Here is a 57,671-nt window from a genome sequence, read left to right as displayed (position 1 = left end):
GGAATGGGTGAGCAGCCCCAGGCGGCCCAGGCTCGACTTGCCTTCCAGCCGACCGGCCAGGTCGTCGGGCAGACTGCACACCTCCAGGGTGGAGCCGAGCACGAATTCGCCGGGGTGCAGCACGAACGGTTCGCCCGCGGTCGGCTCGACCATGGTGGTCAGCTCGTCCTGGCGCTGCGCCGGATCGATATGGGTGTAGCGGGTGTTGTTGAACACCCGGAACAGGCTGTCCAACCGCACGTCGATACTCGACGGCTGGACGAGGTTCGGGTCGAACGGGTCGAGCCCGAGGCGTCCAGCGGCGATCTCGGAGCGGATGTCGCGATCGGAAAGCAGCACGCGCACGAGCGTAGTGCCAGGTGGTCAGCCCGCGGTGGGAGGGCTCTGGTCTGCGGTCGCTCACCAGCGCGGCGGTTGCGGCGTGCCCTCCGCGACCGCACGCGGCTATCGCGCCGGCCAGCCGACCTCCGACTCGCTGCGCATGCGCTCGGACATGTGCGGATAGTGCAGTTCGAAGGCGGGCCGCTCGGAGCGGATGCGCGGCAGCTCGTAGAAGTTGTGCCGGGGCGGCGGGCAGGTGGTGGCCCATTCCAGGGAGTTGCCGTAACCCCACGGATCGTCCACCGTCACCACCTCGCCGTAGCGGTAGCTCTTGAAGACGTTCCACACGAAGGTCACCATCGACAGGCCCAGGACGAACGACCCGATGGTCGAGATCGTGTTGAGCGCGGTGAACCCGTCACCGGGCAGATAGTCGGCGTAGCGGCGCGGCATACCCTCGTCGCCCAGCCAGTGCTGCACCAGGAAGGTGAGGTGGAAGCCGAAGAAGGTGCTCCAGAAGTGCAGCTTGCCGAGCCGCTCGTCCATCATCCGGCCGGTCATCTTGGGGAACCAGAAGTAGACGCCCGCGAAGGTGGCGAACACGATGGTGCCGAACAGCACGTAGTGGAAGTGCGCGACCACGAAGTACGAGTCGGTGACGTGGAAGTCCAGCGGCGGACTGGCGAGGATGATGCCGGACAGGCCACCGAACAGGAAGGTCACCAGGAAGCCGACCGCCCACAGCATGGGTGTCTCGAAAGTGAGCTGCCCGCGCCACATGGTGCCGATCCAGTTGAAGAACTTCACCCCCGTCGGCACCGCGATGAGGAAGGTCATCATGGCGAAGAACGGCAGCAGGACCGCGCCGGTGGCGAACATGTGGTGCGCCCACACCGCCATGGACAGCGCGCCGATGGCCAGGGTCGCGTACACCAGGGTGGTGTAGCCGAAGATCGGCTTCCGGGAGAACACCGGCAGCACTTCGGAGATGATGCCGAAGAACGGCAGCGCGATGATGTACACCTCGGGATGCCCGAAGAACCAGAACAGGTGCTGCCAGAGAATCGCGCCGCCGCTGGACGGGTCGAAGATGTTCCCGCCGAGATGCCGGTCGACGGCCAGCGCCATCAGCGCCGCGGTGAGAATCGGGAACGCCAGCAGCACCAGAATGCTGGTGACCAGGATGTTCCAGGTGAAGATGGGCATCCGGAACAGCGTCATCCCCGGGCAGCGCAGGCACACGATGGTGGTGATGAAGTTGACGCCGCTGAGGATGGTGCCCAGGCCGGAGACGGCCAGCCCCATGATCCACAGGTCTCCCCCGACCCCCGGTGAGTGATCGACCAGGCTCAGCGGCGTGTAGGCGGTCCAGCCGAAGTCCGCCGCTCCGCCCGGGGTGATGAACCCGGCCGTGGCCATCGTCGCGCCGAACAGGTACAGCCAGTAGCTCAGCGCGTTCAACCGCGGGAACGCCACATCCGGAGCGCCGATCTGGAGCGGCAGTATCGCATTGGCGAATCCGAAGACGATCGGTGTCGCATAGAACAGCAACATGATCGTCCCGTGCATGGTGAACAGCTGGTTGTACTGCTCCGGCGACAGGAACTGCAACCCCGGCCGCGCCAGCTCGGCCCGCATGAGCAGCGCCATCAACCCGCCGATCAGGAAGAACGAGATGGCCGTGACCATGTACATCATCCCGAGCAGCTTGGGATCGGTGGTCGTGACGATGCGCCACAGATACGACCCCTTCGGGGCCATCCGCGCCGGATACGGCCGCGCGGGCTCGAGCCGGGGGACATCTTTCGAGGGCACCGCGGTCATCGCGTCCTCCTCCAGGACACGCGAACGCCGATCAGCGAACGTCCAGCGCATCCAAAGTCACTGTGGTGGACGGGCTTTCGACCCGGTGATCAGTCTACGACCGCCCGTAGACGATCACCCACACTTCGCCGAATCCCCCGCCGACCCGCTTCCGGCCGACTTGCATCCGACGACCCCGGTTCTGATAGAGTCGCGGAGCGTCTACACACACTGGCCGGTGTAGTTTAGTGGTAGAACATCAGCTTCCCAAGCTGAGAGTGCGGGTTCGATTCCCGTCACCGGCTCTCCTTTCTCTCGCGCGATTCCCGCGCAGCTCACCTCGGCAATCCAGCCCTGCCCGGCACAATCGTTCGGCCATGCCGCCCGCGCCCGCCGTGGCACACACGTGCCATGCGGTCCCGAGTGAACATGCCCGATCCGGGTGTCCACCGCCGCAACGGCTTTCCTGATCGGGCAGGCTATTCGGCCGCAGGCTTGTGCCACAGCAGGGTGTATCGCCAGAGCAGTCGCTTGCGGATGGTCGCGCCGGGGAGGAGCTCGGCGGCGGATCGCCTGATGCGGTCCAGGGAGTCCTCGGGGGCGTGGAGGGGGGCGGGTGGGTCGCTCTTGTGGCGCAGCAGGTCGACAGCTCTGACGAGGGGGTAGCGGAGCAGGTAGCCGAAGTCGGAGCGCAGGCTCATGGACCAGAGGCCGACGATGGCGAGCGTGCCGCCGGGGGCGACCAGACGACGAAGGGCGGTCAGGCCCTCGTCGACGGGGACGTGGTGCAGGCTGGCGACCGCGGTGACGTAGTCGAAGGTTCCGGTGAGATCGCGGAAGTCGGCCTGTTTGTAGGTGACGTTCGGGGCGGGGGCGGCTGCCGCGAGGACCGGCGCGTCGATGTCCACGCCGAGCACGCTGGGGCAGTGCCGGGCCAGTTTGCGGGCCAGCAGACCGTCACCGCAGCCGACGTCCAGGGCGGTGCGGGCACTGTCCGGCAGCTGGGCGAGCAGCCAGGGGTGGTAGTGGGTGTTGTGATTCCAGTACGGGTCACGCACTCCCGCGAGCATACGGGCGGTAACGCCCGGACCCAGGCCGCCGATCCATCCTGTACCAATCCCTGCCGATTGGTATCAATTCGATTCGACTAACCGGTCTTGTTATTTCGAGTCCCCACCGGACTCTCTTTCGCCATACCCTTTCGGGTTGCACCCAGGCACGTAGGAACAATGAGCTCTCGCCCGAACCCGCACACCTCGCGCAATGGCGCGCTGATCGCCGGGGCCGCCTTCGTCATCCTGGCGCTCGCGTTCCAGGCCTGCGACCCCACGCCCCCGCAGGACTTCTCCTCGCGGACAACGACATCGACAACCAGCGCGCACCGACTACCTGTCGGTCTCCCCGGATAATCTCGCCGTCATGGCCCACGACCGCTACTCGTTCACCGCCGAACTCTGGGAGTACGACGGGCCCGCCGCGTGGTACTTCCTCGACGTGCCGGAGCCGATCGCCGACGAGATCGAGGAGATGTACGGGCATCGGGTCGGCGGATTCGGGTCGGTCCGGGTGGAGGTCGTCATCGGTGCGAGCCGGTGGGCGACATCGCTGTTCCCGGACAAGAAGCGGGGAACGTATCTGCTGCCCGTGAAGAAGCCCGTGCGGATATCAGAGGGGTTGTCCGCAGGGGATTCGGCACGGGTGCAGATCACGGTCCTGGTGTGAGTCCGGATGGGTCGGGCACCGGCCCGTCCGGATTCGCTGCCGCCGTTCGCCGCGCCGACTACTGCAGGCACTCCGACACGATGCGGTTGGTGGCCGCCTTGGCCTTATCGGAGTCCTCCTGGCTCATGCCGAGCTCCTCGGGCTCCACCGAACCGGTCACATTGGCCTCCTTGTCGATCATGACGCGCAGGCCGTCCTGCGAGATCCCCTGATCCACATAGATCTTCGCCGCGCAGTCGGCCAGGGCGGTGTCCTTGAGGCCGCTGTCCTGCAGTGCCTTGGACAGGTCCGCCTGCGTGACGGCGGGAGCCTCTTCGCTGTCGCTGCCGCACGCGGCGAGCAGCGGCAGCGCGACGAACGCGGCGGCGAGCAGGGAAATCCTCACGGGTACCTCGATTCTCACGAGCGGAATGCCGGAGGAACCTTCTCACAGATCCATGGCCGCGCGCAGCGCTGTGTCGATGCGCTCCTCGGTCTCGGTGTCCACCGCGCCGATGCGCTCCGCCAACCAGGGGCGATAGATGCGGCCCAGATTCCCGGCGTGCACCCAGCCGTGCCCGGGAATCGGCACGGCGAGAATATCCAGCGGGTCCTCGTCCAGCACCTCCGCGGCGATCAGCCACGGGCGCGGCGATTCGTTGATGCCGTCGCTGCTGATGAGGACGATATTGCGGCGTCGGGGCGTGCCGTGCGGGTGGTAGACCCAGAGTTCACCCCTGCGCACGCAACTCCTTCTCGGCGGCCGCCAACTCCGCCTCGTCCAGCGCGGCGAGATCCGCCGCGTCGGGCGCCGGGCCCCAACCGGTCCGGACCGCCTCGCGCCGCGCGGCGCGGGATATCCACGCCGACGGCGACATGCCGGCCCGGGCGGCGGCCTGTTCGGCGTACGACCAGGCGGCCTCGTCCAGCGACAGAGTCACCTTACGGGTTGCCATACCTTTTATCGTACCGATGAGAAGGCCGATGCGGTGGCGATCGGTGGCGCAGCGCACCGCCGCGCGGACGGCCGGGTAGACCGCACCGCAGACGGCCGGAAATCTCGATTGGCGGGCCGCGCGGCGTTGTTAGGGTGAGGCGTCGGTGCAGTTCGCGGGAGGTTGACGATGACGTTGAACCATCACCGGGTGGGGGCGGGTGATCCGCTGGTGCTCGTGCACGGGGTGGGTAGCCGGTGGCAGGTGTGGGGGCCGACCATCGACATGCTCGCGGAGTCGTTCGATGTGATCGCCGTCGATCTGCCGGGATTCGGCGCCAGCCAGCCGCTGGCCCGCACCGATGTGCCCGCCCTCGCCGACGCGCTGGCCGACTTCCTGACCGAGCAGGGCATCGAGCGCCCGCATCTGGCGGGCAATTCCATGGGCGGCCATATCGTGCTGGACCTGGCCGCGCGCGGACTGGCGCGCAGCGTCACCGCCTACTCCCCCATCGGATTCTGGGACACCCCCGGCCGCATCTGGTGTCAGCAGGCACTGGGCCGGGCCAAGGATCTCTGCCGGTTGCTGCGCCCGGCCGCGCCCACCCTGCTCGGCAGCACCGCCGGGCGCAGCGCCCTCATGGGCCTGGTGTTCGGCAAGCCCTGGCAGCTGCCCGCCGACGCCGCGGTGCTCACCGTCGAAGGGCTGCTCGGGTCGGGCGGCTTCGACGCGGCGCTGGCCTCGTTCACCCGGGTGCGGCCGGTCGACGCCGCGGCGCTGGCCGACATCCCGGTGACCGTCGCCTGGGGCAATCGTGACATTCTGCTGACCTACGCCACGCAGAGCCGCCGCGCCCGGCAGTTGCTCCCCGCCGCCAGGCACGTCACCCTGCGCGGCAGCGGCCACACACCCTTCTACGACGATCCGACGGGCTGTGCGCGGCTGCTCCTGGACCAGAAGTGAGGAAGAGCATGGCACGCGACAAAACGGCACGCGACAGTACGGCTCGCGACAATATCGAGCTGACCTTCGAGGGCGATCGCGCCTACGTCGCCCTGGACCGCCCCGACAAGCACAACGGGCTCACCGTCGAGATGCTGCGGGAACTGGTCCGGGTCGCCGGAATCATTCAGGGCCGCAATGATATTCGAACCGCCATCCTGTCCGGCAACGGACCCAGCTTCTCCAGCGGCCTGGATGTCGCCAAGGCCATGGGCAATCCGATGTCCATCGTGCCCAACTTCATTCCGCTGCCGTGGCGCGGCACCAATACCTTCCAGGAAGCCTGCTGGGCGTGGCGGCGGCTGCCGCAGCCGGTGATCGCGGTGGTGCACGGCCGTTGCTACGGCGGCGCGCTGCAACTCGCGCTGGCCGCCGACTTCCGTTTCGTCACCCCGGATTCCGAATTCGCGGTGATGGAAGCCAAGCACGGCCTCATTCCGGATATGACCGGGGCGGCGACGCTGTCCCGCCTCGTCGGCATCGACCAGGCGCTGCTGCTCACCATGACCGCCGATCCGGTGGACGCCGCCTACGCCCGGCGCATCGGTCTGGTCACCGAGGTGGCCGCGGATCCGCGGGCCGAGGCGGAGAAGCTCGCGGACCGCATCGCGGCGCGCTCCCCGCACGCGGTGGCGAGCGCCAAACGGCTGTTCGACCGCTCCTGGGAGTCCTCGCTGCGGCGCACCTTCGCGATCGAGCGCGCCACCCAGCTGCCGCTCATCCTGCGCCAGGCCCTGGGCCGGAAAGACAACAAGTAAGGCAATTCACAGCAAACAAGTCGGTTTGCGTTCCCACCCACCCCGGTCGCGCTGTTAGCATCTTCACACTTTGCCAGCGAGCCGAATGACCGCGCGTCCGTAGGTTAGGCACGGCCCGCGCATCTTGTTCGGCGAGAACCGGAGGTTTGTCCGCGTTGACGAAGACCGCATCCCTGCTCATGTCCGCCCTCGCAGGAACCACGGCTCTGATCCTCACCGCGACCTCACCGGCAGCGGCCAACCCGAACGCCATCAACCCCATTCCGGTGCTCAATGGCACCCACGGCCTGCCCAACCTGCCCGGACGCACCAAGGCGGTGTTCCAGGTGACCGGTATGGCCAGCCCCAACAACACCCAGTCCTACAACGTGCTCGGCACCGATCTGGGCATCATGTGGGACAACGGACACGGCGAGATGCTCACCGCCTTCGGCGACACCGCCGGTCTCGGCTTCCCCAACCTGCTGGTCGGCAGCACCTGGGCGTGGCGCTCCAATATCCTGGTGCGGTCGCATACCAAGGATCCGTCGAACGGCATCTACTTCGACTCGGTGGTGCGGGACTGGTTCGGGCAGGCCCGCGACCTCATCCCCAGCCCCAAGATCCCCTTCATCGAGATCAGCCGCATTCCCACCGCGGGCATCTCGGTGGGCGGTGTGCAGTACATGAGCCTCATGTCCGTGCACAGCTGGGACGAGCCCGGCGAATGGACCACCAACTTCTCCGGCCTCGCGGTCTCCGGCGACAATGGCGAGAACTGGGTGGAACTGCCCGCCACCCGGCGGCCCGACGAGGGCGGCAACGCCAACTTCCAGATGAACGCCTTCCTGAAGGCGGACGGGTTCGTATACGAGTACGGCACCGCCTCCGGACGCAACAACCCCGCCTTCCTGGCGCGGGTGCCGGAGGCCGCCATCGGCGATCTGACGCAGTACGAATACTTCTCGGACGGCAACTGGGTGCGCGAGGACGTGAATGCCGCGACCCCGGTGATCGGCGGCGGCGTGGCCGAAATGTCGGTCATGTGGAACGACTACCTGGGCCAATACATCATGCTCACCACCGACCCGTGGAATTCCGTGGTCATGCACCGGGCACCGAGCCCGGAGGGTCCGTGGAGCGGGCCCGAGGTGTTGATCGACGCGCGGGAACTCCCCACCGCCTACGCGCCGTCGATCTTCCCGTACCAGACCGGGCGCGACCTGTACTTCCTCACCACGGTGCACAGCCAGTACAACGTGCTCCTCATGCACACCAGGCTGTAGCGCGAGACCGGACGCTCGGCCGCGACCACGGTCGCGGCCGTTCTCGTTTCCGGGCCACCGGCCGTCGCCGGTCGGACCGACCGCGCTCATAGACTCGGGGCATGGACGCCGCCGCCTGGGACGAGAAGTACGCCAGCACCGAATTGGTCTGGGGCGCACCGCCCAGCGGGACCGTGGTCGAGCAGGTGTTCGGCCTGGAGCGACGGTTCCCGCTGGGTGCGTTCGCTCCCGGGGAGCCCCGGCCCGAACTGCCCCGGGTGCTCGACCTCGGCTGCGGTGAGGGGGCCAATGCCATGTGGCTGGCCACCCACGGTTGGCAGGTGGACGCGGTCGATTTCGCACAGGTCGGCATCGACAAGGGCCGCACGGTGGCCTCGCGGCTGTCGCGGTCGGTGCGCAATCGGATCAACTGGCGCTACGGCGACATCACCGCTCTCGACACCCTCGGCATTACCGGCCCGTACGAACTGGTGCTCATGGCGTACGTGCATCTCCCCGCCGAGCAGCGCCGGGCCCTGCTGCTGAAGGCCGTCGACATGCTCTCGCCCGAGGGGGTGCTGCTGGTCCTCGGGCACGACACCCGCAATCTCACCGAAGGCTATGGGGGCGAATCGGATCCGGCGCTGCTGTTCACCGCCGAGGATGTCGTGGCCGATCTGGCCCCGGCCGGAGACCGCATCCAGGTGCGGGTGGCCGAACGGCTGCAACGGCCGACCGAGCACCGCGACGCCATCGACGCCCTGGTGGTGGCGACCAAACCCGCCCCGGCACCGGAGGATGCGAAGGAGCTGGAGTCCTAGTCCTGCTCGGCCTGGGGCAGATGGGTTTTCGCCTGCTCGTAGCCGCCGTCGGCGGGGGCTTCCGCCGAGGTGTACACCAGGTACTGCACACCCGACGAGAATGTGCGCGCCGACAGCAGTTTCAGCGGGATCGGGTCGCCCTCGTCGAACAGCCGCATCCCCTTGCGCACCGCGATCGGATGCACCATCAGATGCAGTTCGTCCAGCAGACCGGCGGCGAGCAGCTGGCGCACCACCGACGGTGAACCGCTCATGGCGATATCGGTCGCACCGGGCTCTTCCTTGAGCGCCCGCGCCCCCGCGAGCAGATCCCCGCCCAGCACTTCGGAATTGCGCCAGTCCGAATCCAGTTCCCGGTGTGTGACAACGACTTTGCGGGCGTCGCCGAGCGATTTGGCGAACACCGCGTCGTCACCGCCCGCGGCCTCGCGCTCCGGCCAGGCACCGGCGAAACTGTCGTAGGTATTGCGGCCGAGCAGCAGGGTGTCGGCACCGCCCAGCTGCGCGCCGACCGCTTCGCCCATATCGTCGTCGAAGTACGGGAAATGCCAGTCCTGCGGGTCTGCTATGACGCCGTCGAGGGATATGAAAAGTCCTGCGGTGATCTTTCGCATCGGATAGCTCCTCGAGATGGATCGGACTCGTGCCGAGCCTACGGTTTCGCGGGTGACCAATTCGCATATTCGCCCGTACCCGAAATGAATTCACCGGCGGGCGGCAGCAGCAGCGCGATATCCGGGTCGTGGCTCAGTCCGGGGATCTCCACATGCCGGGCATCGGGCAGCACATCGGTGATCGCCCGCGCCCCGGTCCGCAGCAGCGCGCCGCTGCGGCCGCCGGAGAGCACCAGCGTGGGCACGGTGACACCGGCCCAGTCGGCGGGCCGCAGCGCGGTGCCGCGCATGAAGGGGGCCATGACCGCCCAGTCGTGCGCGGTCGACGGCGCGGTGGCCGTCAGCTTCTTCCAGAAGCCTGTCAGCCGCATGGCGGCGACGAACATGCGCGGCACCCCCATCGCCTTGACCATGTAGTACCGCACGGTCTTGCCGCGCTGGTCGGCCGCGATCAGTTCGTGCAGCTTCTTGTCCAGGCCCGCGGGCGGAACGTGATGATCCCGGGTGACCACGACCGGCGGCTCGAAGGCCACCACACCGTTGATGCCGGGCGCCCGACCGGAATTCGCCGCCCGCAGCGCCAGCACCGCGCCCGAGGACCAGCCGAACAGGGTCGCACTGCCGCCGACCGCATCCAACAGCGCGATGAGGTCGTTGATCTCGTTCTCGACGTTGTAGATCCCCGGCACGTCGCTGCTGTCACCACGGCCCCGCCGGTCGTAGTTGATCACGGTGAGCCCGTATTCGTCGGCCAGCCGCCGCGCCAGTTCCACCATCTTCGGGAATTCGCGATAGCCGAACGCGCCGCCGATCAGGACCACCGTGCCCGCGTCACCGCCCACGTACCGATCGAATGCGAGGGTGATTCCGGCGGGCGTGGTGATGGTCTCCACGGATCATTCCTTTCTTCCGGCTCGCGCACCTGCGTGCGGCGAATACCGATGGGGACGGCGGTACGGTCCGAAATTCATCGGCGCACCGGGACCGGGGCTAGCCTGCCGCGGTCCAGCGGCGCAGCCAGTGGGCGACGGTCTCGGCGATCTCGTCGAAACCCGCGCGATAGGAGTGTGCCTGCCCGGCGATGACGCGCACTTCGGCGGCGTCGGCGGGTTCCGGGATACCGAAGGGATCGCGAGCGCCGTTCACCACGACCACCTCGATATCCCCGGGGGCGAGCAGTTCCTCGCGCCGTGATTTCTCCGGCTTGCCCGGCGGGTGCAGCGGGAACGACAGCGCGACCACACCGCGCGCCCCGACCGCGTGGGCGGTGCGGCAGGCCACCCGCGCGCCATTGCTGCGGCCGCCCTGGATCAGGGGGATCTTCGCGAACTTCTTGCGCAGGGCGGCGATGATCTCCACCCAGGCCGCATCCTGCACGGCCGCCGATCCGGGTGCGCGGCGTCCCGCCACCCGGTAGGGCTGGGTCACCAGGGCCACCGCACCGCCAAGCCCGAGCGCCCGGTCGCGCACGGCGAGCAGGTCTTTCGCATCCGTCCCGCCGCCGGATCCGTGGGTCAGCACCAGCAGGAAGGCCGCCTTGCGGGCGGGTCGGGCGATCTCCACCTCGGCCGTTCCGGCACTCGTCTCGATGCGCATGAACGCACGGTATCCACCGGATCGGGCGACCCGGGCGCGCCACACCCCGCCGGGCCGCCCGGCAATTGCCACGGTGTCCGATCTGCACGGTTTCAGCAACCCGCGTGCTTCTCGTCACATTGCGCCGAGATGTTCTTGGCGACGGCCTTACCCGTGGGTAACATGGCGCATAAGTTACCCGCTAGTAGCCTGCCTTTACGCTGTCTAGCCGGAGGACCGACGGGCGGGAACGGCAAGCACCGAACCGCACCCATCTCAATGGAGAGTGAGTACACGGCCATGGGTCACTACAAGAGCAATGTTCGCGACCTCGAGTTCAACCTCTTCGAGGTGCTCGGCATCGGCAGCCTCCTGGACGGCGGCGCCTACGGTGATCTCGACACCGAGACCGTGAAGGAAATGCTGGCGGAGGTCCGCCGCCTCGCCGAGGGCCCGCTCGCGGAGTCCTTCGCCGACGCCGACCGCAACCCGCCGACCTTCGATCCGGCCACCCACACGGTCACCCTGCCGGAGTCCTTCAAGAAGTCCTACAAGGCGCTCGAGGACGGCGGCTGGTCCAAGGTTCCGGTGCGCGAGGAGCTCGGCGGCCTCGGCGCCCCGAGCGTCATCGGCTGGGCGCTGGGCGAAATGATCCTCGGCGCCAACCCCGCGGCCCAGATGTACGCCGCCGGCGCCGGTTTCGCGCAGGTCTTCTACAACAACGGCACCGACGAGCAGAAGAAGTGGGCGCAGGTCATCGCCGACCGCAACTGGGGCGCCACCATGGTGCTGACCGAGCCGGACGCCGGTTCGGACGTCGGCGCGGGCCGCACCAAGGCCGTGCAGCAGGAGGACGGCTCCTGGCACATCGAGGGCGTCAAGCGCTTCATCACCTCGGGTGACTCCGACGACCTGTTCGAGAACATCATGCACCTGGTGCTGGCCCGCCCCGAGGGCGCGGGACCGGGCACCAAGGGCCTGTCGCTGTTCTACGTGCCGAAGTACCACTTCGACTTCGAGACCCAGACCCTGGGTGAGCGCAACGGCGTGTTCGTCACCAATGTCGAGCACAAGATGGGCATCAAGGTCTCGGCCACCTGTGAGGTCACCTTCGGCGGCCACGGCGTGCCCGCCAAGGGCTGGCTGGTCGGCGAGGTGCACAACGGCATCGCGCAGATGTTCGACGTCATCGAGAACGCCCGCATGATGGTCGGCACCAAGGCCATCGCCACCCTGTCGACCGGTTACCTGAATGCCCTCGAGTACGCCAAGACTCGTGTGCAGGGCGCCGACCTGACCCAGATGACCGACAAGACCGCGCCGCGCGTCACCATCACCCACCACCCGGACGTGCGTCGTTCGCTGGCCATGCAGAAGGCGTACGCCGAGGGCCTGCGCGCCGTGTACCTGTACACCGCCGCGCACCAGAACGCCGATATCGCCGAGCTGGTCTCGGGCGCCGACAAGGATCTGGCCTTCCGCGTCAACGACCTGCTGCTGCCCATCGTCAAGGGTGTCGGCTCCGAGCGCGCCTACCAGTACCTGACCGAATCGCTGCAGACCTTCGGTGGCTCCGGCTTCCTGCAGGACTACCCGATCGAGCAGTACATCCGCGACGCCAAGATCGACTCGCTGTACGAGGGCACCACCGCCATCCAGGCGCAGGACTTCTTCTTCCGCAAGATCGCCCGCGATCGCGGTGTGGCGCTGGCCCACGTGGCCGGTCAGGTGCAGAAGTTCATCGAGCGCGAGGGCGGCAACGGCCGCCTGAAGGCCGAGCGCAAGCTGCTCGCCACCGCCCTCGAGGATGTGCAGGCCATGGCCGCCACCCTGACCGGGCACCTGATGGGCGCCCAGCAGGACCCCAAGGAGCTGTACAAGGTCGGCCTGGGTTCGGTGCGCTTCCTGCTCGCCGTGGGTGACCTGCTCATCGGCTGGCAGCTGCTGGCGCAGGCCGAGGTCGCCATCAAGGCTCTCGACGGCGGCTCGACCGAGCCCTTCTACCAGGGCAAGGTGGCCACCGCGCAGTTCTTCGCCCGCAATGTCCTGCCGGAGCTGACCTCCGTCCGCACCGTCCTGTCGAACCTCGACAACGACATCATGGAACTGGACGAAGCCGCCTTCTGAGCTGGTCCCGCCGCTCCGGGTATTCAGCGCACGGCTGAGTGCCGTCGACCGCCGTGCACGCGTGCCGGCGGTCGGGAGCGGAACTGATTTCGGGCGTACCCGGCGAGTTACCCCGGACCTCACGAAATCAGTCGTCACCCTGGGTGATCCACGAATTCCATACCGGAAACACTGCGGCCCGGCGATCCCGGGCCGCAGTGCTGTGTCGGGGCCGCAGTGCTGTGTGGCCCGGCCACGTTGTCCAGGCGGCCAACGGCATGTGTCGGTTCGGTTTCGTGAGGTTACAACTCACATCGGTTCTCCACAGTTGTGCATCGGGTTATCCACAGTTGGTGGATAACCCGATGGTGTTGTGCCGGGGAGAGTTTCGGCCGGAGGGAGGTTTACCGGTCCGAGTCTTCGCCTGAGTCCGCGTTCGAGTCCGCGTCCGAATCCTCGCCCGAATCCTCGCCCGGCGCTACGCACTTGACGACCGGGATGGGGTCGTACTTCACCGTGCGGGTGTGGCGGGAGATCTCCGCGCCGGTGCGGTAGTCGCGGATGACACGGGTGTCGGAGGTGGTGAAACCGGGAGCGCCGTCGGTGGCGATGCAGTCGTCGCCCTTGGGGAGGGTGATGGTGGTCGGCTCGGTTTCCTTGGTGCGCGGGCCCGGGATGGATTCCACGTCAACGGTTTTGGTGCTCCACAGGCGCACGGTCACGGTGGAGCTGTCGGCGGTGGCCTCGATGAAGACGCCGTGCGGGGTGTTGTTGCGGAATTGCAGGTCGATCGCACCGTCGAAGACCGTGGCCTCGCGGGCGGCCGGATAGCGCGAGATGTAGTAGCTGTGCTCGGTATGCCCCGCATCCTCCATACCGGCGAAGTAGGCGGCGTTGTAGAGCGTAGTGGCGAATTGGCTGATGCCGCCGCCGACCGCGGTGCTGGGGCGGCCCTTGTCGATGATGCCGGACTCCACATAGCCCTCGGCCGCGCCGCGCGGACCGGTGAAACCGTTGAGCGAGAAGGTATCTCCGGGCAGCACGATCGCCCCGTTCACCTTGGCGGCCACGGTGCGGATATTGACGCCCGACGGACCGGTGAACCCGCCGGTGGTGAACGAGCCCACCACCTCGACCAGTCCCAGCTTCTCGGCGGCCTCGGTGGTCAGCGCGGGCTGCACCGGCTCGTACACCACCGCGGCGGAGCGCTCGCCGGTCGCGCTCACCAGCCCCGGCAGTGCCTCGAGCGTTCTCGGCCAGGAGATCTTGTCACCCACCACGGCGGGCACCAGGGTGAGTCGGTCGTTGCCGGCGGGGGTGAAGGTGGCGTCCTTCGGCTCCACCTCGGTCGGCGCCAGCTGCGGTGCGAGCACGGCGATCGCGGCGTCGTTGTCGTAGCCGAGGGCCAAGCCGCCGTGACCGTCGGGGGTGAAGCGCAGCACGCCCGCGAGCTGCGCCGGTTCCAGGGTCCCGTTTCCGCCCTTGCCGGTGAAGGTCACCGCCGATCGCATGGCGGGTTCGGCGAGAGTGCTCACCGCGGTGTCCACACCCTGCTGGGTCACCTCCGCGGGGGTCGAGATCACCGGCAGATCCAGGACGCCGCCGTCGGCCCAGTGCGTGAGCAGCGCGGTGCGGGCGGCCGGTGCGTCCAGTACCCGACCGGGTACCGGATACACCGGCACGGGTCTGGCGTCCTCGAAACGCACGGTGCCCTCGACCGGCTGGCGATCGAGGGCGCGCAGCTCCTGTACCTGCCGGTCCAGCGCCGCGTCGTCGACATCGGCGACCGGGGACACCGTGCGATCGGTGAACAGCGACGCCAGCCGGACGAACGGGTTGAGCGGCTGACCGCCGATCCGGTCCCAGGTGGCGTTCCAGTCCACCCCCAGCCCGGCATTGGCGGGCACGATATCCACGCTCTCGTCGCCGACACGGACGGTCAGCGGTTGGGTGGCCCGGCTGTTCAGCTCCAGTTCCAGGGCGGACTGCGCGGCGGCACGGTCCATGCCGCCGATGTCGATGCCCGCCACCTGCACCCCGCGCGGCACCTCGCCGGAGGACATCGCCCAGTCCGCGGCGTAGGCGATACCGGACAGCGCCATCAGCACACCGGCTGCGATTCCGGCGCGGCGGGCGGTGGCCGAGTTCAGCAACCGCGTACCGGGCTCGGGCTCCGGGACGGTATTCCGAGTCGGCGTGTGGCGACCGGTACTGGATCCGCTGGTCACGAACCACCCTCCCGATGGTCGGAGAAAAGGGCACCCGCACGCGCGAGTTCACCGCACACCATAGTGGGAGACACCGGCATCCGACGATTCCCTGGCCAACAGCAAACCCTGTGCAACAGGTCACTGAACAAGCGAAGAGCCCCGTGCGGTTGCCGGGTCGGGGGTCTGGCAACAGCACGGAGCCACCCTCTCTATCGAGCCCCGTCAGCGTGCGTTACACCCCTCGCACGGGAATCCCGGAAAAAACTCGAAACCGGCGAGCGGGACAATCGAGGAGGTTGCTACCGCAGCGCTCGGCGTAGCCGAGGATCGAGACGACTCGAGGGAGATGAGTATGCAGCTGGGAATGATCGGCCTGGGCCGGATGGGCGCCAATATCGTGCGCCGCATCGCCGCCGCCGGGCACACCGCGGTGGGGTACGACCGCGACAGCCCGCTGATCGACGAACTCGGCGCGGAACTCGGCGACCGCTTCTCCGGCACCACCGATCTGCCGAAGTTCGTGGCCATGCTCGAGACCCCCCGCGTGGTCTGGGTGATGATCCCGGCCGGGGCCACCGGCGCGGTCATCGACCAGCTCGCCGATCTGCTCGAACCCGGCGACATCGTCATCGACGGCGGCAACAGCCGCTACCACGAGGACATCGCACGGGCGGAAGCGCTGCGGCCCAAGGGCATTCACTACCTGGACATCGGCACCTCGGGCGGCGTCTTCGGCCGTGACCGCGGCTTCTGCCTGATGATCGGCGGCGAGGCCGAACAGGTGGAATACCTCGAACCGCTGCTGAAATCCATCGCGCCCGGGGTCGAGGCCGCGCCGCGCACCCCCGGCCGCACCGGCGAACCGTCACCCGCCGAGCAGGGCTATCTGCACTGCGGCCCGGCGGGCGCGGGCCACTTCGTGAAGATGGTGCACAACGGCATCGAGTACGGGGCCATGGCCGCCTACGCCGAGGGGATGAACATCCTGCACAAGGCCAATGTGGGCAAGCACCTCGACACCGAGCACTCCGCCGAGGTGACCCCGCTCGAACATCCCGAGCACTACCGCTACGACATCGACATCCCCGAGGTCACCGAGGTATGGCGGCGCGGTTCGGTGGTCGCCTCCTGGCTGCTCGACCTCACCGCGGCCGAACTGCACGCCGACCCGAATCTGGACTCCTTCGGCGGTCGCGTCTCCGACTCCGGTGAGGGCCGCTGGACCCTCGACGCCGCCATCGACGAGGGAGTGCCCGCGCCCGTGCTCGCCGCCGCGCTCTTCCAGCGCTTCTCCTCGCGCGGTGAATCGCTCTACGCCGACAAGGTGCTCTCCGCCATGCGCCAGGCGTTCGGCGGGCACCATGAGCTGCCCGGGGCATAGCCGCCGCGCACATGGCCGCGGTCATACCGGCCGCCCCGCCGCTCGGGTCGACTCGGGGCGCGTCGGTGGCCGCCGCGCCCGGAGTCGGGTGGGCGGCCGCGCCGGTGGCGGCTACGGTCGGGGCATGCGCATCTTCCCCGGGATCGTGCTCGCCATGGCCGCGGTAATGCTGACCGCCTGCTCCGGCGGCGGCGAGACGACCGCCGACCGGACCTCCACCACCACCGGTTCCAGCGACACCACCACCGGAGCGACCAGCACTGTGGCGCAACAGGATTGCGCCGCGGGCTATCTGGCGCAGTTCACGCTGCGACAGAAGCTGGCACAGCTGATCACCGTGGGCGTCACCGATGCCGCGGACGCGGAGAACGTGGTGCGCACCGAAGGAGTGGGCGGCATCTTCGTGGGCGGCTGGACCGACAAGGCGCTGCTGGCCCAGAACCAGATCGACGCGGTGCTGGCGGCGTCGCGCACCCCGCTCATGGTGACCGTCGACGAGGAGGGCGGCCGGGTGTCGCGGCTGCGCGACCTCATCGGCTCGGCTCCGTCGGCGCGGGTGGTCGCGCAGACCATGAGCGTGGACGAGTACTACCGGCTCAGCCTGGAGCGCGGCCGGAAGATGAAGGCACTCGGCATCACCGTGGACTTCGCGCCCGATGTGGACGTGAGCAACCAGCCCGACGACTCGGTGATCGGCGACCGGTCCTACTCCGACGATCCCCAGGTGGTCACGGAGTACGCCGCCGCCTTCATCCGCGCCATGAACGAGGCCGGGGTCGGCACGGTCATGAAGCACTTCCCGGGGCACGGCGCGGGCTCGGGCGATTCGCACACCGGCGCGGTGCGCACGCCGCCGCTGGCGCAGCTGCGGGACCGCGACCTGGTGCCGTTCCGGGGGCTGGTCGAATCCGGGGCGGCGGTCATGATCGGCCATCTCGACGTGCCGGGTCTCACCACCCCGGATGTGCCCGCGAGCATCAGTCCGGAGGTGATGGCGCTGCTGCGCACGGGTACCGGCTACGGTGCGGCACCCTTCGACGGCGTGATCTTCACCGATGATCTCGGCGGCATGGCGGCCATCACCAGTCGGATGTCGATCGCGGAGGCGGTGGAATCCGCCCTGGTCGCGGGGGCGGACAATGCTCTGTGGATTACCACGGACGCGGTGACGAGCGTGCTCGACCGGCTCGAGCAGGCCGTCGCCAGCGGCCGCCTGCCGGGTAGCCAGGTGGATGCCTCGGTACTTCGCATGGCAAAGTTCAAGGGCACTGGGCCGCGCTGCTGACGTCTCGACGACTCCGACCGGGAAGCCCTTGTCGACGCTGCACGGTGCGTATCGCGAGCGAATCTTCCGCAATGTTGAGCTCGCGAAACTTACCATGGAGTAAGATAAGGGTTTCGACATGTCCTAGGAGTGTGGATGGCAGGCGGAACGAAGCGGCTACCCCGGGCGGTTCGTGAGCAGCAGATGCTGGACGCCGCCGTTACGGTGTTCTCGCACAAGGGCTATCACGACACCTCCATGGACGCGATCGCGGCCGAGGCCAAGATCTCCAAGCCCATGCTGTACCTGTACTACGGCTCCAAGGACGAACTGTTCCGCGCCTGCATCCACCGCGAGAGCATGCGCTTCATCGAGGCCGTGGCGGTGGCGGGCAACCCCAAGCTGACCCCGCACGAACAGTTGCGAGCGGGCCTCGAGGCCTTCCTGTCCTACGTCGACAACAATCGGCTGTCCTGGCAGGTGCTCTACCGGCAGGCGCTGAACCAGCAGCCGTTCGCGCCGGACATCATCAACAGCCGTGACCGGATCATCGAACTCACCGCCAAACTGCTGGAATCCAGCGCCAAATACGCGGAGCCGGGCACCAATTTCGAGATCGTGTCCGTCGCGGTGATCGGCGCGGGCGAGGCCATCGCCGACCGGGTCGCCAGCGGCGAGGTGGAGGTCCGGCAGGCCGTCGACCTGCTGGACAACCTGGCCTGGCGCGGCCTGGCCGGCCGCAAACCCGAACCGGCCGCCGAGTAGCGAGCTCCCGCCGGGGGAGTGCGGATTCGACGAGTGTGCCGAGCCCCTCGCGGGGACCGTGATGCGAGCGCATCCGCCTCGGATCGGGGGCGGGCGGCGCTCGGGGATGGCCGAACCGGCGACCAGCGCGAGTGTGATCGGGGTAGGAAAGCGCAGAGCCGCGCACCGTGTCGCCGAACCGGATGTCGATACCCCTGCGAGCCGACATTCGGTTGGGCACGGTGCGCGGCTCCGGTCCCCCTGGTCCGGGGTCGAGCTTCGCGCGGGGCGGTCGAGGAGATCCGACCGCCCGGCAACTCAACGCAGCGTAGCCGTCAGGTGCGGATACCCCTTCTTCGGGTGGCGCAAGGCCAGGTCCCAGCCGCCCTCCACCTGGTCGGCGTAGACGTTCACCGTGGACGGCAGGAAGATCGGCTTGCCGAACTTCACGTCGTAGGTGGCCTCGGCGGGCACCCGGCCCTCGATATTGGCGAGCACGTTCGCCGCCGACCACATGCCGTGGGCGATGGGCTTCGGGAAGCCGAAAGCCTTGGCCCCCAGCGCCGAGGTGTGGATGGGATTGTGGTCGCCGGACGCCGCGGCGTAGCGGTTGATCATCTGCTGATCCACCCGGGTGGTGCGCATGGGCGGCGGCGGCACCTCATCGGGCTTCGGCTCGGGCTTGGGTCCGCCGGAGAGCGAAGTGCGCTGCTGGTGCAGGAAGGTGGTGACCTGCCGCCACACCTGCTCACGGCCGACGCTCACCTCGGTGACGGCGTCCACCAGCAGACCCTTGGGGTGCTCGCGCAGATTCTCGATATGGGTCTGGAAGTCCAGCGGCTCCGACACCGAGATGTCGCGGGTGCGCTCGATCAGGTTCTGCGCGTGCACCGCGCCCACCGCGACGAACGGGAAGTCGCGGGCCACCACCAGCTGCATGGCCAGCGGGAAGCTCAGGATGAACGGGTAGGTCAGCGGCAGGGCGTCGCCGAAGCGCAGGCCGGTGGCCCGGCAGTACGCCGACAGGTGATCGGGATCGACCTGCAGCCCCTGCAACTTCACCACCCGGTCGGGCAGTGTGGACGGGCGGTTCGAAAGTCCCGGCACCGGAATTGCTCCCAGCGCCGCCTTGACGAAAAGGCTGCTGTTCTTGGGGGTTTCGGTGAGCGTGATGGTCTCGGTCATCATGCTCCGATCAGGGCCTGGCCGCAGACGCGAACCACATTGCCGCTCACCGCGTTCGAGGCGGGGGAGGCGAAGTAGGCGATGGTCTCGGCCACGTCCACGGTCTGGCCGCCCTGCAGCAGGGACGACAGCAGTCGGCCCGCCTCGCGGGTGCCGAGCGGAATCGCGGCGGTCATGGCGGTCTCGATGAAGCCCGGGGCCACCGCGTTGATGGTGATGCCCTTCTCCGCCAGCTTCGGGGCCTCGGCGTTCACCATGCCGATGACACCGGCCTTGGAAGTGCCGTAATTGGTCTGGCCGCGGTTGCCCGCGATACCGGCGATGGAGGACACGTCGATCACGCGGCCGCCCTCCTTGAGCGCGCCCTTGGCCACCAGACCCTCGGTAATGCGGTGCGGGGCGGCAAGATTCACATTGACGACCGAGTTCCAGCGGCCGGAGTCCATATTGGCGAGCAGCTTGTCGCGGGTGATACCGGCGTTGTGCACGATGATGTCGACGCCGCCGAAGCGCTCGGTGGCGAACTCGGCGATCTTCTCGGCGGCGTCCGGGGAGGTGACGTCGAGGGCGAGCGCGGTGCCGCCGACCTTGTTGGCGGTCTCGGCCAGCGCCTCGCCGGCGGCGGGGATGTCGGCCACGATCACGGTCGCGCCGTCCCGCGCGAACACCTCGGCGATGGTCGCGCCGATACCGCGGGCGGCGCCGGTGACCACGGCGACCTTGCCGTCCAGGGGCTTGTCCCAGGAGGCGGGTGCGGTGGAATCGTCCTTGCCGACGCGGAAGACCTGACCGTCGACGAAGGCCGACTTGGCCGAGAGGATGAAGCGCAGGGTGGACTCCAGCCCGGTGGCGGCGGCCGCGGCCTCCGGGTGCAGATACACCAGGTTGCAGGTGGCGCCGCGCAGCAGCTCCTTGCCGACGGAGCGGGTGAAGCCCTCGAGCGCGCGCTGGGCGATCTGCTCGTCCACGGACGCGGACAGCTCGGGGGTGGTGCCGACCACCAGCACGCGGCCGGACGGGGCGATGCTGCGCATGGCGGGCTGGAAGAACTCGTACAGCTGCTCGAGCTCCTCGATGGTGCGGATGCCGGTGGCGTCGAAGACCAGCGCACCGAACTTCACGCCCGGCGACACCGAATCGACGAAGGTGTAGTCCGAGAGCAGGTTCCGCACCGCGTCGGCGACGCGACCCTTGCCGCCGACGAGCACCGGGCCCGGCAGCGCGGGCTCACCGGCACGGTAGCGGCGCAGGGCCTCCGGCTGCGGCAGACCCAGCTTGCTCGCCAGGAACGCGCCGGGGGCGGAGTGGATGAACGATCCGTACAGGTTGGGAGCGCCCTTGCTCTTGCTGGCAGCCACTGGTTCCTACCTTCTCTTCTCGTCGGTGCCCGGAAGCGATGTCGCGCACATGGGCGGGGTACGGTGTCGACAATGAACTTACTCCAGAGTAAGTTTAATGTAAACCAGGCCCGATCCCACCGACCGGGCATGCCGGACCCCGACGAGACACTGGAGACTCGAGTGACCACCAAAGCCCGTTCGGCGAAGGCCGCGGCCAAGAACACCAAGCAGGCGCGCCCCGTCGCCATCCTCGGCGGCAACCGCATTCCGTTCGCCCGCTCCGACGGCAAGTACGCGCACGCCTCCAACCAGGATATGTTCACCGCGGCGCTGGACGGACTGGTCGCCCGCTACGGCCTGCAGGGCGAGCGGCTGGGCATGGTCGTCGGCGGCGCGGTGCTCAAGCGCGTCGGCGAGCACGGCATGATCCGGGAGAGCGTGCTCGGCTCCACCCTGTCCCCCTACACCCCCGCCCACGACCTGCAGCTCGCCTGCGGCACCGGCCTCCAGTCCATCGTGACCGTCGGCGACGGCATCGCGCTGGGCCGCATCGAGTCCGGCATCGGCGGCGGCACCGACACCACCTCCGACGCGCCGATCGGCGTGAGCGAGTCCATGCGCGAATGGATGCTCGACGCCAACCGGGCCCGCAAGAACTCCGACTACGTGAAGCTGGTCGGCCGCCTGCGCCCGTCCATGGTCGGCATCGAGATTCCGCGCAACGCCGAACCGCGCACCGGGCTGTCCATGGGTGAGCACGCCGCCATCACCGCCAAGGAGTTCGGCATCGCCCGCGAGGCGCAGGACGAACTGGCCTACCTGTCGCACAAGAACATGGCGGCCGCCTACGACCGCGGCTTCTTCGACGACCTGGTCACGCCGTTCCTCGGACTGACCCGCGACGACAACCTGCGGCCCGGATCGACCGTCGAGAAGCTGTCCACCCTGAAGCCGGTCTTCGGCGTGAAGCTGGGTGACGCCACCATGACCGCGGGCAACTCCACCCCGCTCACCGACGGCGCGTCCGCGGTGCTGCTGGGTTCCGAGGAGTGGGCCGCGGCGCACAACCTGAAGCCCCTTGCCTACCTGGTGGATTCGGAGGTCGCGGCCGTCGACTACATCCACGGGCCGGACGGTCTGCTCATGGCCCCCACCTACGCGGTGCCGCGCATGCTGGCACGCAACGGGCTGAAGCTGCAGGACTTCGACTACTACGAGATCCACGAGGCGTTCGCCTCCGTGGTGCTCGCCACCCTCCAGGCGTGGGAGTCGGACCAGTACTGCAAGGAGCGGCTGGGCCTGGACGGTGCGCTGGGGCCGATCGACCGTTCCAAGCTCAACGTGAACGGCTCTTCGCTGGCGGCGGGCCACCCGTTCGCCGCGACCGGCGGGCGCATCATCGCGCAGACCGCCAAGCTGCTGGCGGAGAAGGGCGGGGGCCGGGCGCTCGTCTCCATCTGCGCGGCGGGCGGCCAAGGCGTGGTCGCGATCGTCGAGCGGTAGCCGGATCTCGAGTTTCGCGGGCGGCCCCGGTTCGGATGAACCCGGGCCGCCCGTCACCTATGCGGGGCCTGGTGCCGCGGTGCGGGATTCGAGATTGCCCGAGCGATCCGGATTCGAGATCGCTCGAGCAGTTCGGGGTCGAAGCCGCTCGGGCGGTCCGGGATCGCGGCCGCCGGGGTCATCCGAGATCGCGGGGCACTCGGGCAATTCCGGGTCGAAACCGCTCGGGCAGTTCGGGATCGCGGCCGCCAGGAAATCCGGATTCGAGGTTGCTCGGGCAGTTCGGGTCGAAGTCGCGCGGGCGGTCCGGGATCGCGGCCGCCGGGGTCATCCGAGATCGCGGGGCACTCGGGCAGTTCGGGTCGAAGCCGCGCGGGCCGTCCGGAACGTCCGGACGATCCGAGATCGCGGGCCGCTCGGGCAATTCCGGGTCGGAGCCGCGCGGGCGGGATCGGTGTCGGATCGGGGTGTGCTGCGCTCGGGCAGTCTGCGCCGGGGGCGCAGGGTGGGCAGGCGCAGCCGGTGCGGGGGCCGGGCGCTGTCGGCGGTGGCTGGGGTCAGCGGGGCAGGAGGGTGAGGGTGCGGGTGGCGAGGTCGGTGATGTGGGGGTCGCAGTAACCGGCTACGGAGCTGTGGACGCGGTCCTGGAGGGGCGTGGTCCAGTGGGTGGGGATGGCGTTCGCGCCGGTGAGGATGCCCGCTACCGAGCCCGCGGTGGCGGTGGTGGAGTCGGTGTCCCAGCCGCCCTGCACGGTGAGGGCGATGGTGCGGGTGAAATCACCTTCACCCCAGAGCAATCCGGCGGTGATCAGGCAGGCGTTGCCGATGGCGTGCACCCAGTTGTAGTGGCCGTGCCGGGCGTGGATGGCGGCCACGGCCTGATTCCAGGACAGGTCGCGGGCACGGTCGTCGAACACCTCCGCCAGCGCCACGGCTAGGCGGGAGCGCGGTGGGACGACGCCCTGCGCGACGGCCAGGGCGGTCTCGGCATCGGCGGCGGTGAAGGCGGCGGCGGTGAGCGCGGCGGCCCAGCTCGCGGCCCAGACGCCGTTGCCGGTATGCGACAGCGAGGCGTCGCGGGCGGCCAGCGCGGCGGCGCGGGCCGGTTCGCCGGGGCAGACGTAGCCGTAGATGTCGGCGCGGATCAGCGCGCCTATCCACTCGCGGTAGGGATTTCGGTGGGTGGCGGTATCGGGCGGGACATAACCGTCGATGAGGTTGCGGTAGGCGACGCGTTCGGCGGTGTAGGTCTGCAGGAACGGGAGGTGTTCCAGCCACAGCGCGGCCACGTCGTCGGCGGTGAACTCGGTGCCGTGCCGTTCGATCAGGTGCAGGCCGAGAATGGTGTAGTCGATGTCGTCGTCACGCGGGCAGCCCGCGATATTGCCGAGCGTGGATTCCCGCCAGGTCCAATGCAATTCGTAGCCGTCCGGCATCGGCTCCCGCGCCGGGACGTAGTCGCGCAGCGGATATCGGCCGATCGGCTCCAGATAGTCGCGGATCTGCCTGGGCGTCCAGACGAATCCGTTCTCCAGCGGTTTGCCGAGCGTGCAGCCCACACAGCGGCCCAGCCACCCGCCGCGTACCCGATCCGACAGCTCGGTGACCGGCACCGCGGGTGTGGGCGCGGCCGCCGCGGGCTCCGGCTCGAGCGGGTCACCCCACTCGGTGTACGGCCAGTCCGGCACCCGCTCGGCGGCCTCGATGCGGTCCAGCAGCCGCCAGCAGGCCGCCGGGACCGGCCGCTGGGTGTCGGTGAGTTCGAGCATCTCCTGCTCGAACTCGTCCACCGCCCAACCGGATTCGTGTCGCTGATGCCATTCGTAGTGGAGCAGGGCGCGCGGATCGGCCTCGTGGTGACCGAAGAACGCGGTCTGGATCGGATTCACAGCACCGCCTTCGCGGCGGCCAGCACCTCCGACAGCAGCGGCAGTGATTCATCGCGCTGGGGCGCGCGCGCCCACCAGCGGCCCTCGTGGGTGTGCCGCCCGAAACCGGTCGGCAGGATGACATTGCTGCGGTGCGGTCCGATATCCACGCTGTTGCGCTCCAACTGTTCGATGCATTCCACCGTGGGGTACCCATCGAAGACCGCGAGGAACGTCCGGCGCGGCGGTTTCTCGCGCACCAGCACCGGGCCGGGGACGCCGCGCACCGTCAGTTCACCGAGTATCAACGCCCCCAACGGTTCCGGGGTGTTCAACGCCGCGACGGTGTCGACGAGGGGTAGCACCACGAACCCCGGCGTGGTGACGTGGACATGCGGCAGGCCGAACAGGGAGCGGTACACATGCGCCCAGTCCTGCGGGGTGGTCAGTTCCTCCAACCGCACTATCCACACACCTCGATGCTCGAAATACTCCCGCGACGACGGCATTGTCGATCGTCGGTGCGAGGCCGACGAATCCAGTGAAGACCCCGCCCCGTCCGGTCGCCACGGGTTTGGGTGAATCGTTCGCAAACAGTGTTCGATCTGCGGCTAGTTCGTACCGACCGGTGCGCATGCGCGAACGCACCGGTAACACCCGGAACACGAGAACGACGCGAGACGGTGTCGCCCACCACCGTCCTTGCGGGTGAACGGGCGCGGCGCGGGGTACCCTCGGAACCGGGACCAACACTCCTACCAGGAGGTTCGTCATGCCGTGCGACCTGATGCTGATTGCCTACGACGGATCCGAGAATGCCCGCCGGGCCGTCGAATACGCGGGCCGCTTCCTCACCGCTAACCGCGCCGTCGTGCTCACCGCATGGGAGCCCATGGTGCGCCAGGCCGCACGACTGTCCGGCATCTCCGGCGTCATGCAGCCGGAGTGGGTGACCGACGAGGAGATCGAGGACGTCGCCTACACCGACGCCAAGAACATCAATGCCGAGGGCGCGAAACTGGCCGGACTGGCCGGACTCAATGCCGAGGCGCGGACCGTGGAGTGCACCACCACCATCTGGAACGCCATCGTGGACGTGGCCGACGACCTGGACGTGGACATCATCGTGGCGGGCACGCGCGGCGCCACCGGCATCCGGGCGCTGCTGCACTCCAGCGTGGCCGACGCCGTGCTCAAACACTGCCACCGGCCGGTCCTGCTGGTGCCGCCCGGCCGGGACCCGGAGGGTCACTGATCCCGCGCCGCGGGGCCGCCGCCCGCATCCGTCGCCGCGGTGCGGTGAACCGCCCCCGCCAGGGCAATCGGGGCACGCTGTAACCTTCGTCGCTCCACCGCCGCGGGACGGCGGGGCCGGACTATGGTCGGAGAGATCATGGACGGATTCCTGCTCGCGACGCCCGCGGCGGTCCTGCGGACCGCCGGTGTGCGCGCCGCCCTCGATACGGTCGAGGGGGCGGCGACGGCACTGCGGGACGGGGCGGAGCTGGTGGTCGGCGCGCTCGCCTTCGATCCGCGGCGACCGGCCGCGCTGGCGGTGCCGGAGCGCTCCGCGCACACCGCCGGGCCGTGGCGTCCCGCCGCCCTGCCGGACCTGCCGCCGGTCCGGGTGGTCACCGAGATGCCCAGTGCGGCAGAACATGTGGCGCGGGTGACCAAACTGGTCGAGCAGCTCGCCGATCCGGGACAGCCGCTGCGCAAGGTGGTGGCGGCGCGCTCGCTCATCGCGGCGGCGGAGTCGCCACTGGAACCGGAAGTCATTGCGGCGCATCTTATTACACGGCACCCGAATGCCAACGTATTCGCCGTCGACCTGGGTCCGGCCGGGCGTGGCGGGGAAAAGCTCATCGGCGCCACCCCCGAAGTGCTGGTCGCCCGGCACGGCCGCACGGTCACGCTGCGCCCCCTCGCCGGGACGCTGCCGCGGCGGCCCGACCCGGCCGACGATGCCGCCCAGGCGCGGGAACTACTGGCGAGCACCAAGAACCGCGACGAACACGCGTTCGTGATCGAGTGGATTCGCGAGCGGCTCGCCCCCCTCTGCGCCGAACTCACCATCCCCGACGGGCCGGAGATCATCGGCACCGCCGAGGTCTGGCATCTCGCCACCCCGATCGCCGGGCGGCTGCGCGACGCGGATGTCACGGCCCTCGATCTCGCCGTTCTGCTGCATCCCACCCCCGCCGTCTGCGGCACCCCGACCGACCTCGCACTCGACGCGATCACCGAGACCGAGGAGGATCGCGGCTTCTACGGCGGCGCGGTCGGCTGGTGCGACGCCCGCGGCGACGGCGAGTGGGTGGTCGCCATCCGCTGCGCCGAACTGTCCGCCGACGGCCGGGCGCTGCGCGCGTTCGGCGGCGGCGGGATCGTCGCCGCCTCCGACCCGCGCGCCGAACTCGACGAGACCAGCGCGAAGCTGCGCACCTTCCTGGGCGGGTTGCGCTGCGAACTTCCCACGTAGCACCGACCGGTCCGGCGCGATTCCGCCGATCAGCGCTGTGAGCTGGGACTCATCCGGAAGCGACGGCGCGCGGAGCCGCCCACAACCGGGCTACCGGTACGTACATGTCTGCCTTCCCGCCATCGACCTGCTAGGTTGGCTCTCCAGTTACGCATGCGTCGATGTATGGGAGTACCGCGATGAAGTTTGCCGTCCCTGGTGTAGCGAGCGCTGCCGGTGGAGCCCTGCTCGGACTGGTCGCCGTGCTGCTGGTGACGATGGCGGCGAGCCAGAACTCGCGCCCGGACATCGACCGCAGCGGAGACGCCTCGAGCTCGCTGCTCAACAACGTCGAGTACGGCGCACGCTGAACTGACCTCCGCTGATTCCGCCGCGACCGGTCTATCCGACCGGTCGTCGGCCACCGCACCGCTGGGCCGTCGCTGGCTGATCGGCACGGTGTTCGCCGCCTTCCTGCTGACCTTTCTGCAGGCCCCCGGCCGGACCGTCGCCGACACCAAATACGACCTGGCCCAGAACCCGCTCGGCTTCCTCTCCCGCGCCGCCCACCTGTGGAGTTCCCAAGCGCCCATGGGACAGGTGCAGAACCAGGCGTACGGGTATTTCTTTCCGCACGGGGCCTTCTTCTCGCTCGGGCACTGGCTCGGCCTGCCCGCCTGGGTCACCCAGCGCATCTGGTGGGCATTGCTGCTGCTCGCCGGTTTCTGGGGCATAGTCCGCCTGTGCGAAGCCCTCGGCATCGGCAGCCGCGGCTCCCGCGTCATCGCCGCCACCGCCTTCGCCCTCTCCCCCCGCGTGCTGACCACCCTCGGCTCGATCTCATCGGAAACGCTGCCGATGATGCTCGCCCCCTGGGTGCTGCTGGCCCCCGCCGCCCTTGGCACTGCGCTGGCCCGCGGCCGCACAGCAACGGCCGGGCAGCCCGCGCCGGGGGAGCGGGACGGGCGAACGCCCGACGGGAACCCGCGACGAGGTGCACCGTCCGCCCCGTGGCGGGGCGCGACCACCCCCGCCGCCAGCGCGTTCGCCTTGGCCCTCATGGGCTCGGTCAATGCCGTCGCCACCGCGGCCGCCTTCCTGCCCGCCGCCCTGTGGTGGGCCTCCTGCAAACCCAACCCGCTGTGGTGGCGCTTCACCCGCGCCTGGATTCCGCTGCTGGTCCTCGCCACCTTCTGGTGGGCCGTCCCGCTGCTGCTGCTCGGCCGGGTGAGCCCGCCGTTCCTGGACTACATCGAATCCGCCGGGGTGACCACCCAGTGGGCCTCGCTGGCCGAGGTGCTGCGCGGCACCGACAGTTGGACGCCGTTCGTCTCCCCGGAGCGCATCGCCGGTGCGGTGCTGGTGACCCAGCCCGCCGCCGTCCTCGCCACCGGCATGATCGCCGCCGCGGGCATGGCCGGACTCGCCCTGCGTTCCATGCCCGGTCGCGGCCGCTTCGTCCTGATCCTGTGCGTGGGCCTGGTCGGCATCTGCGCCGGATACGCGGGGCAGCTGGGCGGCCCGTTCGCCGAACAGGTGCGACTCTTCCTGGACTCCGGCGGCGCACCGCTGCGCAATGTGCACAAGCTGGAACCGCTCATCCGCATCCCGCTGGTGGTCGGCCTTGCGCACCTGCTGAGCCGGGTGCCGCTGCCCGCGTCGGTACCGATGCCGGTGTGGCGCAAAGCCTTCGCCCACCCCGAACGTGACCGCATGGTGGCGGTGACGGCGCTGGTCCTCGCCGCCCTCGCCCTGTCCACGTCGCTGGCGTGGACCGGGAAGCTGGCCCCGCGCGGCGCCTACGACGAGGTGCCGGGCTACTGGAAGCAGACGGCGGAATGGTTGGCGCACAACGCTTCCGAAACCCGCGCGCTGGTGGTGCCCGGCGCCCCGTTCGGCAGTCAGGTGTGGGGCCTGACCCGCGACGAACCGCTGCAAGCCCTGGCGAGCACCCCGTGGGCGGTCCGGGACGCGGTGCCGCTCAATCCCCCCGGAGCCATCCGCGCCATGGATTCGGTGCAGCGCCTCATCGCCGACGGGCGGCCGTCGGCCGGACTCGCGCCCACCCTGGCCGAACAGGGCATCGGCGTGCTGGTGCTGCGCAACGACCTCGACCCTGAGACCTCGCGCTCGACCCAGCCCATGCTGGCGCACCGGGCGATCGAGGGCTCGCCGGGGCTGACCAAGGTGGCGGAGTTCGGCGATCCCGTGGACACCAACGGGAAGGACGACGGCCTGGTCGCCGACGGAGACCTGCGCCCGAGCTATCCGGCCGTCGAGATCTATCGCGTGCAGCAGCGGCAGGTGGGCACGCCCGCCGAGATACACAGCGGGACGGGTGCACCGGAATCCTTCCCGGGCGCGTACGCGGTGCCGTTGGACAGCGTCCCCGTGGTGCAGGGCGGTCCGGAGGTGCTGGAGCGGCTGGCCCGCGATCCCGCCGTACCCGCCGGTCCGACGCTGCTGGCCGCCGATGCGGAGCGGGCCGGACTGCCCATCGAGGCGGTCACCGTCACCGATACGCCCATGGCCAGGGAGACCGATTTCGGGCGGGTCGACAACCACAGCTCGGCGGTACGCGCGGACGGTGATCCGCGCCGGACCTACAACCTCGTGCCCGACTATCCGGTGCCCGGTGCGCAGTTGGTGCGCGGACAGTGGTCGGGGGCCACGATCACTGCCTCCAGCGCGGCGGGCGATGCCACCCAGCTCGGCGGCGCCGCGCCCGGCAGTTCCACCGCCGCGGCCGTCGACGGCGATCCGGCCACCGGGTGGCTGAGCAATGGCACCCAGCCCGCCATCGGCCAGTGGCTGCGACTCGACCTGGACGAGCCGATCGACGCGGGCGCGTTGCGGGTGACCACCAGCCGGGCCGCCATCGGCTCGCCGGTGAAGTGGCTGGAGGTGGCGACGGCGCGGGGAACCGTGTCCGCGCGGGTCGCCGAACCTGGTACGCCGGTGAACATCTCGCTGCCGCCGGGACGGACACAATGGGTCAAGATCACGGCCCGGCAGACCCAGAACGGCTCGGGCGGCGGCCAGTTCGGCATCAGCGAACTCACCCTCGACGACTACAGCCGACGTGACGATCCCGTGCGAGTGGACATCCAGCACCGCGTCGTGCTGCCGCCCACGCCGGTCGGCGCACGGATCGACGGCTGGCGACTCGGCCAGGAATTCCCCGGCCGCAGCGCCTGTTTCGACACACCGGACCGGATTCGATGCAGCAAGGCGCTCGCACTGGCCGCCGAGGAGCCCGGGGTGTTCGAGCGCCTGCTCTCGGTGCCCGAACCGCTGGCCGTAGCACCCGAACTGATGGTCCGTACCCGACCCGGCCCCGCGCTGGAGCGGCTGCTCTCCGATCCGAACCGGCCCATCGCCCGGGGGCGCGCCGATGTGGCCGATCCGCGCGGCGCGGCCGTGGCAGCCACCGACGGCGATCCCCGCACCAGTTGGGTCGCGCCGGAGACGACGGTGCGGAACATCCTGGGGCCCAAGCCGACCCTGGTCATCGAACTGTCCGAGCCGACCCTCGTGACCGGCCTGGACCTCACGCCCTCGCCGGGGGAACTGCCCGCCCACCCGACCTCGGTATCGGTGAATCTCGGTGACGGGCCGCAGATTCGGGAGGTGGATGCCGACTCCGGTGTCACCTCCCGTGTCGACCTGCACCCACACGTCACCGACCGCGTCGAACTCAGCATCCACACCTGGGACACGGTGCTCGACCGCACCGCACTGGGTTTCGCGCAGGAACAGCCGCCCGGCCTGGCGGAGGTCGCCGTCCTCGGGCCCGACTACCCGGCCGCCGGAGACCCGGGCACACCGATCACCGTGGACTGCGCCGACGGGCCGACCATCGCGGTGGCCGGACGTACCCTGCACACCTCGGTCACCGGCACGATCGACGAATTGCGTTCCGGCGCACCACTGCCCGCCCGCCTGTGCACACCGGAGGAGGTGACCGCCGCAGCACCCGACCTGACCGTCGACGACGACTGGGACCGCAATGGCGGCGACCTGGTCGGTCTGCCCGCCGGACAGGTCGATGTGACCGTCGCGCCGACGGAACTCTTCACAGTCGACGAACTGCGCCTGCACCGCGCCGCGCTGGGCGGCTCGTTCACACCGGCGACAACGGAGACTGCCCCTCAGCCGGCGGCGGACCCGGCGCGCACCTTTGACGACGGCGCGCGGCCCGCCGAGGAGCGTGCACCGCAACCGACGAACAACGCCGCGCCACAACCCACGGACAACACTGCGCCACAACAGGGACCGGACGGCGGTGCGACGATCGCACCCAGTGCGCCCCCCAGCGCCTTCGCCGCCCCCGTCGGCGTCCGCGCCGCTCCCGACACACGGCTGTTGGTACTTCCGCTCAGCACCAATGTGGGCTGGGAGGCGCACACCGCCGACGGCACCGCGCTGGAACCGGTGGTGATCGACGGGTGGCAGCAAGCATGGCTGATCCCCGCGGATTCCGAGGGCCCCGTCACCGTTTCCTTCCCCGCCGACCGCTGGTATCGGCTCGCGATCTTCGGCGGGCTGGTTCTGCTGGTGCCGCTCGCGGTGCTCGCGCTCCGGGGCTCACTCTCGCGCCGCGTGCGCGCGCTTCGAAATCCCGGCACCGGCACGGCCGAACCGCACGCGGATGACGCGGACGAGCCGCACTCAGACGCTACGGCCGAGCCACACACGGGTGCGGCGGCCGAGCCGCACTCGGAGACGGATGCCCGAGCGATCACCACACACCCGGCCGCGCCCCGCACCTGGCGGAGCCGGACCGTGGGCGCGCTGGGGATCACGGCTGCCGCCGGGCTGATCTCCGGACCGGTTGGAATCGCGCTGGGCGCAACGGCCCTCATTGCCGACCAGCTGCGCCCACGTCACTGGGACCGCATCCTCGTCGCCCTGGCGGCGGGCGGCACCGCCGTCTCCGCCGCCGCCCTCTCCACCGGACCGTGGCGCTCCCCCGAGGACTACATGGGCGGCTCCCTCTGGACCCAGTTCCCCGCCCTGGTCGCCGTCATCGCCGTCGCCGTCGCCGCGCTCCCCCCGCGCTCTCCCAGCTGAACAAGCGATCAGGGGGAATTGCTGGCGGCATAACCCGAGAGGCTCCCGCCACCAGTTCCCCCTCGGTGTTCAGCCGAAGCGGCGCGCCCAGCGGCGGACGGGGTCTTCGATGAGGGCGTAGCTGGCGGCGGCCAGGGGGAGGGTGAGGGCGACGGTGAGGAGGAGGACCTGGGGGAAGTCGCCGTTGAAGGGGACGATGCCGAAAACCGGGAAGACGATGGAGAGCACGGCCAGGTGCCAGAGGAAGACCCCGTAGGACCAGCGGCCGAGCAGGGCCGCGGTGCGGCTCTCCAGCCAGCGGTGGCGGATGTCGGGGCGCAGCACCAGCGGAGCGAGCAGGGTGAAGCCGATGATCGCGCCGAAGGCCATCTTCATGACGTACTGCCAGGGCGCTCCGCGGGTGAGTCCGGGCAGCCCGCCCAGATCACTGGCCGAGAGCAGCAGCGCCGCCGCCGCGACCGTCCACAGGATCCACGGGTTGCCGGCGAGGCGGCGCAGGCGCGGCACCGCCAGGTCGGAGAGTTCGGCCAGCAGCATGCCCGCGGCGAACCACGGCAGGTAGCCGGGCAGCCAGTTGTCGGAGTTGATCGCGTCCGGGGTCGGCACCGGGATGAGATTCCAGGTCAGACACAGCGTTCCGAACACCAGCAGCACCGGCACCCGCCAGCGGGCCCGCTCCCCGCGCAGCCACGCCACTGCGACGGCCAGCAGCGGCAGCAGCAGATAGAACGCCATCTCCACCGACAGACTCCACATCTGGGTGAGTCCGTCGGTCAGGGTGAGCGGCACGAACACCTGCACCAGGCCGAGATTCGCCAACCACACCCGGAATCCGGCGGTGCTCGCCGCGGTCGGCAGCAGGATCAGCACCGCACAGACCACCGCCCAGTACGCGGGCAGGATGCGGGCCGCACGATGCAGCAGGTACCGCCGCGCGGTGGGCGCGGTGCCGAGTCCGCGCGCCGCGGCGGCGTGGGGCCGCCAGAGCAGGAATCCCGACAGCGCGAAGAACACAGCCACGGCCATGTCGAACCGCTCCAGCACACGCCCCGCCATTGGCAAACTGGTCGCCCCGGTTTGGAATGCCACGTGGGTGACGACCACACCGAGCGCCGCCATCCCGCGCATGCCCTCCAAGGCGGGCAGGAATCCGGACCGCCGCCGCGCGACGGCGGCGGAGGCCGCACCGGGTTCGCTGGCCCCGTTCGCGGCGCGGTCGGCCGCACTCCCCTCGATTCCACTCGGCGCGGCGGACTGCGGCGTGCCCCCAGCGGCTCCGCTCCCCGCGGATCTCGCCGCTGGGACAGCTTCGCGGCGGGCCGGGGATGTCCGCGCCCGGTGTGCCGTGTCCGGCTCGGCTGCGGCCGCGCGCTCGTCGATACCACGGTGCGCAGGCGTGCTCGCGGCCGCGGGCTGCGCGGAGTCGCCGCGTCGCGGTGCCATAGCGAAAGCAGATGATGTCGCGGGCGTCGGGTCGGTGTCGGCCGCGTCGGTCGCGGCGGTGGAATCGCCTCGCCGCGGCGCCGCGGTGTCGGCGGCCGCGCCGACGGGTGCGGAATTCGACTCGATTGCACCCTCCACCTCGGCGGATTCGGCTTCTTCACCGACCGGTCGGGGGGGTTCGGAGGACGGGTGCAGGGTCGTGGTCATCGCGATCCAGTGTGCCTTGTCTGGCCTGATGTGAGCACTCCGTGTTTGACTTGGGGCCGTTTCGCGGGGATTTCCGGCCTCGGCGCAGCGTAAGGGCAGACCGGACTGTTAGTGTCGGGGCTCACGCGTGCTGCGCGGCGACCGCAGTACCGCGCCGGAACGACCTGTTCGACGACGAGGAGAACCTGCATGGCACTGAGTGCCGGTACCAGAAGGACAGTAGCCTGCCTACTCGTGGGGTTGGGCGCGATGCTGCTCGTCGCCGCGGTGATGATCCCCACCTATACGGTCAATCAGCTCGCCAAGACGCCGCTCGACCTGGAGATCACCACTGTCGCGACCAATGGACCCGAGAATACCGGTGAGGTCCTCGACGCCAAGTCGCTGACCTCCCCCGAGGGCGCGGCGAAGGTCGACACCAACGTGCCGCTGTTCTCGCAGCGCTTCCTGACCATCGAGGAGCCGGTCAGCGCGGAGATCCTGACCATCCAAGCCGGTCAGACCCTGCGCCGCACCGACAAGCAGGGCGACACCGGCCTGCTGACGGCGTCCATCGACCGCGTCACCGTGGACCGCAAGACCGGTATGCCGGTCGACGAGGTCGAGGGCGGCCCGAACGGCGCGATCGGCGCGACCGTGGACAAGAACGGTCAGACCGTGATGGACCCGGTCCAGCACACCGGTCTGCAGTACCGCTTCCCGATCGGCACCGAGAAGAAGACGTACCCGTACTTCGACGTCAACGCGCGGCAGACCTACGACATCGAGTTCGTCGAGGAGACGGAGATCAACAACACGAAGGTCTACCACTTCTCGCAGACGATCCCGCCCGTCGACCTCTCCACCGTCGTCAACTCGCCGACCAACAAGCTGAGCCTGCCGGCCGCCAAGTGGGGCCTGGAGGGTGAGGAACCGGTCACCATGACCCGCTGGTACACCAACACCCGCGACGTGTGGGTGGAGCCGGATACCGGCACCGTCATCAAGGGCGGCGAGAAGATCTACCAGTACTACGCGCGCAGTGCCGACAACCCCGAGGTCACCGTGCTCAAGGGCGACCTGGTCTTCGACGAGAACACCATCGAGTCGCAGATCGCGGTCGCCAAGGAGAACACCGACAAGCTGGCGCTCTACGGCCGGGTCATGCCGATCATCTTCGGCGTCCTGGGCGCCATCGCCCTGATCGCGGGTCTGGTGCTGGGCCTGCTCGGCGGCGGCAAGGATCCGGTGCGCCGCGGCGCGGCCCGCTCGGGTTCCGGTCCGCGACCGGGTTCCGGTGACGCGTACTCCGACGCACCGACGCAGCAGATCGATATCGGCAAGATCGACACCGAGAAGAAGCCCTGATCTCGGACTGATCCCGAACCGGCGGCTCCCCACCTGCGACGGTGAGGAGCCGCCGTCGTTTTGTGCCGATATCCGAACGCGGGCACCGCGACCGACCGCGGCTGCCCAACGTAATCGCGCGACGCGACCGCGGCTGCCCAGCGTACGGAAGGACGCGAATCGTCAGGCGGGATCCGAGACCGGGTGCGTGCGGCGGGTCGCGCCGAGTGCGACAGCAGCGATGACGGCGGTGGTGATCGCCGCCGTAGTGGTCGCGATGGTGATGAGCCCGAGCACGGAGTGGGCGAGGGTGAGCATGGCCGCCACCCCGGCGGCCAAGCCCAGCCAGGTGAGGGCGGCGGGCGCGGTGCGATCGGCCGCGATGGCGGAGAGCAGGGCGGCCTGCAATACCGCCAGCAGCGCGCCGTCGAGCGCGAACAGCCACAGCAGGCCCTGCACCGGGGCGTAGTCCTGGCCCGCGAAGAGCGGGGCCAGTGGGGCGGCCACCGCCGCCCCCGCCACCGCGAGGATCCCGATGGCCGACAGCACCGCGAGTGCCGAACGCACCGTCTGCGCCGAATGCTGCGGCTGCGCCATCCGGGGATACAGCACCACGCCCACCGCCTGCGGCAGCCAGAACGCGATCTTGGTAGCCACCGCACCCAGCGCATACCTACCGGCATCGTCGGTCTCCAGCACGATGCGGGACACGATCAGGTCAGCCGACGACAGCGCCATGAGCGCGGCCTGCAACTGCGCCGCCCGCAGCACCGCCACCACCCCCGCCTCCTGTCCGGCCGTCCCCGCGGACACGCTGTCGGCTGCCGGTCGCGACCGGATCCCCTCCCGCGACGAATCACCGTCGCCGGTACCGGCGACGAGGCGGGCCGAGCCGGCCGCGACGGCGATACCGGCCGCTGCCGCCCACAGCGCGGCGGCGGTGCCACCGCCCATCGCGAGCACGATGATCGCGGGCGTCACCCGGGCGACACCCGCGCCGCCGAGTACGGTGGCCAGCTCGCGGAAGCGCCGCTGCCCCTGCAGAATCCCCTGTTCACCGGAGAGCAGGACCAGCACCGGCGCGGCGCCGAGCGCGGCGGCGGACGCGCCGACACCGACCTTCAGCACCGCGCTCACCACGGGCACCAGCACCACCGCCACACCGGCCACCAGGGCCGCGCAGCGCCACGCCAGCCCGCGCGCGGCACCGATCCCCGCCCCCCGCACCACCTCCCGCGCCACCACGTTCTGCAGGGCCAGCGCCGGAACCGCACACAGCAGCTGCACAGCCAGCAGACTCGCGAACGGGCTGTACCCCGACACCCCCAGCCACCGGCTGGCCAGCAGTTGCAGCAGATAGCCCGCGACATTCGCGGTCATGGCCCCGACCGTCACCAACGTCAGATCCGCGACAACAGGCAGACGGCGTACAGCGGACACAACGGCAATGCTCCCACCCGCATCCCCCCACCCCGGCCCCACCCCGCCCGAAATCGGCGAATGCACCCCCGCCCGACCCGGGCCACCACCGCACCGCCGACCCGATACCACCCGCCGATGTCCCGCCCGCTCGCCGTGGGGGTCGGCCCCACCATGACACAGGCCGGACAGCGAATGCGGTGCGCCGCACACGGTGAGCACGGGCGCAGCGAGGCCGTACACAGGTCGGCGACCGGCCGAACAACGCGTACGGACGCGGCCGTACCCGCGTGGACGGTGGGTCGGACAAGCGGGCGGTCCGGGCGCACACGCGCGCGTCGGCGGTGGGTCGGTTCGACGGAGCGTGAATGAACGTAGGGTGCTGGGCGTGAATGCGGTGGTGGACCGGGAGCGGTGGTGGCGGTGGGTGGCCGCGGGGTACAGCCTGGTGCTGGCGCTGGTGGTGGTCGGGCCGCTGTTGGGGTCGGGGTATCTGTTGCTGCGGGACGCGGTGAGCACGCCGCGCTCCTATCTGACGGACGCGGCCCTGGGTGTGGGGGACGCCGCGCCACGGGCGGTGCCGCAGGACGCGGCGGTCGCGGTGCTGTCGGCGGCGCTCGACGGCGGGGTGGTGGTCAAGGGGATTCTGGTGGGGGCGCTGTGGCTGGCGGGGTGGGGTGCGGCGGTGCTGGCGCGGGAGCTGTTGGGGGTGCCGCCGGGGGCGCGGTTGGTGGCGGCGACCGTCGCCGTGTGGAATCCGTATGTCGCGGAACGACTTCTGCAGGGGCACTGGAGTCTGCTGACCGGATACGCGGCGCTGCCGTGGATCGCGGTGCTGGCGCAGCGGATTCGCGCCGCGGAGCCGTCCGGCCGGAGGGAGCGGGTGCGGAGCTGGGCGCTGCTCGGCGGCGGTCTGGCGGCGGCCGGGTTGACTCCGACGGGGTCGCTGCTCGCCGGCGCGACGGCGCTCCTGCTGGTGGGACAGCGCAATCTCCTCGGGGCGGCGGGTCTGTGGGCGGTCACGGCGGCACCGTGGCTCACCGCGACCGCGCTGTCGGGTGCGGGAGCGGAGCCGTCGGACCCGGCCGGGGTCGCGGCCTTCGCGGCGCGGGCGGAACCGGGGTTGGGGACGCTCGGCAGTCTGGCCGGGCTGGGCGGCATCTGGAACAGCACGGCGGTACCCGACTCACGCACCACGTATTTCGCCGTCATCGGCACCCTGCTGCTGTTGACCATCGTCGCCCTCGGCGTGCGGGCGGTCGCGACCGGCGCGCGCGATACCCGGCGGGTCCGCCGCATCCTCTTGGTACTGGGGGTATCCGCCATCGTGCTGCCCGCGCTGGCGGCGACCGGCTGGGGTCTGTCGCTCGGCGAAGCCATGATCGAACACATTCCGGGCGCCGGGCTGCTGCGCGACACCCAGAAATACGTCGCACTCGCGATGCCCGCCTTCGCCCTCTGCGCCGCCGCCGGCTGCCATGCCGCCGCCGGCCTGCTGTTCCGCGACCGCCGCACCATCGTGGTGGTTGCGAGCGCCGCCACCGCACCACGCGCCGCGACCGTCGATACGGCGGTCCAGGACGGTGATGGCAAGCCCGACAGCGTCTTCGAGGACGCAACCGGCTCGGCGAACGCACCTGCCCCCACCGGTGGTCCCGGGACGCATGCGCCTGCCAGCGGCCGAACCGCGAACGCACCCGGTGACAGCGCCCCGGCGAAGCTGTCTGCCGAAGCCACCGCACCCGATGACCGCCGGTCTCGAACCGGCGCTGTCGCAGTGCTTTTCATCGCTCTCCTGATCGCCGCCCTGCCCGACCTCGCCTGGGGTGTCGGTGGTGAGCTGCGGCCGGTCCGCTATCCCCCGGCCTGGCGGGAGGTCGCCGCGCTGGTGGACGCGCCGGGCGATGTGGCGGTGCTGCCGGGCGGTATGTTCCGCAAGTTCCGCTACTCCGGCTCCGCGCCGGTGCTGGATCCCGCGCCGCGCATGCTGCGCCGCGACGTCCTGCAAACCGGCGAGCTACCGGTCCGCGGCGCGACGGTGGCGGGTGAGGGCGCCCGCGCCCGCGAGGTGGAACGACTGCTGCTGCACGGCGGGTCCGCGGCCGACCTGGCGCGGTCGGGCGTGGGCTGGGTGCTCGTCGAAGGCGGCACCCCCGGCCCGCTGGGCACATCGACAACCACACTGGCCCAGCTGGAACCGGTGCACTACACCCCGGCCCTCCAGCTCTACCGCGTCCCCGGCCCGATCGCAGACCACGACGCTTCCCCCACCACCCGCCGCATCTCCGCAACCGCCCACCTGGTCTGGGCGGCCCTGCTCGCCACGGGAGCCCTGGCAGCACTCGTCCCCCGCCGCGTTCACCACCCTCCCCCACGCCCGGCCGGGCCGCCGGTCGACCCCTGAGAACCCGACCGGGCTCCCGATCGCCCCTGAGAACCCGACCGAGCCGCCGGTCCACCCTGAGAACCCGACCGAGCCGCCGGTCACACTCGGGAATCCCGGTGAGCCGTCGGTCGGCCGATGCGAACCCGGCGGTCGGCCCCGTGCTCCTCGGACGTCCCATCGGCTTCCACACGCCCGCAAGCATGTTCGCGATTCGTTCCGAGCAGTGCTCGCACGGGGCGGTGAGAACGTGCCGTACGGGACGACGCCTCGGCCGGACCACAACCGCCGACGGCCGGACGCCAACCGCTGCGACGGCCGGACGACGACCCCGCTGTCCCTGCGGCCGGACGGCAACCCTTCTGTCCCTGCGGCCGGACGGCTACCCCGCTGTCCTGGCCGCCGGACGGCAGCCCCGCTGTCCTGGCCGCCGGGCGACATCCCCCTGCCCCGGCGGCCGGGCGACATCCCCCTGCCCCGGCCGCCGGGCGACGGCTACACCTCGGCGGTCGCCGCCGTCACCAGCCCCGATACCCGCTCTCCGCGGGCGACGGCCGCGAGTACTTCGTACACCCCGTTCCCCGTCTGCTCCCAGGAGAATTCGCGGGCGCGGGCACGGGCTTTCTCGCCGAGGACGATGCGGGTCTCGGGTTCGGTGAGCAGTTCGCCCACCGCCGCGGCGAGTTGGGCCTGGTCGTCGACCAGCAGGCCGGTGACGCCGTCGACGATGGAGTCGGTGAGACCGCGCGAGCTGCGGTAGCCGATGGTGGGGACGCCGTGTTGGGCGGCTTCGATGACCGCCAGGCCCCACCCTTCCTTGCGGGAGGGGAGCACGTGCACCCAGGCGCGGGCGAGCAGGTGGTGTTTGCGTTCCTCGTCCACGTGCCCGTGGAAGGTGACCGCGTCGGCGATGCCGAGTTCATCGGCGTGCGCGCGCAGGTTGTCGGCCCACCAGCCGTCGCCGATGACATCGAGGTGCAGGTCGGGAATGCGGGGGCGCAGCGCCGCGATGGCGGCGAGGGCGTCCTCGATCTGCTTGTGCGGCACCAGGCGGGAGAGCACCACGATGCTCGGATGCGCTGTGCGGGTGGCGTCGGAGCCGGGCGTGACACGTGCGGGGACCGGTTCGGCACCGTTGCGCACCACCGCCACCCGGGCCGGTTCGACGCCGAGCAGCGACAGTTCCTCCGCCGAGGGCAGTGAGACCGTCAGGTACTGGTTGCGCCGGTGCACGCGCGGCGAGAGCCGGGATTCGATCCACCAGCCGATCCGCCCGACCAGGCGACCCGCCACCGGCCACTGTTCGCGGTGCCCGTGATGCACCAGCACCACGGTCGGCGCGGCACTCGCGGCCCGCGCGAAGAAGGGGATGCCGTTCTGGGTGTCGATCACCGCGTCCGGGCGTACGTGCTTGAGCGGTCCGATCCCGAGCCGTCCCAGGGCGATGGCCGCCAGCGCTCGCGGGTAGACGGTGTAGCGTCCGCCGGCCCGGCTGATCTCGATGCCGTCGATCCGTTCCCGCCGGGCGGCCCCGGGATATCCGGCGGTGCGCAGCGTGACCTTCACACCCCGCGCGGCCAGATGCGCCCCGACCTGTTCCAGATACCGCTCGCTGCCCCCGCCCTGCGGGTGCCCGGTGTCCCGCCAACACAGCAGCAACACTTCACGCACGGGCTTCTCCAGGTCGTTCTCATGGATGCGGGCAGACAACGGGCTCCACCATAACCGCCCACCTCGATTTCCGGGCCCTCAGTGGTCAGCTGACCAGCCCAGAGCCGGGAAATCGCCGCCGTCCGCGCCCGGGTGGGCGCCTTCGCCCCGTGGTCGCTGTGCGAGACTGGCCGCCATGCTTCGAGCCGCGCAATCCGGATGGCGACGTCCGCGTTTCGCCCGTCGCGCTACCTTGCGGCGGTCCCTGCGTCTGCTGGGCAGCTTCCGATTCGAGCAGACGGATCCGGCCGTGTTCTACGGGGGCGTGGCCGCCGATACGGCCGATCTGGTCGGCGACTTCTACCGGGATCTGACCGGTCGTTCCCTGCGCGGGACCGTCGTGCTGGATGTCGGCGGCGGTCCCGGCTATTTCGCGGACGAGTTCGCCGAGGCCGGAGCGCGCTACCTTCCGGTCGAGCCGGATCCCTCGGAGATGCACGCGGCGGGACTGTCGGTGCCGGGGGCGGTGCGCGGTTCCGGGATGGCGCTGCCGTTCCGCGATGACGCGGTGGACATCTGTGTGTCGTCGAACGTGGCCGAGCATGTGCCGCAGCCGTGGGTGATGGCCGACGAGATGCTGCGCGTGACCAAGCCGGGCGGCCTGATGGTGCTGTCCTACACCGTCTGGCTCGGCCCCTTCGGCGGGCACGAGACCGGCCCGTGGCACTACCTGGGCGGGGAGTACGCGGCCCGGCGCTACCGGCGCAAGCACGGCCGGGAGCCGAAGAACCGCTTCGGGCGGTCGCTGTTCGCGGTGCGTGCCGCGGACGGCCTGCGGTGGGCCCGGTCGACCCCGGCGGATATCGAGATTCTGGCGGTCTTCCCGCGCTACCATCCGCGCTGGGCGTGGTGGCTGGTGCGGATTCCCGGACTGCGGGAATTGCTGGTCAGTAATTTGGTGGTGGTCGCCGGTAAACGGAATTCAGCGCTCGAGGCATCCGCGACGCCAGAGTCGGCGCAGTCCCCCCGTGCATTCGGGTTCGCCCCACGGTGACTCCTGGTTTGCGAGCCCCACTGTTTCGATGGCGGTGAGCCCGACCTGTCCGGCGAGTTCGTTGACCGTGGCAACGGCTTCGGCGGCTCGCAATGCGGCGGTCGCTTGCTCGGTTGTCAGTGTCCGACCGGGGAGGAATGACACCACCCAGCCACCGGCGCCCACGCTTTTCGCCTGATGCGGTGTGAGATCGCTGGTCATCAGCGATCTTCCGATCACTTGCACCGACATGACTCGGACTCCCTGTGCCGTAACGGTTCATGAATCGAACGAGCAATCCGCGGTAGCTATAAGCATGCTCGCAGCGGCTGCAGAATGCAATAGTGCGTTTCATGAAAAGCGAACCGACAGGTTGGAATTCGAAATTAGGAATGTCTAGTATTTGCCACACGTATGCTCAAATACCCTGCGCTCCCGGCGATCTCGATGATCACCGATCCGCCATGACCAATCGCAATACCGGCTGCCCCGCCCGATCCGCACATTGCGGACCCGCCACCACTTCGACCCGCCAACCCGGTGGCAGCACCCGCTGCAATTTCTCCGCGGCCCGATGCAGGGGCGTACCGGCGGCCACCGCCGGCAGGTCGGTGATCTCCGGGAGCACGAAAGCGCCGAGATCCAGATCGGTCATGCCATCGCCTGCCTTCCGTGAGTCGGCTCAGCTCCCCCCGGCCGAACCCGCATGCCGAAGACGAGCAGCGAACAACCTCAGTTGAAAAGAATAGCTAACTTTTGGCAACCGGACCGATGGTCCGTGAGACGAAAACCACAGTGAGCATAGGCCACACCTCGGCGCACCGACGGCGAACGCCGCACGAACGGCGCGCCCGCCGCCCGGACAGCAGTCCGGACCATCATCCGGACAACCCTCGACGGAAAACTGTAACGTGTTCCTATGAATTACCAGAGCTTGTTCATCGGCGGCCGCTGGACCGCTCCCGCCAGCGCCGAACGCGTCCCGGTCGTCTCACCCGCCACCCTGGAAACCGTCGGCAGCGTGCCGGTGGTGAGCCGCGCCGACGTCGACGCCGCGGTGGCGGCGGCCCGCCGCGCCTTCGACAGCGGCCCATGGCCCGCCACACCGCCGGAGCAACGCGCCGAAGTCCTCGCCCGGATCTCCCAACTGCTCGATCAGCGGGTCGGCGACCTGGTGGCCGCACTCAGCGCGGAGATGGGCGCACCCGCCATGACCGCCAACACGCTCAACTACTTTCCGGCCAAGGCCGCCCTCGACTTCTACGCCGGACTCGGAAAGTCCTTCCCCTGGAGCGAGACTCGCGTCGGCGCGTTCGGAACCAGTCGGGTTTCGCGCGAACCGGTCGGTGTGGTCGCGGCCGTCACCGCGTGGAACGTGCCGCTCTTCCTGGCCGTCAACAAGCTCGCTCCGGCCCTGCTCGCGGGCTGCACGGTCGTGCTCAAGCCCGCACCGCTCACCCCGCTGACCACCAATCTGCTGGCCGACCTGTGCACCGAGGCGGGTTTACCGGAGGGCGTGCTGTCGGTGCTGCCCGCCGACGCGGAGGTCTCCGAATACCTTGTCTCCCATCCCGATGTGGACAAAGTGACCTTCACCGGCAGCACCGCGGTAGGTCGCAAGATTGCGTCCAGCGCGGGCAGTCAGCTCAAACGCTGCTCGCTGGAACTCGGCGGCAAATCAGCGGCAATCCTGTTGCCGGACCTGGATATCGCCGCGAGCATGCCCCAACTCGCCTTCTCCGGCCTGATGAACTCCGGTCAGGCGTGTGTGGCGCAGACCCGTATTCTCGCGCCGCGCAGCCGGTACGACGAGATCGTGGAAGGGCTGGCGGACGCGGTACGCGCCATGAAGACCGGCGTTCCGAGCGATCCCGACGCGACCCTCGGCCCGCTCATCTCGCAGCGGCAACGCGACCGTGTCGAAGGCTATATCGCCAGGGGCAAGGACGAGGGCGCTCGCCTCGTCCTCGGTGGTGGTCGCCCCGACGACCTGCCGGGCTGGTTCCTCGAGCCGGCCGTCTTCGCGGATGTCGCGAACTCCATGGCCATCGCGCGCGAGGAGATCTTCGGCCCGGTGCTGTCGGTGCTGCCCTACGACACCGAGGCGGAGGCCGTCGCCATCGCCAACGACAGCGACTACGGACTCGCCGGTTCGGTGTGGACCACCGATATCGAACACGGCGCGGAGGTCGCCGCCAAGGTGCGCACCGGCACCTACGCCATCAACTGGTACGCCTTCGACCCCTGCGCACCCTTCGGCGGCTACAAGAACTCCGGTATCGGCCGCGAGAACGGCCCCGAGGGCCTCGACGCCTACTGCGAACAGAAATCCCTGCTCATGCCCATGGGGTACACCGGCACGTAAGCGATTGCGGTGGAACGAAATCGCCCGCCCACACCGCGGTGGTGTGGGCGGGCGGTCGCGTCGATGCGCGCGCGTCAGCCGAGGCGCTGCTTGAGGGCCTCGAACTCGTCGCGGACACCCGAGGGCAGCTTCTCGCCGATGAACTCGAACCACTCCTCGATGAGCGGGAGCTCGCGACGCCACTCCTCGGGCTTGACGGCCAGGGCCTCGTCCACGTCGGACTCGTTCACGTCGAGGCCGTCGAGGTAGAGATCGGCGGCGGTGGGGACATTGCCGATCGGGGTCGGGCGGGCGTCCTTGCGGCCCTCGATGCGGCCGATGATCCACTCCAGCACGCGGGAGTTCTCACCGAAGCCGGGCCACAGGAAGCGGCCGTCCTCGCCGCGGCGGAACCAGTTGACGTAGAAGATCTTCGGCAGCTTCTCGGCGTCGGCGTTCTTGCCGATATTGCCCCAGTGGCCCAGGTAGTCGCCCACGTGGTAGCCCATGAAGGGCAGCATGGCCATGGGGTCGCGGCGCACGGTGCCGACCTTGCCCTCGGCGGCGGCGGTCTGCTCGGAGGCCATGGTCGCGCCCATGAACACGCCGTGCTGCCAGCTCAGCGATTCGGTCACCAGCGGCACGGTGGTCTTGCGGCGCGCGCCGAACAGGATGGCCGAGATCGGCACGCCCTGCGGGTCGTCCCACTCGGGCGCGAGGATCGGGCACTGCGACATCGGCGTGCAGTAGCGCGAGTTCGGGTGCGCGGCGAGGGTTTCGGACTCGCGCTCGTACCAGTCGTTGCCCTTCCAGTCGATCAGGTGATCGGGGGTGCCCTCCAGGCCCTCCCACCACACGTCGTTGTCGTCGGTCAGGGCGACATTGGTGTAGACGGTATTGCCCGCCTCCATGGTGGCCATGGCGTTCGGGTTGGACGAGTGGTTGGTGCCCGGCGCGACGCCGAAGAAGCCGAACTCCGGGTTGACGGCGTAGAGGCGGCCGTCCTTGCCGAAGCGCATCCACGCGATGTCGTCGCCGAGGGTCTCGGCGCGCCAGCCCGGGATGGTCGGCTGGATCATGGCGAGGTTGGTCTTGCCACAGGCCGACGGGAAGGCCGCGGCGATGTAGTACGCCTTGTTCTCCGGCGAGATGAGCTTGAGGATGAGCATGTGCTCGGCCAGCCAGCCCTCGTCGTGCGCCATGGCCGACGCGATGCGCAGCGAGTAGCACTTCTTGCCCAGCAGCGCGTTGCCGCCGTAACCCGAACCGTAGGACCAGATCTCGCGGTCCTCGGGGAAGTGGGTGATGTACTTGGTGTCGTTGCACGGCCACGGCACGTCGGCCTGGCCCTCGGCCAGCGGCGCGCCGACGGAGTGCAGGGCCTTCACGAACGGCTTGTCGGTGCCGAGCTTCTCCAGGGCGGCCGCGCCCATGCGGGTCATGACGCGCATGGAGACGACCACGTACTCGGAGTCGGTGAGTTCGACACCCAGCTTGGGATCGTCGGCGCCGAGCGGGCCCATGCAGAAGGGCACCACGTACATGGTGCGGCCCTTCATGCAGCCGCGGTACAGCTCGGTCATGGTGGCGCGCATCTCGGCCGGATCGACCCAGTTGTTGGTCGGGCCCGCGTCGGCCTCGGTGCGCGAACAGATGTAGGTGCGAGATTCGACGCGAGCGACGTCGGAGGGATCGGAGAGCGCGAGGAACGAGTTGGGCTTCTTGGCCTCGTTCAGCTTCTTGAAGGTGCCCGCGGCGACGAGTTGCTCGGTGAGACGGTCCCACTCCGCGTCGGACCCGTCCGCCCAGACCACGCGGTCGGGCTGGGTCAGTTCTGCGACCTCCTGAACCCAGGCAAGCAGTTCCTTGTGCTCGGTGGGCGCGGTGCCATCGTGAAGACCAGGAATGGTCGCTGAGGTCATGAAAACTCTCCTGAGATGGGTGGCCTCGGATGGCTCGAGCCGGCGTGAGTCCAGCTCGCGACACCTGTTGCCACCGATTGCGGTCGGGCCCCCGCCCGCCGTCTGCGCGATAGCACGTCCCGGCTGGACGGCATACAGGGACGAAGCGGACGCCCGGGTTCCTGCTATAGAGGTTAACGCCATATATCCCGGGTGCAGGAATCGGGTTGTCCAGTCGGTATCGGGTCGAGACCGCCGACCAGCGGTTATGTGAATTCCAGTGTGCGAAGGTCACGTTCACAGGCCGCTAATTGCCCTGGTCGGCGCGCTGTGGCGGCGCGGAGCAGGTCCTCGATTTCGCCTACCCGGCGGTCTGTTTCCACCACATTCTCGGTCGCCAACCGAACCAGCTGGTCTGTGATTTGATCCTCGGCCTCCACCAGCACCGCGGCCACCCGCTGCTCCAACTGCGCCTTCACATTCACCAGCGCATCCGCGATCCACTGGCGCAAATGCGCCTTGTCGGCCAGCTGACCGCGCGCCCGCGCCAACCAGGCGGCCACCCCCGCGCCCAGCAGCAGGGTCAGCGGAACGGTGGCGTAGTCCAACGCGGGCATGAGCGCGAACGGCGAGACGATCAGCCGCCCCAGCCCGAAACCGGCGGACGCGCCGACCACGATCATCAACCGGTCCTCCACGCCGATACGGCGCGGCTCCGGATCGGGACCGACCCGGGGCGGGGCGGCGACCCGCTGCGCCACCCGCATGGTCGGCTCGGGCTCGGCGTCCTCGTCCTCGGTCAGTGCGAACGCCCGAACGGTCAGCTCGACGATCCGGGTCAGATCGGTGAGCCGGTGGCGGATCTCGGCGTCGATCTCCGTGGTCAACTCGTCGACCGCACGCTGCAGATTCCGGGGATAGTCACGCTGCTCGGCGCGGCCGAGGCGCTCGACATCGGCGCGGGCAGCGATATTGAGCGAACGGATCCGCGCGCCGACCTCGTGCACGAGATCGACCTTCGCCAATTGCATCCGATTGTGCAGGGCCGTCATGCCGATCGACCGCCCGCCGTCGCCGACGGCCAGCAGTTCCACCCGCTCCTCCCGCAGCGCGGCCGTATCGGCGGCCGACCGCAGGGCCTCGATCTGCTCGCCGATGCGTCGACGGGTATCCGCGAGCACCCGCCGCAGCACACCCTCGGCCTGGTCGGCGGCGGTCACCGCGCCCGCCGCGGCGGCCAGGCGGGCGTGCAGCAGAGCGATACCGGCGCGATCCAGCAGGGCCGCGTCCGCGACGGCGCCGTCCTCGGCGGTGCGCGCCGCCGCGGCCAGCTGCGGTGACACCGGGACGATATCGACACCGGCACGGTCGTCGAGGGCCGCGGCCAGCAGCTCCCGGTTCCGGTCCCGGACCGCACGCCAGTCGTCGTGCGCATGGATGCCGCCCAGTGCGAAGACGATCCGCGCACCGCCCGCCCGCAGCCGCCGCACCACGTCCAGGGTGTGCGCCCCGATCGGCGCCGCGGCATCGCACAGCACCAGCGCCACGCCGACCGGCCGCGACGGCGCCTCGACCGGCTCCGACACCTCGAGCCGGGGTACGAAGCGCGCCAATTCGGCGCGCAGCAATGCGGTGTTGGCATCGTCGACGCCGATCAGCGTGATCGAACCGGCCACCTCACCGCCGACCCGCGCCGCCTCCAACAGCGCCATACCCTGTGGATTCCAGCGCGCCACAACGGCTTCCGCCGCTGGCGGCAGCACCAGGGAGGAGACTCGCGCGGAGTGCGCCGCCGCATCGACCGGCACGGCCAATCCGTACGGAATCGAAAAGAGTCCGGACGGCAGAGAAGACATTCCGAACGGGGTTCTCTCGCTTCCAGACGGAGTTGATCCGGGCGACCGCAATGACATTCCGAACGGAGTATTTACAGTTCTGGACGGAGTGGATGAGGCGGCCGGTCCGGCGGCCGCGGCATCGGAGGCGACGGAACCGTCGGTCGGCGCGGACGACACCCGCCCGCGCGGCGACCCGGAACCGGGTTCGCGGGGCTCTCCGGTGGTTCCACCCGCCGGCTGTTCCCGCCGCACGGGGCCCCGGCTCAACGGCTCGTCGTACGGAGCGGGCGGACCGACCAGCGGGGTGGCGGGCTCCCGGCGCGTGTCGTGGGCGGTGCCGGGGCGTTCAGAGTCGGGCATCGGTCAACCGTTCCCACAGGCGGACGTAGCCGTCGTGAATGCGCAGCGCGGCGCGACGAGCATCCGGTGTGATGTCGGCGGCGACGACCGCACGCCAGTGCGCGGCGTGCGCCAGGGCCTGGTCCGGATCGGTGGGCGCGGGGTCGGTGGAGGGCAGCCGGGCGAGCGCGGGACTGGACAGGCCCGCCCGCAGTCCCAGCGCCAGGGCTTCGTCGCCCCGGAGGTAGGTCTCGATGCGGTCGCGCGCCGGAATGCGGCAGGCGGCCAGCCGGGTGAGCTCGTCCAGCAGTTCACCACCGCGCCGGGCGGCACGCCATTCGCAACGCCGGCGCAGCTCGGCGTGCAGCGGGTCGATTCCGCTGGCGGCGTGCAGGATCTGCACGATCCGCCCCGAGGGCAGTTCGGGCCGGAACCGCAGCGCGGAGAGGGCGCACGCCAGGCCGGGCAGCGGCCAGCGGGCGAGCAGCGCCTTCCGATCGACGGTATCGGACCCGAAAGCGGGGTCGGTGAACCGTTCCGGGACAAGGGCGAAGGTCGGGTCCGGATGGTCGCGGTGGCGGCGCAGGGTGGCCAGTTCGGCATCGATGACGATGCCGGAGCGGGTTTGCGCCGCCAGGGTCGCCACCAGCGGATGAACGGGAACGCCGAACTCCTCGGCACAGTGCTCGGCGGCGGCGACGGCATCGCTCCAGCGGCTGCCGATGGCATCGGCCTTGTTCAGTATCAGCAGGATTCGCTCCGGCGGCACGGTGCCGAGCACCGCTCTGTCCGCGGGGTGCGGGGCGCCCGCCAAGATATAAAGGACGAGATCGCCGTCCAGCACCGGTTCGGGTTGCCCCGGCACGTCCACCGAGGGTGTCTCCTCGGCGGCGAGCAGGGCCAAAGCCCGCTGCACCGTGGTCTTTCCGGCACGGCTGCGCCCGGTGACCTGAATGCGCAACGGCCGCCGCCAGCGCCGGACGGCGGCTTCGAGTTGTGGGGGGACCGGCGTATCGCTCGCGCGGACCGCCGTCAGCAGCAGCTCCAGTTCGCTTCGACCTTCATCCATCGCGTATCTCGCTGTAGCTCAACGCAATAACTCACGTGTTTTCGGCAGAAATGCCCTGAAATCCGGCGTGCCCGTACCGGCATCCGCGCGCCCTTCGCGAATACAGCGGAATCCTAGTCACGAAAACGACTCCATGAAGCGGGAATTGCGCCTTCGGGGCAACCCCGCTGGCCGGGGCGCCGGCCACCCCGGCCGACGGCACGGACGGTGCGCCCGGTCACCGGCACCGTGCCCGTGTGTGCCCCATCACGGTGCGCCCATTCGACCGCGGGCGCGCATTACCGCTCGTTTCCCGGCATCCGGTCACGGAAACGCAGGTGGGGGGACCATCGCGAAAATGGCCGCCGGAAAACCGGTTGCGCTCGCAACGCATGGTCGATTGCTGCACTAAACATCCAATACTGGACAATGGACGCCGTGAACGACGCCGCGAACCACACTGCCGAGTCAGTTCCCGGGCCGCGGTCGGCCACCGGCAACCGTCTCTACCCCCGGGTCACCAGCTTCCGGTCCCGCCGGGGCGCGCTCACGCCGTCCCAGCAGGAGTCCTGGGAGCGGATGTGGCCGCGCATCGGGAAGGACGTGTCCGACGACCGGCTCGACGCCGACGCCTGGTTCGGCCGCACGGCGCCGCTCATCATCGAGATCGGCTGCGGTACCGGTACCGCCACCGCGGCCATGGCCCTCGACGAGCCGCAGTTCAACCTGATCGGCATCGAGGTCTACAAGCCGGGTCTGGCCATCCTGGTGAAGACCATCGAGCGCGAGGGCATCGACAATATCCGGCTACTGCGCGGCGATGCCGTGGACGTGCTGGAACACATGATTGCCGAGGAGTCGCTGACCGGCGTCCGGATCTTCTTCCCGGACCCGTGGCCCAAGGCTCGCCATCACAAGCGGCGGCTGATCCAGCCCGCCACACTGAAGCTCATCGCGTCGCGGCTGAAACCCGGCGGCGTGTTGCATGTCGCTACCGATCACGCCGACTACGCGGAGTGGATCGCCGCGGTCGGAGCTGGAGAACACCAGCTCATCGGCCTGAATGAGACGACCGGGGGCAATTCGGACGACTGGCGCAAAACCGCACCAATCGGTTTCGAACGTCCGATTACCAAGTTCGAAAGCAAAGGACTCCGCGCGGGTAGCGCGATCAACGAGTTCATCTGGGGGAAGATCGAATCATGAGTGTCAGCGAAATGACCCCGGAGGTCTCGGATGTTGCCGGAATAATGCACGGCACCCCCTCCGCGGAAGTGCCCGGCACCCCAGCACTAGGCGTCAGCACCCCGGACGTGCGCCGCGTCCTGTTGGTCTGGGACGCGCCGAATCTCGATATGGGACTCGGCGCGATCCTCGGCGGCCGCCCCACGGCCGCCTACCGCCCCCGCTTCGACGCGCTCGGGCGCTGGCTGCTGGCCCGCACAGCCGAACTGTCGGTAGGTAGCCCGCGCCGGGTCGAACCCGAAGCCACCGTCTTCACCAATATCGCGCCCGGCACCGCCGATGTGGTGCGGCCGTGGGTGGAAGCACTGCGCAATGTCGGCTACGCGGTCTTCGCAAAACCCAAAATCGACGAGGATTCCGACGTCGACAGCGATATGCTCGCCCACATCGAGCTACGCCGTCGCGGCGCGGGCCTGGCGGGCATCATGGTCGCCTCCGCGGACGGACAGGCGTTCCGCGCACCGCTCGAGGAGATCGCCGCGACGGGCGTTCCCGTTCAGGTGCTCGGATTCCGTGAGCACGCGAGTTGGGCCGTCACGTCCGATATCCTCGAGTTCATCGATCTGGAGGACATCCCGGGCGTGTTCCGTGAACCGCTGCCCAGGGTGAGCCTCGATTCGCTGCCCGACGAGGGAGCGTGGCTGCAGCCCTTCCGGCCGCTGTCCGCACTGCTCACCTCCCGCCCCGCTCAAGGAGTCGCTTAGTGTTCACCCGCTGGGGCGACCTGGTCTACCGGCTGCGCTTCGCCGTGCTCGGCGTGGTCACGGCCGCCATGCTCGCGCTCGGAGGTTTCGGGTTCGGGCTGGAAAACCATCTCAGCTCCAGCGGGTGGTTCGACCCCACCTCGGAATCCACCCAGGCCGCCGAACTCAAGGACCAGGTCTACGGCCGCGACCACAGCGCCGACATTCTGCTGCTGTTCACCGCGCCCGAGGGCAAGACCATCGACGATCCGGAGTTCAGCCGGACGGTCGTCGACAAGCTCAACAGCCTGCCCGAGGAATACCCGCTGATCACCAAGGTCAACGGGGCCTACTGGCAGACCGAGACCGGCGAGTGGATCCCGTCGGTCGCGGGCAGCAAGGACAAGAAGCACGCCTTCGCCGCGCTGTCCCTCGAGGGCAACAACGACACCGAGATGCTGCGCAACTACGCCCAGGTGCAGGGCGCCTTCGAGATTCCGGGTGTCCAGGTCGAGGTCGCGGGTCTGCAACCCATCGGGTTCACGCTGAACGACACCATCGCCAGCGACGTGAAGCGCATGGAACTGCTGGCGCTGCCCGCCGTCGCGGTGCTGCTGTTCTTCATCTTCGGCGGCATCGTCGCCGCCTCGCTGCCGCTGATCATCGGCGGGCTCACCATCCTGGCCTCCAACGGCATCATCATGGGGCTGACCAAGTTCACCGAGGTGAACTCGTTCGTCTCGGCCGTGGTGTCCATGATCGGCCTGGGTCTGGCCATCGACTACGGCCTGTTCATCGTGAGCCGGTTCCGCGAGGAACTCGCCGAGGGCTACGACACCAAGGCCGCGGTGCGCCGTTCGGTCATGACGGCGGGCCGCACCGTGACGTCCTCGGCGACCATGATCATCGCCGCCAGCGCGGGCATGCTGCTGTTCCCGCAGGGCTTCCTCAAGTCGGTCGCCTACGGCACCATCGCCGCGGTGCTGCTGGCCATGGTGTCGGCGCTCACCGTGCTGCCCGCCATGCTGAGCATCCTCGGCCCGCGTGTGGACATGCTCGGCCTCAAGTGGATTCGCAAGACCAAGACCGCCGACGAGGTCGAGAACAGCTTCTGGGGCCGGATGACCGCGTGGGTGATGAAGCACCCGCTCAAGGTCGCCATCCCGCTCACCATCGTGCTGCTGCTGCTCATCATTCCGGTGAAGAACCTGCAGTTCGGCGGTATCAGCGAAACCTATCTGCCGCCGGACAATCCGACCCGCCTGGCGCAGGAGCACTTCGACGAGATCTTCCCGCTGCGCAAGTCCGACCCGGTGCAGCTGATCATCGTCACCGACAACTCGCGCAATATCGGGCAGATCCTGGCGGAGGCGAATCAGGCTCCCGGACTGGTGAAGAACTCCCAGTTCGGCATTCCGGCCAAACCGCCGAACGATTCGAACGTGTGGGTCTCCGAGGCCACCGTCACCGACAGCGCCCATCCCGAGGACACCGTCGCCTATCTGCGCTCGATGGCGGTGCCCGAGGGCGCGGAGGTCATGGTCACCGGGCAACCGGTCATGATGATGGACAGCATCGACTCGCTGCTGGACCTGATGCCGCTGATGATCGCGCTGGTACTGCTGGTCACCACCATCCTGATGTTCCTGACCTTCGGATCGCTGGTGCTGCCGCTCAAGGCGGCGCTCATGAGCGCGCTCGGCCTCGGCTCCACGCTCGGCATCCTCACCTGGATCTTCATCGACGGCCACGGTGCGAGCCTGCTGAACTTCACGCCGCAGCCGATCATGTCGCCGGTGCTGGTGCTGATCATCGCGATCATCTACGGCCTATCCGTGGACTACGAGGTGTTCCTGCTCTCCCGCATGGTGGAGGCGCGCACGCAGGGAGCGAGCACCACCGAATCCGTGCGCGTCGGCACCGCCCAGACCGGCCGCATCATCACCGCGGCGGCGCTCATCCTGCTGGTCGTGACGGGCGCGTTCGCGTTCTCCGAACTCGTGATGATGCAGTACATCGCCTACGGCATGGTGGCGGCGCTGTTCATCGACGCCACCGTGCTGCGCATGCTGCTGGTGCCCGCCACCATGAAGCTGCTCGGCGACGACTGCTGGTGGGCTCCGGCCTGGATGAAGAAGGTCCAGGAGAAGGTCGGCCTCGGCGAACCCATTCTCGACGATGAGCGGCCCGGCGGCGGGGACATGGTGGACCTGGTGAAGACCACCCCGGTCACCGACCCCGTCACTTTGCAGATGCCCGCGCTGGCCGACGGCACCCCCGCCACCAAGCCGCGCTCGTTCCGCAAGATCCGCCCCCGCATGGTGGACAGCGAGGCCCCGACCGAGCGGCTGGATGACTCCACCACCGTCCTGCCCGTGGTGACGGCCTCCGGCGGTATCGCCCAGACCAATGCGGCCGAGGCCGTGGCCCGCGCCACCGGGGCGATCCCGAAGGTCGACGCCCGGCCCGGCTCGGACGCGGCCGGCGCTCCCACCCGTTCGGCCCGGCCGACGGACTCCGGCAGCGCCACCGCAGCGGACGATCCGAGCCGGTCCGGCCCCGCCCCGGGTGTCGGCGTGCAGCCCCGCGCCGCGTCCAATCTGACCAACCTGTCCGGTCTCGACTCCGGTGCCGGTGAGCCCCGGGCTTCCGGTGCGGCGGTCCCACGCCCGCCGGGCGATGACGGCCAGTCGGACGAGGCGGGCCGGTATCGCGGCGACGACGCCCCCCGGAGTCCGGAAGGCGGTGCGTCGCACGCGGGCGACGAGATGGCGCGTGGTGCGGATGCCGCCGCGCGCGGGCCGGTGCCGCAGATCTCCCAGCCCAGCACCCGGCGGTCGACATCCCCGGCGGCGGAGGGCGATTCCACCGTAGCGCCCGCGACCCCGCTGGTAGCGGGTGCCGAACGGGTGCTGCCACCGCCCGGTGTGGAGAAGCTGCCCCCGCATCCCGCCACCCGCGCGCAGCTGTACCAGCCGCATCCCCCCGCCGCTCCCCGGCAGCCGCAACAGGCACGGACGCCCTACCCGTCGGCGCAGCCACCGCAGGCGCAGTCGCCCGCGCAACCGCCGCAGCCGCAACCGCCGCAGGCGCAGCCGCCCGCGCAGCCATCGGCCCACCCGGGTGAGCGGCCGGGCTACGAGCCGAGCCGCACCACCGAGGTCGGCCGTCCGCCGCTGGCCCAGGGCGACCGGGCATCCGGCGCAGGGTTCGACCCGTCCGGCGGAGCCGCCGGAACCGACCACCAGCCGCCCGGCCGACCGCCCGCGCAGGCACACCAACCGCTCGGCCCGACTGCGCAGACACACCACACGCCTGGCCAGCCACCCGCCCAGGAACACCCGACACCGGGCCAACCGCCCGCGCAGACACATTCGACACCGGGGCAGCCGCTCTCCCAGGCACACCCGACACCGGGCGAGCCGCCCGCTCCGACGCCTCAGCATCCGGCTCCGGCCCAGCCCGCCGGTCCGGGTCGTCCGGACCTCGCCGAGCGGTCCGGTCCGGGTCGTCCGGACGCCGACGAGCGGTCCTACCCGAGCCGTTCGGGTCACGGCCAGCCGCCCGAGCCGGAGCACCGGGCGGGCGGCCAACCACCCGCCCAGCGGCATCCGGCCCCGGGAGCTCCCGCCGCCGACCAGCCCGCCCCCGGCCGTTCGGGTGCGCCGCAGCGCCGAGTCGGTTCCGCCGCGGACGAGCCGACCGAGGCGATCCCGGACGCCGCCGCACCGGAGCACCGGCCGATCCCGCCGGCCGCCGGGGAGCGGCCGCAGGGCGGCGGCCCGCGCGGCAGCGTCGAACAGTGGATGTCCGACCTCCGCGCCGCCCGCCGCCGTCCGGCCGCCAAGGACGACGACGAGGAGGGCCGCCACCGCGGCGGCGAGGGTCGGACCGTCAGCGTCAACGAACTCCTCCGCCGCCAGAACCGCGACTAAGCCAGACATTTCGCCACACATCTCGGAAATTAGATATCTGATAATATGATTTTTGATATCAAGTGGAGGTGGCCATGTCTCGCACCGTTCTAGATGTCGATGACGACCTGCTGGCTGAGGCCGCGACGATCCTTGGCACATCCAAGAAGGTGGCGACCGTCAACGCCGCACTCGCCGATGTCGTACGGCGGCACAAGCGCGAGCAATTCGCGGACTGGGTGAAGCGGGGTGGACTCGAAGCCCCCACCGTGGAGTCGAATGAGCGCTGAGCTCTATCTGCTCGACAAGTCGGCGCTGGCACGCTGGCCGAAGCCTGCTGTCGCACCGGTCCTTGATGAACTCTCGTCCCGCGGCCTGTTGGCGGTCTGCGGCGCGGTCGAGTACGAGGTCCTGTTCAGCGTCCGCCGATCCTCGGAACTCGACCTCGTGCGCAGCATGCTGCAAGGCTTCGGTTGGCTGACTATGCCCGACGAGGTCTGGGATCGCGTCAACGAGGTGCAGATCCAACTGATCCGGTCAGGAAACGATCGAGCGATCTCACTCGCTGATCTGCTGATCGCGGCTACTGCGGAGCGACACGGTCATACCGTGCTGCACTATGACGGCGATTTCGACATCATCGCGACAATCACCAGACAGCCAACACGGTGGGTAGTCCCACCGGGTACCGCCGACTAAGCCATTGTCCGACGACGTGGCGGTGAAGCGCGCTCAGACGCGGGCGATGGACTTGCGGATTTCGGTGGCGATGAGGGTGGGGGCCTCGAGCATGGGGACGTGGCCGACGCCGGGGAGCGGGCGGTCTTGCAGGGTGGGGTGGCCGGTGAAGGCGTCGGGGGCGTAGAAGTGGGGCGGGATGATGCGGTCGTGTTCGGGGCGCAGAATCGTGATCGGGAGGTCCAGCTCCGCGAGTTCGGTGAAACCGGCTGGGATGGCGGGGTCTTCGGCCAGGTCCTTGATGATGGTGCAGTGCGCGGGCGTGGCGGCCATGGCGTTGGCGAGGCGGTTGGGGACGACGGCGGGCTGATGGGCCAGTAGCGGAATCAGCAAGCTGCGCAGCATATTCGGCATGACCGGCAGACCGTCGGGGGTGTTGAGGCCGACCAGCGGGCCGAACGAGCGGAACTTGCGGATCAGGGTTTCGGCGGTGGGGCGGTCGGGCCAGAATCCGGCGGGCGCGATGGCGGTGAGGGTGGTGGCGCGACCGCGCGCGGCGAGTTCGCAGGCGATCCAGCCGCCCAGCGAGTTGCCCACCAGATGCGCCGTGCGCCAACCGACTTCGTCGAGCATGGCCTCGACGTGGTCGACCAGTGCGGGAATGGTGGCGGGTTGTCGCACGGGCGGTCCGCCGAAGTGGCCGGGCAGGGTGGGGGCGAGTACGTCGTGGTCCGTGGCCAGGTCGTCGATGACCGCGCCCCAGGACTGCCAGGTGAGCAGGAAGCCGTGCAGCAGCAGCACCGGCGTCCCGCGCCCGGCCCGCAGTCTCGGTTCGGGTGCCGGAATCGCGTCGACCGAGCCGTGAACCACCATGGGCGCGACGATACCGCGCGTGCGCCGCGCCCGGGGTGGCGCACGGCGTTGCCCGGAATCACAGCCGGAATCACATACCCATGAGCTTCTTCCAGTGCGCCGAGAGCGGATGCTTGGCGGTGACCGAACCGAAGCGGATGCGGCCGTGCACGACCAGGTGCAGCGGCCCCATTGGCGGTCCGGTGTGCACCTTGTTGGTGACGCCGGACCCGATGAGTTCGAGCCCGTTCAGATCGGCGGTGGCCTCCGACGGCAGGACGAGATTCAGCGAGCCGCCGCTGATGTCGGCCCGGATCTCCACCACCTGCGTGGACATCACGGCCTGGGTGAAGTCGAGCGTCACACCGGAGAGGAAGCTGTCCACCAGCAGTGTGGGATGCACCTGCCAGCGGCCCTTACGGGTGACGCCGGACATGCGGGCGCGGATGATGTTCCCCCCGGCCGTATTCGGGACGGGCCGCACGGTGGGCGGCGGCGCGTACGGCGCGGCGGGCGGCGGGCTCGGGAACGGCCGCGGCGCGGGCTGTCCCGCCAGCCGGATTCCCGGCAGATCGACCAGTACCGCGTTCAGCTCGCCGCGGGTCTTGGCCGCCAGCGCCGTGTCCATGCGCTCGGTGAACTCGCCGAGCGACAGCATGCCGAGCCCGACCGCACGTTGCAGCAGCCGCCCCACGTGCTCGCGTTCGGCATCGGACACCCGCAGGTCCCGGTCGCCCACCACGTGCTCGGCACCCGCCCTGGAAACCGCTTCAGGACCACCCATGCCATCGAGGCTAGCGGCGGTGGGGCCCGCCGCGCATCAGGGCAATCCCTGAGAAATGTGCTACTCCAGCCCCTGCTCGATGGCGTAGCGCGTCAACTCGACCCGGTTCCCCAACTGGAGTTTGCGCAGCGTGGATTGCACATGGTTCTCCACGGTGCGGTGGCTGAGGTGCAGGCGGTTGGCGATCTGTTTGGCGGACAGCCCCTTGGCGACCATGCGCAGCACCTCGGTCTCCCGCTCGGTGAGGGCGGGCCGGTGCGGCTCGTCGCGGGCGGGCGGCGCACTGGCGATGCGGCGGTACTCGCCGAGGACCAGCCCGGCCAGGCCGGGGGTGAAGACGGCCTGCCCCGCGGCGGTGGCGCGCACGGCATCGGCGAGTTCGGCGGCGGACGCGCTTTTGACCAGGTAGCCCAGCGCTCCGGCCTTGATGGCGTCGAGCACGTCGTCGCGTTCGGCCGAGGCCGAGAGCACCAGCACCCGGCTCCGCGGCGAGACGCGCAGGATCTCCGCGGTGGCGGTGGCGCCGTTGCCGTCGGGCAGGTTCATATCCATGAGCACGACGTCGGGGCGGACGGCCGCGGCCCGCCGGGCGGCGGCGGCCACGCCCTCGGCGGTGGCGGTCACGTCGAATCCCGCCTCGGTGAGATCGCGGGCCACCCCGTCGCGCCACATCGG

General features: G+C 69.7%; 48 protein-coding genes and 1 tRNA gene (2 of these 49 running past the window's edge). 25 read left to right on the top strand and 24 right to left on the bottom strand.

The features are described from left to right. Nucleotides 1-339 carry the 5' portion of a dCTP deaminase gene (dcd, locus tag QMO76_RS30275; RefSeq protein WP_306364756.1) on the bottom strand. Its footprint begins 240 nt before the window's first position, so only the first 339 of its 579 coding nucleotides appear in the window; the start codon lies at nucleotides 337-339; the stop codon falls past the left edge of the window. A 105-nt stretch (nucleotides 340-444) separates the two neighbouring features. Then, entirely contained in the window at nucleotides 445-2,145 is a 1,701-nt protein-coding gene (gene ctaD / locus QMO76_RS30270; RefSeq protein ID WP_306364755.1) for a cytochrome c oxidase subunit I, read from the bottom strand. A 213-nt stretch (nucleotides 2,146-2,358) separates the two neighbouring features. Between ctaD and QMO76_RS30265 the strand changes: the two genes are divergently transcribed. Then, nucleotides 2,359-2,429, top strand: a tRNA-Gly gene (locus QMO76_RS30265). 174 nt (nucleotides 2,430-2,603) lie between these two features. Here the strand turns inward: QMO76_RS30265 and QMO76_RS30260 are convergent. After that, nucleotides 2,604-3,182 (bottom strand): bifunctional 2-polyprenyl-6-hydroxyphenol methylase/3-demethylubiquinol 3-O-methyltransferase UbiG, encoded by a 579-nt coding sequence (locus tag QMO76_RS30260; protein WP_306364754.1) that lies wholly within the window; start codon nucleotides 3,180-3,182, stop codon nucleotides 2,604-2,606. 171 nt (nucleotides 3,183-3,353) lie between these two features. Between QMO76_RS30260 and QMO76_RS30255 the strand changes: the two genes are divergently transcribed. Together QMO76_RS30255 and QMO76_RS30250 are read left to right on the top strand one after the other, a co-directional pair. Next, nucleotides 3,354-3,533 (top strand): hypothetical protein, encoded by a 180-nt coding sequence (locus QMO76_RS30255; protein ID WP_306364753.1) that lies wholly within the window; start codon nucleotides 3,354-3,356, stop codon nucleotides 3,531-3,533. Nucleotides 3,534-3,543: 10 nt separating this feature from the next. Next, the gene (locus tag QMO76_RS30250; RefSeq protein WP_306364752.1) at nucleotides 3,544-3,846 is read left to right on the top strand and encodes a DUF1905 domain-containing protein; all 303 of its coding nucleotides are present in this window, start codon (nucleotides 3,544-3,546) and stop codon (nucleotides 3,844-3,846) included. A gap of 58 nt (nucleotides 3,847-3,904) precedes the next feature. On the opposite strand, the gene QMO76_RS30245 is transcribed toward QMO76_RS30250, so the two are convergent. The 3 genes from QMO76_RS30245 to QMO76_RS30235 are packed head-to-tail and all read right to left on the bottom strand — an operon-like array spanning nucleotide 3,905 to nucleotide 4,781. Beyond that, nucleotides 3,905-4,231: a hypothetical protein gene (locus QMO76_RS30245; RefSeq protein ID WP_306364751.1), complete on the bottom strand. Its 327-nt coding sequence runs from the start codon at nucleotides 4,229-4,231 to the stop codon at nucleotides 3,905-3,907. A 42-nt stretch (nucleotides 4,232-4,273) separates the two neighbouring features. Continuing rightward, entirely contained in the window at nucleotides 4,274-4,570 is a 297-nt protein-coding gene (locus tag QMO76_RS30240) for a hypothetical protein (RefSeq protein WP_306364750.1), read from the bottom strand. Further along, a complete protein-coding gene (locus QMO76_RS30235) occupies nucleotides 4,557-4,781 on the bottom strand; it encodes a hypothetical protein (RefSeq protein WP_306364749.1) in 225 nt (74 codons plus the stop codon). Before QMO76_RS30235 ends, QMO76_RS30240 begins: the two co-directional genes overlap by 14 nt. Nucleotides 4,782-4,949: 168 nt before the next feature. Here QMO76_RS30235 and QMO76_RS30230 point away from each other — a divergent pair, with 168 nt between their 5' ends. The 4 genes from QMO76_RS30230 (at nucleotide 4,950) to QMO76_RS30215 (ending at nucleotide 8,585) form a co-directional block, all read left to right on the top strand. Next, nucleotides 4,950-5,723: an alpha/beta fold hydrolase gene (locus QMO76_RS30230; protein WP_306364748.1), complete on the top strand. Its 774-nt coding sequence runs from the start codon at nucleotides 4,950-4,952 to the stop codon at nucleotides 5,721-5,723. Between the two features lie 8 nt (nucleotides 5,724-5,731). Beyond that, nucleotides 5,732-6,520, top strand: coding sequence for a crotonase/enoyl-CoA hydratase family protein (locus QMO76_RS30225; protein ID WP_306364747.1), 789 nt, complete (start codon nucleotides 5,732-5,734; stop codon nucleotides 6,518-6,520). 155 nt (nucleotides 6,521-6,675) lie between these two features. Next, nucleotides 6,676-7,785 (top strand): DUF4185 domain-containing protein, encoded by a 1,110-nt coding sequence (locus QMO76_RS30220; protein ID WP_372342120.1) that lies wholly within the window; start codon nucleotides 6,676-6,678, stop codon nucleotides 7,783-7,785. Between the two features lie 101 nt (nucleotides 7,786-7,886). Next, nucleotides 7,887-8,585: a bifunctional 2-polyprenyl-6-hydroxyphenol methylase/3-demethylubiquinol 3-O-methyltransferase UbiG gene (locus tag QMO76_RS30215; RefSeq protein WP_306364746.1), complete on the top strand. Its 699-nt coding sequence runs from the start codon at nucleotides 7,887-7,889 to the stop codon at nucleotides 8,583-8,585. On the opposite strand, the gene QMO76_RS30210 is transcribed toward QMO76_RS30215, so the two are convergent. From QMO76_RS30210 to QMO76_RS30200, 3 genes are all read right to left on the bottom strand, one after another. After that, nucleotides 8,582-9,199: a dihydrofolate reductase family protein gene (locus tag QMO76_RS30210; RefSeq protein WP_306364745.1), complete on the bottom strand. Its 618-nt coding sequence runs from the start codon at nucleotides 9,197-9,199 to the stop codon at nucleotides 8,582-8,584. The two genes, QMO76_RS30215 and QMO76_RS30210, sit on opposite strands and share 4 nt — an antisense overlap. Nucleotides 9,200-9,237: 38 nt before the next feature. Next, nucleotides 9,238-10,092, bottom strand: coding sequence for an alpha/beta fold hydrolase (locus tag QMO76_RS30205; protein ID WP_306364744.1), 855 nt, complete (start codon nucleotides 10,090-10,092; stop codon nucleotides 9,238-9,240). 97 nt (nucleotides 10,093-10,189) lie between these two features. After that, entirely contained in the window at nucleotides 10,190-10,795 is a 606-nt protein-coding gene (locus tag QMO76_RS30200; RefSeq protein ID WP_306364743.1) for an alpha/beta family hydrolase, read from the bottom strand. Between the two features lie 279 nt (nucleotides 10,796-11,074). Between QMO76_RS30200 and QMO76_RS30195 the strand changes: the two genes are divergently transcribed. Beyond that, the gene (locus QMO76_RS30195) at nucleotides 11,075-12,901 is read left to right on the top strand and encodes an acyl-CoA dehydrogenase (protein ID WP_306364742.1); all 1,827 of its coding nucleotides are present in this window, start codon (nucleotides 11,075-11,077) and stop codon (nucleotides 12,899-12,901) included. Between the two features lie 383 nt (nucleotides 12,902-13,284). On the opposite strand, the gene QMO76_RS30190 is transcribed toward QMO76_RS30195, so the two are convergent. Then, a complete protein-coding gene (locus tag QMO76_RS30190) occupies nucleotides 13,285-15,108 on the bottom strand; it encodes a VanW family protein (RefSeq protein ID WP_306364741.1) in 1,824 nt (607 codons plus the stop codon). Between the two features lie 334 nt (nucleotides 15,109-15,442). On the opposite strand from QMO76_RS30190, the gene gnd reads away from it, so the two are divergent. From gnd to QMO76_RS30175, 3 genes are all read left to right on the top strand, one after another. Next, complete coding sequence (gene gnd, locus QMO76_RS30185; protein WP_306364774.1) at nucleotides 15,443-16,471, top strand: phosphogluconate dehydrogenase (NAD(+)-dependent, decarboxylating); 1,029 nt, start codon at nucleotides 15,443-15,445, stop codon at nucleotides 16,469-16,471. Nucleotides 16,472-16,595: 124 nt separating this feature from the next. Continuing rightward, the gene (locus tag QMO76_RS30180) at nucleotides 16,596-17,756 is read left to right on the top strand and encodes a glycoside hydrolase family 3 N-terminal domain-containing protein (protein ID WP_306364740.1); all 1,161 of its coding nucleotides are present in this window, start codon (nucleotides 16,596-16,598) and stop codon (nucleotides 17,754-17,756) included. A 135-nt stretch (nucleotides 17,757-17,891) separates the two neighbouring features. Continuing rightward, nucleotides 17,892-18,500 carry a TetR/AcrR family transcriptional regulator gene (locus QMO76_RS30175; RefSeq protein ID WP_306364739.1) on the top strand — a complete coding sequence of 203 codons (609 nt, stop codon included), beginning with the start codon at nucleotides 17,892-17,894 and terminating at the stop codon, nucleotides 18,498-18,500. A gap of 297 nt (nucleotides 18,501-18,797) precedes the next feature. On the opposite strand, the gene QMO76_RS30170 is transcribed toward QMO76_RS30175, so the two are convergent. Both QMO76_RS30170 and QMO76_RS30165 read right to left on the bottom strand, forming a co-directional pair. Further along, nucleotides 18,798-19,664 carry a MaoC family dehydratase gene (locus QMO76_RS30170; protein ID WP_306364738.1) on the bottom strand — a complete coding sequence of 289 codons (867 nt, stop codon included), beginning with the start codon at nucleotides 19,662-19,664 and terminating at the stop codon, nucleotides 18,798-18,800. Continuing rightward, the gene (locus tag QMO76_RS30165; RefSeq protein ID WP_306364737.1) at nucleotides 19,664-21,022 is read right to left on the bottom strand and encodes a 3-oxoacyl-ACP reductase; all 1,359 of its coding nucleotides are present in this window, start codon (nucleotides 21,020-21,022) and stop codon (nucleotides 19,664-19,666) included. Before QMO76_RS30165 ends, QMO76_RS30170 begins: the two co-directional genes overlap by 1 nt. A 162-nt stretch (nucleotides 21,023-21,184) precedes the next feature. Here QMO76_RS30165 and QMO76_RS30160 point away from each other — a divergent pair, with 162 nt between their 5' ends. Beyond that, a complete protein-coding gene (locus QMO76_RS30160; RefSeq protein WP_306364736.1) occupies nucleotides 21,185-22,507 on the top strand; it encodes an acetyl-CoA C-acetyltransferase in 1,323 nt (440 codons plus the stop codon). A 557-nt stretch (nucleotides 22,508-23,064) separates the two neighbouring features. Here QMO76_RS30160 and QMO76_RS30155 read toward each other — a convergent pair. Beyond that, on the bottom strand, nucleotides 23,065-24,396 hold the full coding sequence (locus QMO76_RS30155) for an ADP-ribosylglycohydrolase family protein (protein ID WP_306364735.1): 1,332 nt from the start codon (nucleotides 24,394-24,396) through the stop codon (nucleotides 23,065-23,067). Continuing rightward, complete coding sequence (locus QMO76_RS30150; RefSeq protein ID WP_306364734.1) at nucleotides 24,393-24,839, bottom strand: hypothetical protein; 447 nt, start codon at nucleotides 24,837-24,839, stop codon at nucleotides 24,393-24,395. The genes QMO76_RS30155 and QMO76_RS30150 overlap by 4 nt, the downstream gene beginning before the upstream one ends. Nucleotides 24,840-25,147: 308 nt before the next feature. On the opposite strand from QMO76_RS30150, the gene QMO76_RS30145 reads away from it, so the two are divergent. The 4 genes from QMO76_RS30145 (at nucleotide 25,148) to QMO76_RS30130 (ending at nucleotide 31,909) form a co-directional block, all read left to right on the top strand. Then, the gene (locus tag QMO76_RS30145) at nucleotides 25,148-25,630 is read left to right on the top strand and encodes a universal stress protein (RefSeq protein WP_306364733.1); all 483 of its coding nucleotides are present in this window, start codon (nucleotides 25,148-25,150) and stop codon (nucleotides 25,628-25,630) included. A 138-nt stretch (nucleotides 25,631-25,768) separates the two neighbouring features. Further along, a complete protein-coding gene (locus QMO76_RS30140; RefSeq protein ID WP_306364732.1) occupies nucleotides 25,769-26,857 on the top strand; it encodes an isochorismate synthase MenF in 1,089 nt (362 codons plus the stop codon). Nucleotides 26,858-27,036: 179 nt separating this feature from the next. Then, nucleotides 27,037-27,207: a DUF2613 domain-containing protein gene (locus QMO76_RS30135; RefSeq protein WP_081592797.1), complete on the top strand. Its 171-nt coding sequence runs from the start codon at nucleotides 27,037-27,039 to the stop codon at nucleotides 27,205-27,207. Between the two features lie 88 nt (nucleotides 27,208-27,295). Beyond that, nucleotides 27,296-31,909 (top strand): alpha-(1->3)-arabinofuranosyltransferase family protein, encoded by a 4,614-nt coding sequence (locus tag QMO76_RS30130; RefSeq protein ID WP_372342119.1) that lies wholly within the window; start codon nucleotides 27,296-27,298, stop codon nucleotides 31,907-31,909. Nucleotides 31,910-31,978: 69 nt separating this feature from the next. Here the strand turns inward: QMO76_RS30130 and QMO76_RS30125 are convergent, their stop codons facing one another. Next, complete coding sequence (locus QMO76_RS30125; protein WP_372342122.1) at nucleotides 31,979-33,037, bottom strand: acyltransferase family protein; 1,059 nt, start codon at nucleotides 33,035-33,037, stop codon at nucleotides 31,979-31,981. Nucleotides 33,038-33,748: 711 nt separating this feature from the next. Between QMO76_RS30125 and QMO76_RS30120 the strand changes: the two genes are divergently transcribed. Beyond that, nucleotides 33,749-34,906 (top strand): DUF3068 domain-containing protein, encoded by a 1,158-nt coding sequence (locus QMO76_RS30120; RefSeq protein WP_306364731.1) that lies wholly within the window; start codon nucleotides 33,749-33,751, stop codon nucleotides 34,904-34,906. A 162-nt stretch (nucleotides 34,907-35,068) separates the two neighbouring features. Here QMO76_RS30120 and QMO76_RS30115 read toward each other — a convergent pair whose 3' ends face one another. After that, nucleotides 35,069-36,265 carry a polysaccharide biosynthesis protein gene (locus tag QMO76_RS30115; RefSeq protein WP_306364730.1) on the bottom strand — a complete coding sequence of 399 codons (1,197 nt, stop codon included), beginning with the start codon at nucleotides 36,263-36,265 and terminating at the stop codon, nucleotides 35,069-35,071. A gap of 436 nt (nucleotides 36,266-36,701) precedes the next feature. On the opposite strand from QMO76_RS30115, the gene QMO76_RS30110 reads away from it, so the two are divergent. Continuing rightward, nucleotides 36,702-38,708, top strand: a complete 2,007-nt coding sequence (locus QMO76_RS30110) for a hypothetical protein (RefSeq protein WP_372342121.1) — start codon at nucleotides 36,702-36,704, stop codon at nucleotides 38,706-38,708. A 474-nt stretch (nucleotides 38,709-39,182) separates the two neighbouring features. Here the strand turns inward: QMO76_RS30110 and QMO76_RS30105 are convergent, their stop codons facing one another. After that, nucleotides 39,183-40,358: a glycosyltransferase family 4 protein gene (locus tag QMO76_RS30105; protein WP_306364771.1), complete on the bottom strand. Its 1,176-nt coding sequence runs from the start codon at nucleotides 40,356-40,358 to the stop codon at nucleotides 39,183-39,185. Between the two features lie 175 nt (nucleotides 40,359-40,533). Here QMO76_RS30105 and QMO76_RS30100 point away from each other — a divergent pair, with 175 nt between their 5' ends. Then, complete coding sequence (locus tag QMO76_RS30100; protein WP_306364728.1) at nucleotides 40,534-41,391, top strand: bifunctional 2-polyprenyl-6-hydroxyphenol methylase/3-demethylubiquinol 3-O-methyltransferase UbiG; 858 nt, start codon at nucleotides 40,534-40,536, stop codon at nucleotides 41,389-41,391. A 430-nt stretch (nucleotides 41,392-41,821) separates the two neighbouring features. Here the strand turns inward: QMO76_RS30100 and QMO76_RS30095 are convergent, their stop codons facing one another. Next, entirely contained in the window at nucleotides 41,822-42,025 is a 204-nt protein-coding gene (locus tag QMO76_RS30095; RefSeq protein WP_306364727.1) for a hypothetical protein, read from the bottom strand. A 264-nt stretch (nucleotides 42,026-42,289) separates the two neighbouring features. Between QMO76_RS30095 and QMO76_RS30090 the strand changes: the two genes are divergently transcribed. Further along, on the top strand, nucleotides 42,290-43,735 hold the full coding sequence (locus QMO76_RS30090; protein WP_306364726.1) for an aldehyde dehydrogenase: 1,446 nt from the start codon (nucleotides 42,290-42,292) through the stop codon (nucleotides 43,733-43,735). Between the two features lie 74 nt (nucleotides 43,736-43,809). On the opposite strand, the gene QMO76_RS30085 is transcribed toward QMO76_RS30090, so the two are convergent. The 3 genes from QMO76_RS30085 to QMO76_RS30075 all read right to left on the bottom strand — a co-directional run bounded on the left by QMO76_RS30085 (nucleotide 43,810) and on the right by QMO76_RS30075 (nucleotide 48,861). Next, entirely contained in the window at nucleotides 43,810-45,636 is a 1,827-nt protein-coding gene (locus QMO76_RS30085; RefSeq protein WP_306364725.1) for a phosphoenolpyruvate carboxykinase (GTP), read from the bottom strand. A gap of 245 nt (nucleotides 45,637-45,881) precedes the next feature. Further along, complete coding sequence (locus QMO76_RS30080) at nucleotides 45,882-47,423, bottom strand: hypothetical protein (RefSeq protein ID WP_306364724.1); 1,542 nt, start codon at nucleotides 47,421-47,423, stop codon at nucleotides 45,882-45,884. 376 nt (nucleotides 47,424-47,799) lie between these two features. Further along, complete coding sequence (locus tag QMO76_RS30075) at nucleotides 47,800-48,861, bottom strand: hypothetical protein (RefSeq protein WP_306364723.1); 1,062 nt, start codon at nucleotides 48,859-48,861, stop codon at nucleotides 47,800-47,802. Between the two features lie 408 nt (nucleotides 48,862-49,269). Between QMO76_RS30075 and trmB the strand changes: the two genes are divergently transcribed. The 5 genes from trmB (at nucleotide 49,270) to QMO76_RS30050 (ending at nucleotide 55,381) form a co-directional block, all read left to right on the top strand. Continuing rightward, nucleotides 49,270-50,046, top strand: a complete 777-nt coding sequence (gene trmB / locus QMO76_RS30070; protein WP_306364770.1) for a tRNA (guanosine(46)-N7)-methyltransferase TrmB — start codon at nucleotides 49,270-49,272, stop codon at nucleotides 50,044-50,046. Next, entirely contained in the window at nucleotides 50,043-50,789 is a 747-nt protein-coding gene (locus QMO76_RS30065; protein WP_306364722.1) for an NYN domain-containing protein, read from the top strand. Before trmB ends, QMO76_RS30065 begins: the two co-directional genes overlap by 4 nt. Next, entirely contained in the window at nucleotides 50,789-54,703 is a 3,915-nt protein-coding gene (locus tag QMO76_RS30060; RefSeq protein WP_306364721.1) for an MMPL family transporter, read from the top strand. Before QMO76_RS30065 ends, QMO76_RS30060 begins: the two co-directional genes overlap by 1 nt. 74 nt (nucleotides 54,704-54,777) lie before the next feature. After that, entirely contained in the window at nucleotides 54,778-54,972 is a 195-nt protein-coding gene (locus QMO76_RS30055; RefSeq protein WP_306364720.1) for a type II toxin-antitoxin system VapB family antitoxin, read from the top strand. Further along, nucleotides 54,962-55,381: a PIN domain nuclease gene (locus QMO76_RS30050; protein WP_306364719.1), complete on the top strand. Its 420-nt coding sequence runs from the start codon at nucleotides 54,962-54,964 to the stop codon at nucleotides 55,379-55,381. Before QMO76_RS30055 ends, QMO76_RS30050 begins: the two co-directional genes overlap by 11 nt. A 33-nt stretch (nucleotides 55,382-55,414) precedes the next feature. Here QMO76_RS30050 and QMO76_RS30045 read toward each other — a convergent pair whose 3' ends face one another. The 3 genes from QMO76_RS30045 to QMO76_RS30035 form a co-directional block, all read right to left on the bottom strand. Beyond that, the gene (locus tag QMO76_RS30045) at nucleotides 55,415-56,233 is read right to left on the bottom strand and encodes an alpha/beta fold hydrolase (protein WP_306364718.1); all 819 of its coding nucleotides are present in this window, start codon (nucleotides 56,231-56,233) and stop codon (nucleotides 55,415-55,417) included. Nucleotides 56,234-56,303: 70 nt separating this feature from the next. Next, complete coding sequence (locus QMO76_RS30040; protein WP_306364769.1) at nucleotides 56,304-56,951, bottom strand: DUF1707 domain-containing protein; 648 nt, start codon at nucleotides 56,949-56,951, stop codon at nucleotides 56,304-56,306. A gap of 105 nt (nucleotides 56,952-57,056) precedes the next feature. After that, a protein-coding gene (locus QMO76_RS30035) for a response regulator transcription factor (protein WP_306364717.1) crosses the window boundary here: on the bottom strand, nucleotides 57,057-57,671 show its 3' portion. It continues 54 nt past the right edge of the window; 615 of the gene's 669 nt are visible here — the last part of the coding sequence; the start codon falls outside the window, past its right edge — the gene reads right to left on this strand; it ends in the stop codon at nucleotides 57,057-57,059.

Origin of the sequence: Nocardia sp. CC227C (assembly GCF_030767025.1) — a bacterium.
Taxonomy (GTDB): Bacteria; Actinomycetota; Actinomycetes; order Mycobacteriales; family Mycobacteriaceae; genus Nocardia.
Note: the sequence above shows the minus strand (reverse complement) of the source record. Positions and strands in the feature narration are given on the sequence as shown.

Bases quoted from the DNA above. Each gene is read 5' to 3' on its own strand.
- ctaD (WP_306364755.1), bottom strand. From the start codon at position 2,145: ATGACCGCGGTGCCCTCGAAAGATGTCCCCCGGCTCGAGCCCGCGCGG.
- QMO76_RS30255 (WP_306364753.1), top strand. From the start codon at position 3,354: ATGAGCTCTCGCCCGAACCCGCACACCTCGCGCAATGGCGCGCTGATC.
- QMO76_RS30250 (WP_306364752.1), top strand. From the start codon at position 3,544: ATGGCCCACGACCGCTACTCGTTCACCGCCGAACTCTGGGAGTACGAC.
- QMO76_RS30235 (WP_306364749.1), bottom strand. From the start codon at position 4,781: ATGGCAACCCGTAAGGTGACTCTGTCGCTGGACGAGGCCGCCTGGTCG.
- QMO76_RS30230 (WP_306364748.1), top strand. From the start codon at position 4,950: ATGACGTTGAACCATCACCGGGTGGGGGCGGGTGATCCGCTGGTGCTC.
- QMO76_RS30225 (WP_306364747.1), top strand. From the start codon at position 5,732: ATGGCACGCGACAAAACGGCACGCGACAGTACGGCTCGCGACAATATC.
- QMO76_RS30215 (WP_306364746.1), top strand. From the start codon at position 7,887: ATGGACGCCGCCGCCTGGGACGAGAAGTACGCCAGCACCGAATTGGTC.
- QMO76_RS30210 (WP_306364745.1), bottom strand. From the start codon at position 9,199: ATGCGAAAGATCACCGCAGGACTTTTCATATCCCTCGACGGCGTCATA.
- QMO76_RS30200 (WP_306364743.1), bottom strand. From the start codon at position 10,795: ATGCGCATCGAGACGAGTGCCGGAACGGCCGAGGTGGAGATCGCCCGA.
- QMO76_RS30195 (WP_306364742.1), top strand. From the start codon at position 11,075: ATGGGTCACTACAAGAGCAATGTTCGCGACCTCGAGTTCAACCTCTTC.
- gnd (WP_306364774.1), top strand. From the start codon at position 15,443: ATGCAGCTGGGAATGATCGGCCTGGGCCGGATGGGCGCCAATATCGTG.
- QMO76_RS30180 (WP_306364740.1), top strand. From the start codon at position 16,596: ATGCGCATCTTCCCCGGGATCGTGCTCGCCATGGCCGCGGTAATGCTG.
- QMO76_RS30175 (WP_306364739.1), top strand. From the start codon at position 17,892: ATGGCAGGCGGAACGAAGCGGCTACCCCGGGCGGTTCGTGAGCAGCAG.
- QMO76_RS30170 (WP_306364738.1), bottom strand. From the start codon at position 19,664: ATGACCGAGACCATCACGCTCACCGAAACCCCCAAGAACAGCAGCCTT.
- QMO76_RS30145 (WP_306364733.1), top strand. From the start codon at position 25,148: ATGCCGTGCGACCTGATGCTGATTGCCTACGACGGATCCGAGAATGCC.
- QMO76_RS30140 (WP_306364732.1), top strand. From the start codon at position 25,769: ATGGACGGATTCCTGCTCGCGACGCCCGCGGCGGTCCTGCGGACCGCC.
- QMO76_RS30135 (WP_081592797.1), top strand. From the start codon at position 27,037: ATGAAGTTTGCCGTCCCTGGTGTAGCGAGCGCTGCCGGTGGAGCCCTG.
- QMO76_RS30125 (WP_372342122.1), bottom strand. From the start codon at position 33,037: ATGCGCGGGATGGCGGCGCTCGGTGTGGTCGTCACCCACGTGGCATTC.
- QMO76_RS30120 (WP_306364731.1), top strand. From the start codon at position 33,749: ATGGCACTGAGTGCCGGTACCAGAAGGACAGTAGCCTGCCTACTCGTG.
- QMO76_RS30115 (WP_306364730.1), bottom strand. From the start codon at position 36,265: ATGACCGCGAATGTCGCGGGCTATCTGCTGCAACTGCTGGCCAGCCGG.
- QMO76_RS30100 (WP_306364728.1), top strand. From the start codon at position 40,534: ATGCTTCGAGCCGCGCAATCCGGATGGCGACGTCCGCGTTTCGCCCGT.
- QMO76_RS30095 (WP_306364727.1), bottom strand. From the start codon at position 42,025: ATGACCGATCTGGATCTCGGCGCTTTCGTGCTCCCGGAGATCACCGAC.
- QMO76_RS30090 (WP_306364726.1), top strand. From the start codon at position 42,290: ATGAATTACCAGAGCTTGTTCATCGGCGGCCGCTGGACCGCTCCCGCC.
- QMO76_RS30085 (WP_306364725.1), bottom strand. From the start codon at position 45,636: ATGACCTCAGCGACCATTCCTGGTCTTCACGATGGCACCGCGCCCACC.
- QMO76_RS30075 (WP_306364723.1), bottom strand. From the start codon at position 48,861: ATGGATGAAGGTCGAAGCGAACTGGAGCTGCTGCTGACGGCGGTCCGC.
- trmB (WP_306364770.1), top strand. From the start codon at position 49,270: ATGGACGCCGTGAACGACGCCGCGAACCACACTGCCGAGTCAGTTCCC.
- QMO76_RS30065 (WP_306364722.1), top strand. From the start codon at position 50,043: ATGAGTGTCAGCGAAATGACCCCGGAGGTCTCGGATGTTGCCGGAATA.
- QMO76_RS30055 (WP_306364720.1), top strand. From the start codon at position 54,778: ATGTCTCGCACCGTTCTAGATGTCGATGACGACCTGCTGGCTGAGGCC.
- QMO76_RS30050 (WP_306364719.1), top strand. From the start codon at position 54,962: ATGAGCGCTGAGCTCTATCTGCTCGACAAGTCGGCGCTGGCACGCTGG.
- QMO76_RS30045 (WP_306364718.1), bottom strand. From the start codon at position 56,233: ATGGTGGTTCACGGCTCGGTCGACGCGATTCCGGCACCCGAACCGAGA.